At 61.5% G+C, this 55617-nt stretch carries 56 protein-coding genes, 1 tRNA gene and 4 pseudogenes (1 of these 61 cut by a window edge); 26 read left to right on the top strand and 35 right to left on the bottom strand.

Annotated elements, in window-relative coordinates; genetic code table 11:
* The 5 genes from N2A41_RS00585 to N2A41_RS00565 form a co-directional block, all read right to left on the bottom strand.
* On the bottom strand, positions 1-631 hold the 5' portion of the coding sequence (locus N2A41_RS00585; RefSeq protein WP_260109975.1) for an MFS transporter. It extends 551 nt beyond the left edge of the window; only the first 631 of its 1182 coding nucleotides appear in the window; its start codon is at positions 629-631; its stop codon lies off the left edge, out of view.
* A gap of 335 nt (positions 632-966) precedes the next feature.
* A complete protein-coding gene (locus N2A41_RS00580; RefSeq protein ID WP_017966818.1) occupies positions 967-1599 on the bottom strand; it encodes a nucleoside triphosphate hydrolase in 633 nt (210 codons plus the stop codon).
* On the bottom strand, positions 1596-2378 hold the full coding sequence (locus tag N2A41_RS00575) for an ATP-binding cassette domain-containing protein (protein ID WP_017966817.1): 783 nt from the start codon (positions 2376-2378) through the stop codon (positions 1596-1598). The genes N2A41_RS00580 and N2A41_RS00575 overlap by 4 nt, the downstream gene beginning before the upstream one ends.
* A 2-nt stretch (positions 2379-2380) precedes the next feature.
* Positions 2381-3445 (bottom strand): ABC transporter permease, encoded by a 1065-nt coding sequence (locus N2A41_RS00570; protein WP_026154411.1) that lies wholly within the window; start codon positions 3443-3445, stop codon positions 2381-2383.
* 155 nt (positions 3446-3600) lie between these two features.
* The gene (locus N2A41_RS00565; RefSeq protein ID WP_017966815.1) at positions 3601-4620 is read right to left on the bottom strand and encodes a sugar ABC transporter substrate-binding protein; all 1020 of its coding nucleotides are present in this window, start codon (positions 4618-4620) and stop codon (positions 3601-3603) included.
* 229 nt (positions 4621-4849) lie between these two features.
* Between N2A41_RS00565 and N2A41_RS00560 the strand changes: the two genes are divergently transcribed.
* Positions 4850-6097, top strand: a complete 1248-nt coding sequence (locus tag N2A41_RS00560; RefSeq protein ID WP_260109974.1) for an ROK family transcriptional regulator — start codon at positions 4850-4852, stop codon at positions 6095-6097.
* Positions 6081-6551, top strand: coding sequence for an RbsD/FucU family protein (locus tag N2A41_RS00555; RefSeq protein ID WP_260109973.1), 471 nt, complete (start codon positions 6081-6083; stop codon positions 6549-6551). The genes N2A41_RS00560 and N2A41_RS00555 overlap by 17 nt, the downstream gene beginning before the upstream one ends.
* 115 nt (positions 6552-6666) lie before the next feature.
* On the opposite strand, the gene N2A41_RS00550 is transcribed toward N2A41_RS00555, so the two are convergent.
* Positions 6667-7149: a RidA family protein gene (locus N2A41_RS00550; protein WP_260109972.1), complete on the bottom strand. Its 483-nt coding sequence runs from the start codon at positions 7147-7149 to the stop codon at positions 6667-6669.
* A gap of 20 nt (positions 7150-7169) precedes the next feature.
* Positions 7170-7616 (bottom strand): cupin domain-containing protein, encoded by a 447-nt coding sequence (locus tag N2A41_RS00545; RefSeq protein WP_170279216.1) that lies wholly within the window; start codon positions 7614-7616, stop codon positions 7170-7172.
* A 116-nt stretch (positions 7617-7732) separates the two neighbouring features.
* Here N2A41_RS00545 and N2A41_RS00540 point away from each other — a divergent pair, with 116 nt between their 5' ends.
* The 4 genes and pseudogenes from N2A41_RS00540 to N2A41_RS00525 all read left to right on the top strand — a co-directional run.
* Complete coding sequence (locus tag N2A41_RS00540) at positions 7733-9265, top strand: winged helix-turn-helix domain-containing protein (protein WP_260109971.1); 1533 nt, start codon at positions 7733-7735, stop codon at positions 9263-9265.
* Positions 9266-9610: 345 nt separating this feature from the next.
* On the top strand, positions 9611-10285 hold the full coding sequence (locus N2A41_RS00535) for a hypothetical protein (RefSeq protein ID WP_260109970.1): 675 nt from the start codon (positions 9611-9613) through the stop codon (positions 10283-10285).
* Between the two features lie 468 nt (positions 10286-10753).
* Positions 10754-12298: a putative bifunctional diguanylate cyclase/phosphodiesterase gene (locus tag N2A41_RS00530; RefSeq protein WP_260109969.1), complete on the top strand. Its 1545-nt coding sequence runs from the start codon at positions 10754-10756 to the stop codon at positions 12296-12298.
* Positions 12299-12532: 234 nt separating this feature from the next.
* A pseudogene (locus N2A41_RS00525) lies at positions 12533-12670 on the top strand (TetR/AcrR family transcriptional regulator); the annotation flags it as partial.
* 724 nt (positions 12671-13394) lie between these two features.
* Here the strand turns inward: N2A41_RS00525 and N2A41_RS00520 are convergent.
* The 5 genes from N2A41_RS00520 to N2A41_RS00500 form a co-directional block, all read right to left on the bottom strand.
* A complete protein-coding gene (locus tag N2A41_RS00520; RefSeq protein ID WP_260109968.1) occupies positions 13395-14432 on the bottom strand; it encodes a 4-hydroxyproline epimerase in 1038 nt (345 codons plus the stop codon).
* A 15-nt stretch (positions 14433-14447) separates the two neighbouring features.
* A complete protein-coding gene (locus N2A41_RS00515) occupies positions 14448-15158 on the bottom strand; it encodes an SDR family oxidoreductase (protein WP_260109967.1) in 711 nt (236 codons plus the stop codon).
* 9 nt (positions 15159-15167) lie between these two features.
* Positions 15168-16418, bottom strand: a complete 1251-nt coding sequence (locus tag N2A41_RS00510; protein ID WP_260109966.1) for an NAD(P)/FAD-dependent oxidoreductase — start codon at positions 16416-16418, stop codon at positions 15168-15170.
* 115 nt (positions 16419-16533) lie between these two features.
* On the bottom strand, positions 16534-17811 hold the full coding sequence (locus tag N2A41_RS00505) for an alpha/beta hydrolase (protein WP_260109965.1): 1278 nt from the start codon (positions 17809-17811) through the stop codon (positions 16534-16536).
* Between the two features lie 630 nt (positions 17812-18441).
* Complete coding sequence (locus tag N2A41_RS00500; protein ID WP_260109964.1) at positions 18442-19338, bottom strand: aldo/keto reductase; 897 nt, start codon at positions 19336-19338, stop codon at positions 18442-18444.
* Between the two features lie 401 nt (positions 19339-19739).
* Here N2A41_RS00500 and N2A41_RS00495 point away from each other — a divergent pair, with 401 nt between their 5' ends.
* Both N2A41_RS00495 and N2A41_RS00490 read left to right on the top strand, forming a co-directional pair.
* On the top strand, positions 19740-21089 hold the full coding sequence (locus N2A41_RS00495; protein ID WP_222386640.1) for a cation diffusion facilitator family transporter: 1350 nt from the start codon (positions 19740-19742) through the stop codon (positions 21087-21089).
* Positions 21090-21161: 72 nt separating this feature from the next.
* Entirely contained in the window at positions 21162-21440 is a 279-nt protein-coding gene (locus N2A41_RS00490) for a metal-sensing transcriptional repressor (protein ID WP_024323399.1), read from the top strand.
* Between the two features lie 222 nt (positions 21441-21662).
* On the opposite strand, the gene N2A41_RS00485 is transcribed toward N2A41_RS00490, so the two are convergent.
* From N2A41_RS00485 to N2A41_RS00460, 6 genes and pseudogenes are all read right to left on the bottom strand, one after another.
* Positions 21663-22298: a TetR/AcrR family transcriptional regulator gene (locus N2A41_RS00485; protein WP_260109963.1), complete on the bottom strand. Its 636-nt coding sequence runs from the start codon at positions 22296-22298 to the stop codon at positions 21663-21665.
* 19 nt (positions 22299-22317) lie between these two features.
* Entirely contained in the window at positions 22318-22989 is a 672-nt protein-coding gene (locus N2A41_RS00480) for a class I SAM-dependent methyltransferase (RefSeq protein WP_260109962.1), read from the bottom strand.
* 327 nt (positions 22990-23316) lie between these two features.
* Positions 23317-23619: a hypothetical protein gene (locus N2A41_RS00475; protein ID WP_260111091.1), complete on the bottom strand. Its 303-nt coding sequence runs from the start codon at positions 23617-23619 to the stop codon at positions 23317-23319.
* A gap of 154 nt (positions 23620-23773) precedes the next feature.
* Entirely contained in the window at positions 23774-24142 is a 369-nt protein-coding gene (locus N2A41_RS00470; protein WP_260109961.1) for a cell surface protein, read from the bottom strand.
* 190 nt (positions 24143-24332) lie between these two features.
* Positions 24333-24653, bottom strand: coding sequence for a hypothetical protein (locus tag N2A41_RS00465; protein ID WP_164576553.1), 321 nt, complete (start codon positions 24651-24653; stop codon positions 24333-24335).
* Positions 24654-24887: 234 nt separating this feature from the next.
* Positions 24888-25475 (bottom strand): annotated as a pseudogene (locus tag N2A41_RS00460) (hypothetical protein).
* A gap of 211 nt (positions 25476-25686) precedes the next feature.
* On the opposite strand from N2A41_RS00460, the pseudogene N2A41_RS00455 reads away from it, so the two are divergent.
* Positions 25687-26140, top strand: a pseudogene (locus N2A41_RS00455) (hypothetical protein).
* A gap of 65 nt (positions 26141-26205) precedes the next feature.
* Here the strand turns inward: N2A41_RS00455 and N2A41_RS00450 are convergent.
* Positions 26206-26488, bottom strand: a pseudogene (locus N2A41_RS00450) (hypothetical protein).
* A 27-nt stretch (positions 26489-26515) separates the two neighbouring features.
* A complete protein-coding gene (locus N2A41_RS00445) occupies positions 26516-26698 on the bottom strand; it encodes a hypothetical protein (protein WP_260111090.1) in 183 nt (60 codons plus the stop codon).
* Positions 26699-27135: 437 nt separating this feature from the next.
* Here N2A41_RS00445 and N2A41_RS00440 point away from each other — a divergent pair, with 437 nt between their 5' ends.
* Positions 27136-27381, top strand: coding sequence for a DUF982 domain-containing protein (locus N2A41_RS00440; RefSeq protein WP_260109958.1), 246 nt, complete (start codon positions 27136-27138; stop codon positions 27379-27381).
* An 86-nt stretch (positions 27382-27467) separates the two neighbouring features.
* On the opposite strand, the gene N2A41_RS00435 is transcribed toward N2A41_RS00440, so the two are convergent.
* The 3 genes from N2A41_RS00435 to N2A41_RS00425 form a co-directional block, all read right to left on the bottom strand.
* A tRNA-Arg gene (locus N2A41_RS00435) sits at positions 27468-27544 on the bottom strand.
* 122 nt (positions 27545-27666) lie between these two features.
* Positions 27667-29187, bottom strand: coding sequence for an ATP-binding protein (locus N2A41_RS00430; RefSeq protein ID WP_260109957.1), 1521 nt, complete (start codon positions 29185-29187; stop codon positions 27667-27669).
* Between the two features lie 363 nt (positions 29188-29550).
* Positions 29551-31548, bottom strand: coding sequence for a methyl-accepting chemotaxis protein (locus N2A41_RS00425; RefSeq protein ID WP_260109956.1), 1998 nt, complete (start codon positions 31546-31548; stop codon positions 29551-29553).
* 418 nt (positions 31549-31966) lie between these two features.
* Here N2A41_RS00425 and rpmH point away from each other — a divergent pair, with 418 nt between their 5' ends.
* From rpmH to N2A41_RS00385, 8 genes are all read left to right on the top strand, one after another.
* On the top strand, positions 31967-32101 hold the full coding sequence (gene rpmH / locus N2A41_RS00420; RefSeq protein WP_003545006.1) for a 50S ribosomal protein L34: 135 nt from the start codon (positions 31967-31969) through the stop codon (positions 32099-32101).
* 19 nt (positions 32102-32120) lie between these two features.
* Complete coding sequence (gene rnpA, locus N2A41_RS00415; protein ID WP_260109955.1) at positions 32121-32522, top strand: ribonuclease P protein component; 402 nt, start codon at positions 32121-32123, stop codon at positions 32520-32522.
* On the top strand, positions 32522-34315 hold the full coding sequence (gene yidC, locus N2A41_RS00410) for a membrane protein insertase YidC (protein ID WP_170277346.1): 1794 nt from the start codon (positions 32522-32524) through the stop codon (positions 34313-34315). The genes rnpA and yidC overlap by 1 nt, the downstream gene beginning before the upstream one ends.
* A gap of 153 nt (positions 34316-34468) precedes the next feature.
* Complete coding sequence (gene yihA, locus N2A41_RS00405; RefSeq protein ID WP_260109954.1) at positions 34469-35122, top strand: ribosome biogenesis GTP-binding protein YihA/YsxC; 654 nt, start codon at positions 34469-34471, stop codon at positions 35120-35122.
* Between the two features lie 263 nt (positions 35123-35385).
* Entirely contained in the window at positions 35386-35595 is a 210-nt protein-coding gene (locus N2A41_RS00400; protein ID WP_003588915.1) for a cold-shock protein, read from the top strand.
* A gap of 133 nt (positions 35596-35728) precedes the next feature.
* A complete protein-coding gene (locus tag N2A41_RS00395; RefSeq protein WP_017966786.1) occupies positions 35729-35953 on the top strand; it encodes a hypothetical protein in 225 nt (74 codons plus the stop codon).
* A gap of 127 nt (positions 35954-36080) precedes the next feature.
* Complete coding sequence (locus N2A41_RS00390) at positions 36081-36356, top strand: hypothetical protein (protein ID WP_003544996.1); 276 nt, start codon at positions 36081-36083, stop codon at positions 36354-36356.
* A 123-nt stretch (positions 36357-36479) separates the two neighbouring features.
* Positions 36480-37556, top strand: a complete 1077-nt coding sequence (locus N2A41_RS00385) for a sensor histidine kinase (protein ID WP_260109953.1) — start codon at positions 36480-36482, stop codon at positions 37554-37556.
* 264 nt (positions 37557-37820) lie between these two features.
* Here N2A41_RS00385 and N2A41_RS00380 read toward each other — a convergent pair whose 3' ends face one another.
* From N2A41_RS00380 to N2A41_RS00370, 3 genes are all read right to left on the bottom strand, one after another.
* The gene (locus tag N2A41_RS00380; protein ID WP_260109952.1) at positions 37821-38375 is read right to left on the bottom strand and encodes a fasciclin domain-containing protein; all 555 of its coding nucleotides are present in this window, start codon (positions 38373-38375) and stop codon (positions 37821-37823) included.
* Between the two features lie 124 nt (positions 38376-38499).
* The gene (locus tag N2A41_RS00375; RefSeq protein WP_260109951.1) at positions 38500-39219 is read right to left on the bottom strand and encodes an anti-sigma factor; all 720 of its coding nucleotides are present in this window, start codon (positions 39217-39219) and stop codon (positions 38500-38502) included.
* Positions 39216-39755, bottom strand: coding sequence for a sigma-70 family RNA polymerase sigma factor (locus N2A41_RS00370; RefSeq protein ID WP_260109950.1), 540 nt, complete (start codon positions 39753-39755; stop codon positions 39216-39218). The genes N2A41_RS00375 and N2A41_RS00370 overlap by 4 nt, the downstream gene beginning before the upstream one ends.
* 143 nt (positions 39756-39898) lie before the next feature.
* Between N2A41_RS00370 and argB the strand changes: the two genes are divergently transcribed.
* Both argB and N2A41_RS00360 read left to right on the top strand, forming a co-directional pair.
* Positions 39899-40786 carry an acetylglutamate kinase gene (gene argB / locus N2A41_RS00365; protein ID WP_260109949.1) on the top strand — a complete coding sequence of 296 codons (888 nt, stop codon included), beginning with the start codon at positions 39899-39901 and terminating at the stop codon, positions 40784-40786.
* Positions 40787-40854: 68 nt separating this feature from the next.
* Positions 40855-42003, top strand: a complete 1149-nt coding sequence (locus N2A41_RS00360) for an alpha-hydroxy acid oxidase (RefSeq protein ID WP_260057182.1) — start codon at positions 40855-40857, stop codon at positions 42001-42003.
* Between the two features lie 172 nt (positions 42004-42175).
* Here N2A41_RS00360 and N2A41_RS00355 read toward each other — a convergent pair whose 3' ends face one another.
* Positions 42176-42946 carry an isocitrate lyase/PEP mutase family protein gene (locus N2A41_RS00355; RefSeq protein WP_260109948.1) on the bottom strand — a complete coding sequence of 257 codons (771 nt, stop codon included), beginning with the start codon at positions 42944-42946 and terminating at the stop codon, positions 42176-42178.
* Positions 42943-44031: a bifunctional transcriptional activator/DNA repair enzyme AdaA gene (locus N2A41_RS00350; protein WP_260109947.1), complete on the bottom strand. Its 1089-nt coding sequence runs from the start codon at positions 44029-44031 to the stop codon at positions 42943-42945. The genes N2A41_RS00355 and N2A41_RS00350 overlap by 4 nt, the downstream gene beginning before the upstream one ends.
* A gap of 102 nt (positions 44032-44133) precedes the next feature.
* Here N2A41_RS00350 and N2A41_RS00345 point away from each other — a divergent pair, with 102 nt between their 5' ends.
* Together N2A41_RS00345 and N2A41_RS00340 are read left to right on the top strand one after the other, a co-directional pair.
* A complete protein-coding gene (locus N2A41_RS00345) occupies positions 44134-44841 on the top strand; it encodes a pyrimidine 5'-nucleotidase (protein WP_260057179.1) in 708 nt (235 codons plus the stop codon).
* Positions 44842-44945: 104 nt separating this feature from the next.
* The gene (locus N2A41_RS00340) at positions 44946-45584 is read left to right on the top strand and encodes an EF-hand domain-containing protein (RefSeq protein ID WP_222386624.1); all 639 of its coding nucleotides are present in this window, start codon (positions 44946-44948) and stop codon (positions 45582-45584) included.
* Positions 45585-45683: 99 nt separating this feature from the next.
* On the opposite strand, the gene N2A41_RS00335 is transcribed toward N2A41_RS00340, so the two are convergent.
* A complete protein-coding gene (locus tag N2A41_RS00335; RefSeq protein ID WP_017966774.1) occupies positions 45684-46550 on the bottom strand; it encodes an LOG family protein in 867 nt (288 codons plus the stop codon).
* A 192-nt stretch (positions 46551-46742) separates the two neighbouring features.
* On the opposite strand from N2A41_RS00335, the gene dapD reads away from it, so the two are divergent.
* From dapD to N2A41_RS00320, 3 genes are all read left to right on the top strand, one after another.
* Positions 46743-47603 (top strand): 2,3,4,5-tetrahydropyridine-2,6-dicarboxylate N-succinyltransferase, encoded by an 861-nt coding sequence (dapD, locus tag N2A41_RS00330; RefSeq protein ID WP_260109946.1) that lies wholly within the window; start codon positions 46743-46745, stop codon positions 47601-47603.
* A gap of 101 nt (positions 47604-47704) precedes the next feature.
* Positions 47705-48898: a succinyl-diaminopimelate desuccinylase gene (gene dapE, locus N2A41_RS00325; RefSeq protein WP_260109945.1), complete on the top strand. Its 1194-nt coding sequence runs from the start codon at positions 47705-47707 to the stop codon at positions 48896-48898.
* Positions 48885-49481: a hypothetical protein gene (locus tag N2A41_RS00320; RefSeq protein ID WP_260109944.1), complete on the top strand. Its 597-nt coding sequence runs from the start codon at positions 48885-48887 to the stop codon at positions 49479-49481. The genes dapE and N2A41_RS00320 overlap by 14 nt, the downstream gene beginning before the upstream one ends.
* Here N2A41_RS00320 and truA read toward each other — a convergent pair whose 3' ends face one another.
* The 6 genes from truA to N2A41_RS00290 all read right to left on the bottom strand — a co-directional run bounded on the left by truA (position 49482) and on the right by N2A41_RS00290 (position 54139).
* The gene (truA, locus tag N2A41_RS00315; protein ID WP_260109943.1) at positions 49482-50306 is read right to left on the bottom strand and encodes a tRNA pseudouridine(38-40) synthase TruA; all 825 of its coding nucleotides are present in this window, start codon (positions 50304-50306) and stop codon (positions 49482-49484) included.
* Positions 50306-51241 (bottom strand): methionyl-tRNA formyltransferase, encoded by a 936-nt coding sequence (gene fmt / locus N2A41_RS00310; RefSeq protein ID WP_260109942.1) that lies wholly within the window; start codon positions 51239-51241, stop codon positions 50306-50308. The genes truA and fmt overlap by 1 nt, the downstream gene beginning before the upstream one ends.
* A gap of 20 nt (positions 51242-51261) precedes the next feature.
* The gene (locus N2A41_RS00305) at positions 51262-51684 is read right to left on the bottom strand and encodes a type II toxin-antitoxin system VapC family toxin (RefSeq protein WP_170257405.1); all 423 of its coding nucleotides are present in this window, start codon (positions 51682-51684) and stop codon (positions 51262-51264) included.
* Positions 51681-51965 carry a FitA-like ribbon-helix-helix domain-containing protein gene (locus N2A41_RS00300; RefSeq protein ID WP_162115387.1) on the bottom strand — a complete coding sequence of 95 codons (285 nt, stop codon included), beginning with the start codon at positions 51963-51965 and terminating at the stop codon, positions 51681-51683. The genes N2A41_RS00305 and N2A41_RS00300 overlap by 4 nt, the downstream gene beginning before the upstream one ends.
* 64 nt (positions 51966-52029) lie before the next feature.
* On the bottom strand, positions 52030-52545 hold the full coding sequence (gene def, locus N2A41_RS00295) for a peptide deformylase (RefSeq protein ID WP_222292507.1): 516 nt from the start codon (positions 52543-52545) through the stop codon (positions 52030-52032).
* Positions 52546-52642: 97 nt separating this feature from the next.
* A complete protein-coding gene (locus N2A41_RS00290; protein ID WP_260109941.1) occupies positions 52643-54139 on the bottom strand; it encodes a globin-coupled sensor protein in 1497 nt (498 codons plus the stop codon).
* A 203-nt stretch (positions 54140-54342) separates the two neighbouring features.
* On the opposite strand from N2A41_RS00290, the gene N2A41_RS00285 reads away from it, so the two are divergent.
* On the top strand, positions 54343-55569 hold the full coding sequence (locus N2A41_RS00285) for a DNA recombination protein RmuC (RefSeq protein WP_222386616.1): 1227 nt from the start codon (positions 54343-54345) through the stop codon (positions 55567-55569).
* Positions 55570-55617: the final 48 nt, after the last annotated feature.

Genomic DNA, 55617 nt, shown 5'->3' with positions numbered 1-55617 from the left:
TCAGGCGCTGCCGGCTTGCTGTATCCGCCACGACCTCGATGCGGCTCACCAGCACGACCGCCAGCGCCAAGGCGGCGAGCAAAGTTGCGCCGACATAGATGCCATCGAGGTCCCAGTAGCGAACAAGAATGGCGCCCAGGGCTGGCCCGACGGCCCAACTCAGCGAATTGCACGTGCGCAGCGCCGCCATGCCCTTGGCGCTCGTCTGCTCGCCTGTGCGATCGAGATAGCCTTTCGCCGTCGCAAACAGCAGGGAGAACGAGGCAGAACTGATACCGAAGAGGACGGCCGCGTTGAGAAACAGCATCCACGGTTCGCTCGCCACCGCGCAGAGACCGAACCCAGCCATCTTGGCCAGCAAGGATATCAGCAACGGCCACATCATCGGCTTGCGGTCGTGAAAGTGGCCAAAGATCGTCGTGACGACGATGCCTGAGATCGCCGACAGGCTTAGAAAAGCTCCCAACTGCAGAGGCGACATGCCGACCTTATCAACGGCGAGCAGGGCGATGTAACTGAAGGCCATTGCCTCGGCGAGCATAGCGAAGAGGATTGCAATCAGTGCGGCGGGGAAGAATGGAACGCGAAAAAGGGCGAAGATCGCGCGCGTGATGGGCAGGCTGAACGCCATATGTCATCTCCAACGGGATGAGGAAGAGGCATGAACGCACAGACTTCATCGAAAATCCGGCGAGGAGAGCCCGACGCATCGCGTGACTTCTTACATGACGGACATGCCGGCACCCCGCCAAAGGAGGGCACCGACCAAACGGCAGGGTGTGTGGATGTTATCCTTCGCGACCATACTCAAGCGCAAGTCCCTATTTGCCCGAATTCGGCCGACTTGCTGCGAAACCTTGATTCACAAGAGGCGCTGCCAGCACCTTGTTATGCCTATCGGCATCCGGAACCGCTACGCAGGACCGGGCGGTATGGATTGTTCCCATGTGAGAACAATCCGCGGCATCACGCCAGCGCGATCTCCAGCGTCACATCGGCCGGGCGGCGGTTTTCGAGGATCAGCCGGCCGTTCGGCAGGTCGTTGCCGTAGACCTTGGCGCTGGCGGCTTCCTCGGTCAGGTTGTAACCGCGCCAGCGCGCCCAGAGCCGCTCTTCGAGCACCTCGATCGGCGGCGCCAGCATGATCGAAAAATCGAAGACGCCTTCGAGTTCGGCCCATTTGCCGAGCGAAAACAGCAGATAATTGCCCTCGACGATGATGAAACGGTGATCGGGGGAAACGGGACGGGCCGAGGCGATGGCGAGTTCGCGGGAACGGTCGAAGACCGGCACCAGAACCTCCTGATCGGCCCGCCTGACGGCGCGGATGATATCGAGGAAACCGCGGACATCGAAGGTCTCGGGGATGCCCTTGCGCGCCAGCAGGCCGCGTTCGATCAGGATGGCGTTGTCCATGTGGAAGCCATCCATCGGCAGGACTTCGGCACTTTCACCCCTGGCCTTCAGCGCTTCCGCCAAATTGTCGGCCATGGTCGATTTGCCGGCGCCTGGAGGTCCGGCGATGGCGACCAGGAAACGCTTGGAATGGCCGGCGCGGTCAAGAACTGCGCCGGCGATTTCATCGATGCGTGCGTTCATGCGGCGACCGGCTCCGTCGGCACCGCCTTGGCGCCGGTCATGAAGGCGACGGCGTCGGACATGGTGTACTCCTTAGGATCGATTACCGTCAGCCGCCGGCCGAGACGGTGGATATGGATCCGGTCGGCCACTTCGAAGACATGCGGCATGTTGTGGGAGATCAGCACGATCGGCAGGCCACGGGCGCGCACGTCGAGGATCAGTTCCAGCACGCGGCGGCTTTCCTTGACGCCAAGCGCTGCCGTCGGTTCGTCCATGATGATGACCTTCGAGCCGAAGGCGGCGGCGCGGGCGACCGCGACACCCTGGCGCTGACCGCCGGAGAGCGTTTCCACCGCCTGGTTGATGTTCTGGATGGTCATCAAGCCGAGTTCGGACAGCTTGTTGCGCGCCAGCTTTTCCATGGCCGGCCGGTCGAGCATGCGGAACATCGAACCGAGCACGCCGGATTTGCGGATCTCGCGGCCGAGGAACATGTTGTCGGCGATCGACAGTGCCGGCGACAGCGCGAGGTTCTGGTAGACGGTTTCGATGCCGGCTTCGCGCGCTTCCATCGGCGAGCGGAACTGCACCTGCCGGCCTTCGAGGGTGATCACTCCCTCGTCGGGGGTGACGGCGCCCGATATCGCCTTGATGAGCGAGGATTTGCCGGCGCCGTTATCGCCGATGACGGCGAGGATTTCACCCGGATAGAGGTCGAAATCGGCATTGTCGAGCGCGGTCACGCGGCCATAGCGCTTGACGAGACCGCGGGCGGTGAGAAGGGGTTCGCGATCCATGATTACACCGAAACCTTTCTGATCCACTGATCGATAGCGACGGCGGCGATGATCAGCACGCCTGTCAAAAGGACTTTCCATTGCGGGTCGGCGCCGAGCATGTTGAGGCCCATCGAGACGACGCCGACGATCATGGCACCGAAGAGCGTGCCGAGGATGGAGCCGCGGCCGCCGAACAGCGAGATGCCGCCGATCACAGTCGCAGTGATCGCCTGGAGGTTAAAATCGGTGACGGCCGAAGAGGGCGAGATCGAGCCGTTGCGGCCGATCGAGACCCAGGCGGCCAAGCCGGCAATGACGCCCGAGATGGCGTAAACGGTCAGCAGCACCTTCTTGGTCTGAATGCCGGAGAGCTTGGCTGCCTCCGGATCGTCGCCGACGGCATAGACATGCCGGCCCCAGGCGGTGTGATTGAGGACATACCAGAGGACCACGACGAGCAGCACCATGGCGATGACGCCGACGGTCAGCACGGCGCTGCCGAGCTTGAAGCTCACGGCGAAAAGATGCAGCAGCGGCGCCTTTTCGTCGACGTCGGTGTCGCGGATCGTCTCATTGGCGGAATAGATGAAATTCGTCGCCATGACGATGTTCCAGGTGCCGAGCGTGACGATGAAGGGCGGCAACTTCATGTAGGCGACGAGGAAGCCGTTCAGCAATCCGCAAAGGCCGCCGACAAGCATGCCGGCTGCGACCGCGATCGGCGTCGGTATGCCGTAGGTGATGGCGACATTGCCCATGATCACCGCCGAGATCACCATGATGACGCCAATCGAAAGATCGATGCCGGCCGTCAGGATGACCAGCGTCTGGGCGGCGCCGAGAATACCGACGATGGCGATCTGCTGCAGGATCAGCGTCAGCGTATAGGACGAGAAGAACCGTCCGCCGATGGTGATCCCGAAAATGATGATCGCCAGCACCAGCACGATCAGCGGCACGGCGGCCGGCGTCGAGTGAAGAAAATGCTGCGCGCGCTTGATCAGCGAGACATTCTCGTGCTCGAAGGAGGCAACGCTCTTGTCGCTGCCGTCGAGGACACGTTCGAATTCCTGTGTTCCGGTCATGGTTCCTCCTCCGCATCCGCGCGCCGAACTCGCGCGGGGGCCGTCACCGATATCCATCCGGTCTTTGATTAGCCGGTTCGTGAGGCGACGGCACATCGTCCGTCGAAAACGACCGGGGATCAAGCCCCGGCCGGTCTGCTTTCAACAATCAGGGCTCAGCCCCAGCACTTGTCGGTGCCTTCCTTGGTGTCGATCGACTTGACGCCGGAAACCGGCTTGTCGGTGACGAGCGAGACGCCGGTGTCGTAGAAGGACTTGCCTTCGGTCGGCTTCGGCTTTTCACCACTGTCGGCGAACTTCTTGATCGCTTCGACGCCAAGGGCTGCCATCATCAGCGGATATTGCTGCGAGGTGGCGCCGATGACGCCTTCCTTGACCGACTTCACGCCCGGGCAACCACCGTCGACCGAGACGATCAGCACGTTCTTTTCCATGCCGACAGCCTTCAGCGCCTGATAGGCGCCGACAGCGGCCGGCTCGTTGATCGTGTGGATGACGTTGATGCTCGGATCCTTCTGCAGAAGGTTTTCCATGGCCTTGCGGCCGCCTTCTTCATTGCCGTTGGTCACGTCATGACCGACGATACGAGCATCGTCCTCGTCGCCGATCTTGTTCGGGTCCTTCGGATCGATGCCGAAGCCCATCATGAAGCCCTGGTCGCGCAGAACGTCGACCGTCGGCTGCGACGGAGTGAGGTCGAGGAAGCCGACCTTGGCGTCCTTCACCTTGTCGCCCAGCGTTTCCTTGGCCCACTGGCCGATCAGCTTGCCGGCGAGCAGGTTGTCGGTGGCGAAGGTGGCGTCGGCGGCATCGGCCGGCTCCAGCGGCGTGTCGAGAGCGATGACCAGCAGGCCGGCATCACGGGCCTTTTTGACCGAAGACACGATGCCCTTGGTGTCGGAAGCAGCAATCAGGATGCCCTTTGCGCCGTCGGCAATGCAGCTTTCGATCGCAGCCACCTGGCTTTCGCTGTCACCGTCGACCTTGCCGGCATAGGACTTCAGCGAGACGCCGAGTTCCTTGGCCTTGGCCGTCGCACCTTCCTTCATCTTGACGAAGAAGGGGTTGGTGTCGGTCTTGGTGATCAGGCAGGCAGCCACGTCAGCCGCCATGACAGGAGCGGAAAAGGTGACACCAAGCGCGAGCGCGCCGAAAGCGAGAACGGATTTCTTCATGGAACTCCTCCCAGAGTTTGCCGGCGCCGCCCCTGCGGGGCCGGAAGCTTAAGATATGACACTTCGCCGTGGATCGCTAATGCCTCCCAGCGGTCCCGTGCCCTTGACGACGGCAATTAAGAGCGAAAAGAAATTGGCTTGTCAATAAATAAATCCAATTGAATTATTAATTCGATGTGGCATGCTCGAACGAATTAGGGCAATAGGCCAACGATCGGGAGGAGCGGCCATGTCGTCCTTGGATGGACCGGAACACACGCCGGTCCCGCCACCAATTCTCAATCCGGCCGGAGGTGCAAACCAGGTCAGGGTGCGAGCCTATAACGAACGGCTCGTGCTGTCGCTGGTGCGTCTCTACGGCGCGCTGTCGAAGGCCGATATCGCGCGCCGCAGCGGGCTGTCGGCGCAGACCGTCTCCGTGATCATGCGGGTGCTGGAAAAGGAAGGGCTGCTGTCGCGCGGGGAACCGGTGCGCGGCCGCGTCGGCCAGCCGTCGATCCCGATGCATATCAATCCCGATGCCGTCTATTCCTTCGGCCTGAAGATGGGCCGGCGCAGCGCCGATCTGGTGCTGATGGATTTCGTCGGCCGCATCCGCATGCAGTTGCACCGGACCTATGCCTATCCGCTGCCGGATGAAATCCTCGCCTTCGTCACCTCGGGCATCCGCGAGCTCGAAGACCGGCTCGACGACAAACAGCGCGGCCGCATCGCCGGCCTCGGCATCGCCGCCCCCTTCGAGCTCTGGAACTGGGCCGAAGAGGTGGGTGCGCCGCCGGGCGCCATGGAGGTCTGGCGCGACGTCGACCTGCAGGCCGACGTCGCCTCTCGCGTCTCCCATCCGGTCTTCATGCAGAACGATGCGACCAGCGCCTGCGGCGCCGAACTCGTCTTCGGCGTCGGGCCGTCCTACCCGGATTTCGTCTATTTCTTCATCGGCTCCTTCATCGGCGGCGGCATCGTGCTCAATTCGGCGATCTTTTCCGGCCGCACCGGCACGGCAGGCGCGATCGGGCCGCTGCCCGTGCGGGGCAAGAACGGCGAGACGAAGCAGTTGCTCGAAATCGCCTCGATCTTCGTGCTCGAGAATATGCTGCGCGAACGCGGCATCGATCCAGAGCCGCTCTGGTATTCCGCCGACGACTGGGTGGATTTCGGCGAGCCGATGGAAGCCTGGATCCAGGACAGCGCCAAGGCGCTGGCGCAGGCGATCGTCGCCGCCGCCTCGATCGTCGATTTCAGTGCGGCCGTCATCGATGGCGGCTTTCCCGATTGGGTGCGCAGCCGCATGGTGCAGGCCACCATCGACGAAGCTGCCAAACTCGACCTGCAGGGCGTCGTCATGCCTGAAATCATCGAGGGCGCGGTCGGCGCCCAGGCGCGCGCCATCGGTGGCGCCAGCCTGCCGATCTTCGCGCGTTACCTCACCGACCAGAACGTACTTTTCAAGGAGATAGACCATGCTGAAAGGACTTGATCCGCTGTTGAGCCCGGAGCTGCTTTTTACTCTTCGCGCCATGGGCCACGGCGACGAGATCGCCATCGTCGACGGCAATTATCCGGGCGTCGAACATGCCCGCCGGCTGATCCGGCTCGACGGCCACCACCTCATCCCGGTCCTCAACGCCGTGCTCAGCGTGCTGCCGATCGACGATTTCGTGACTGATGCGATCTTCCGCTCGACCGTCAAGGCCGAGCGCGACAAGCTCGACCCCGTGCACGAGGAGATGATCGACTGCTGCGCCCGCCACGAGCCGCATCGGCAGGTGGTGCCGCTGATCGGCCAGGATTTCTACGGTAGGGTGAAATCCGCCCATGCGGTGATCCAGACCGGCGAGCCCAGGCTCTACGCCAACATCATCCTGCGCAAGGGCGTGATCTATCCGAAGGAGGCGGACCCCCATGCTGACGTTGATCCCTTCGTTTACTAGAGCATGATGCCGAAAGTGTGAGCGGTTATCGGACGACACCATGCTCTGACGATCTGGCGTGGAACAGGATTCAGATTTTAGGCCAAACTGGCCTAAAATCATCCTGTTCTGGCGGTCACCCGTCTATTTCGACTTCCGCTTCACAGTTTACGGGCGCATTCAAAGGGATGGCCATGCCGATAGACGAGCGGGCGTGGGCGCCAACGTTGGGGCCGTACAGCTCCAGTATCAGATCGGAATAGCCGTTTGTGACCAGCGGCGTCTCATTGAAACCCGGAGCAACATTCACCATGGCGAAGACGCGCAGCCAAGCCGTGACCCGATCAAGATCTCCGACAGCACGTTTGAGACTGGCGAGATGGGCCAGGGCAACGAGCCGGGCTGACGCGTAACCCTGCTCCGGCGAAACATCCGCTCCGACCTTGCCAAGCGGAGCTGCCAATGTCCCATCGCGGTTGCACGCGACGTGACCCGAAATATAGGCGCGGGTGCCGCGCACCCGAACCCAGGCGAATGGCATATGCAGCCCCTCGCGAACTTTCAAAGGTTCGGGCAATTCCAGACCGATTTCGGCCAGACGTTGTTCGATGATGGCCATGGTGCACCTCCCGGTATGAATTAGCTTACGATGTTGTCGAGCTCCGGCATCAGCACGACGCTCTCGTTGGCTGCAGGGTCGTTGCGGGCACCGAGGAATTCGGCGTTTTCGGTGCTGCGATTGACGGCCACATGCGGAACGCCGGCCGGAATGAAGAGATAGTCGCCGGCGTGGACCAGTTCGCACTGTTCGAGCTCCGACCCCGACCAGATCTCGATTTCTTGGCCCCCAGTCATCAGAAGGGCCGTCTCGTGTCCCTCATGGCGATGGGCATTGGTTCGTCTGCCTGCGGGTAGCGAAATCATCCCCAGCCACAGCATGCTTGACCCGACGCTTTGTGCCGAGACGCCCGAGCGATAGACCGACCCTTGCTCGGCGACATGGCTGCCGCTCCCGCGTACGACTTTCGCGGTTAATCCATGAGGATTTTTCGGCGGATTTTTCGGTTGCGTTGCTTCGTTCTTCATCGCTCTCACCACTTCAACCGCTGCACTGGCGCAGACTCTGCGCGCTCAGCCGGCGCAAGTCCTGAAGCGGGGCCGAAAAATTCCGAAAAGCTGCGAAATCGCGTATCATCTCGGCCATGAACACACAGCACCTTGCCTTCGGCCACTTCGAGTTCATTGCCGAGAACGGATGCCTGTTTCGCGACAATAGGCCTGTCGCTATCGGAGCCCGAGGTACTTCCCTGCTTGCCGCTCTGCTTTCGGCACAGGGAGGTGTCGTCTCCAAGTCGGCCCTGATGGATGCGGTTTGGCCGGGATTGGCCGTCGAGGAAAGCAATCTTTCCGTTCAGATTGCCGCCCTTCGCAAGCTGCTCGGCCCTGCATCAGACGGCGGCGAATGGATCGTCACGGTCCCGCGGGTCGGGTACAGATTTGCCGGTCCGGTGGAGAGCCGGGCCGACGCAGCCGATAGCAGATGGCATGCGCAGACCAGTTCGATCCCGGCGATTGCCGTATTGCCGTTCGAAAATCTCGGCGGTGATGCTGAAAGACAGTATCTGGCCGACGGTATCGCCGATGATCTGATCATGGCGCTCGTTCGGTTCAGATGGTTCCGCGTCGCCTCACATGGGGCGAGTTTCACAAGGAGGGATGGCTCGAGGGATCCGCAATCTATCTCGCGCGAACTTGGCGTCGATTTTCTGGTGGATGGAGCTGTCCGGTATGCCGGCGATCGGATCCGAATATCGGTGCACCTCGCCGATGCAGCGAAAGGCGCCACAGTCTGGTCCGAACATTACGATCTTCAGGTGGCCGAGATATTTGCGGTGCAAGACGCCATCGCCGAGCGGATCGCGGCGGCGGTCGAGCCCGAGCTGCTGTTACGCCACGGGCTTCAGGTGGCTCCGCACACCGGCAACATCACTGCCTGGGACCTTGTACGGCAAGGCACATTCAAGTTCCACAAGGTCACGCAGTCCACCCACATAATCGCACGGCGATTGTTCCGCGAGGCTGCGGAGCTCGATCCCATGCTTCCGGAGGCGCAGATCTGGCGAGCGCGGGTCAATGCGGGCCTCATTGCCTACGGCTGGACTGATAACCCCGCCGCGGACGGGAGGGAAGGATTGGATGCGGCCCTGCGGGCGATCTATCTCGATGCGCGGAACCCATATTCGCACTATGCGCTGGCAATTGTGTCTGCCTATACAGGCAGGGCTGACCAGGCGATCCTCGCAGCGGAACGGTCCATTGAACTCGGTTCGAGTTTTGCCTTGGGCTATCTCGTCCTCGGCATGGCCCGTCTTTTTTCGGGGGATGCGGCCGGCGCGCGAAAGCCCCTGGCTCGCGGCCTCGAACTCAACCCCCATGATCAGCAGAATGGGGTTTGGTTCAGCCTCTTGATGCTTGCACTGTTCTTTTCGGGCAACGTCGAGAGCGCGCTCGAAACGGGACGTACGGCGCTAAAGGCGCGGCCTGACTGGCCGGCGCTTCTGCGCATTCAGGCGTGCTGCCATATGGCCGTGGGACATCGTGAGCAGGCTCGTCGCTTTGCTGCGGCTGCAAGCGATCTTTCCGAATCTGCCGGCGATGCGCTTGGTCCGTTCAGAGATGGCAACAAGGAATGGGCCACTCGCCTGAACGAACTGCTGCGAGAGACAGAACTTTAAAACGGCCGGTTGGCAAAACCTGTTCAGGATAGGCGCCGAAGAAGGGGTGATCTATCCTAGAGGGCGGGGCCTGGGTGCCCGGCATGTACGATCCCCTTCGTCTGGAGGAACAACGGCAAAAGTGCGCAGCGATTTGGTCGTCGGTAAGCTTTGGCTTTCGGGCCGGCTAAGGTCAGTCTTTCGCCATTCGTTCGATAGATGTTATGGTGCGGCCGGTGCGTTGGTCCGCCGCGCCGGCAAATCGCTCGGCTGCGAACGGCGCCTCACCACCAGGAGCCGACGTCGCGCGGCTGTATGGAGACGTGCGGGATCAGGCCGGTGAAGCGATGAGGACACGGATCTCAGATGGCACCTGACATGAGCACGTCTCCCCGTCGCAGCACTACCGGTCTGCGCACGTTTCTGGATCCTGAGCAACAGCGCGATTGGATAGAATGCGAGGCGGAGTTGATCGACGCCGAGGAGCGCTCGGAGTCCCTGGAACAGCGGTTCAAGTACGTCGCACGGTTCGAGAAGCTGCTTCGTCGCCCGCAGGCGCAAGATGTTCTGGAAATTCTCAGCGTATACGGACAAACCTGCATCCCCATCCCGCGCAAGACCGAGCGTCACTACTGGTCGGTTTCGTGCCTGCCCTCGACGTCCGACAAGCCGCTCATCCGCGTCAATGCGAGTTGGATGGAGCTTTTCACGCTCTATGCCGACGGCGAGGGCCTGCGTGCACGGTTCCTGGTGCATCTTTCGCATTTCACCACCGACCATTCACCCGCGCAGGGCAATGTGGACGAGGCTTTTCTCGAGGACTGCGTCACGACGCCCGAAGACGTCGGTTATTTTTTCCCACGCGGCGAGGACATTTTCGGCATCACTGTGCGAGGCTCCGCCTCGATCCGCAAATTCCTGGCGGAACGCCGCATGTTGCGCGCCATTCGGACTTTCAATGTGACGCACATGAACCGAGGTCGGAACGCCTATCAGGCAAGCCACTGCTACAGCCTGGGGGATAACATGCTGGCGGGTTGATCGGCCCTGGGATGCGCCCTACCCTGGCGAGACTGCGGAGCCGGCCCGCGGTCGCCGGCGACGCGGGGATGCTGAAAAGACGCGAGGGCGCTGTAAATCCGTCACGCCCATTCCTCTTCAAGGACTACTGATCCTCCGGCGGGTTCTTCAACCATTCGAAAATGGCAGATGGCGGCGACCGGCAGACACCATCGAATCGAAGCCTCATCCGATTTACGGGAAAGATATCCAATTCACGCAGCGAAACGCCCGCACCTTCGTCAATGCAAACGCGACATTAACCTTCGAAGGTGGACGATCTTACGGACTTGTCGGTGCTGCGCAGCTTGATCAACGACCGCAATGCCCGACGCGGCATTCGGGGATACGAGCATCAGCCATGTCGGCTGTTGATTGAAAGCATGTCGGGGACGATGCGGTCCTTCGAGCTGGCCATGATGGCTCTTCACACAACAGGAGCCTGTTCATATGCCTCGCATCCAACCAACCAGACCGCAGGTGGAGATCGTTGCCTGGCTGGCGGTCTTCCTGCTTCTCTTCTGCCTGTCTTGGTTCCTCCAATGGCATGAAGGGCTGGATCGTTTCATCGAGAAGCATCATGACTATCCGCTGGACCATGCGCTCCTCGCCCTCAATATCTCCGGGTTTCTCGGGCTCATTTATTCCGCACTGAGAATCCGGGATCTTTCGAGGGAGGTCAATCGCCGGCTGCAGGCCGAAAAGAACGTAGACTGGATTGCCTGTCACGACACGCTGACCGAACTGCCTAACCGCAGGTTTCTGCATTCCGTATGCGCGCAGGCGATGACCGATCAAAGCGAAGAAGCCTACGCCGTGTTCAGCATCGATCTCGACGGCTTCAAGAAGGTCAACGACCTCCTGGGGCATGATCACGGTGATGCGGTGCTGAAGACTGTTGCTCAGCGGCTCTCTTCCCTCTTTCCCCGCGAACACGTTTTCCGCCTTGGTGGAGACGAATTCGTTGTCCTGGCGCGGCGAACCGGAAATCCCGATCTTGCCGCGTTGGCGAACCGCATAGTGACCGTGATCGGCAAGCCGTTCACATTCAATGGTGTCGCCGTTGACCTCGGCGCCAGCGTCGGCTTCGCGCTTTTTCCGGAGAACGGCGATGACCTCAGTCAAGTCATTCGACATTCCGACTGTGCGATGTATGTCGCCAAAAAGCAGGGGCGCAATCTGGTGAAGCCCTTCGTGCCTTCGATGCAGGACGAGTTGGCGAAGCGCATTCGGATGGAAGCTAATCTGAGAGCAGCCATCAGGAAGGCCGAGATCGTTCCCTACTATCAACCGCTCGTGGACCTGAAAACGAATAGGATTATCGGCTTCGAGGCGCTGGCACGCTGGAAGACGGCCTCCGGCGAATTCATCCCACCGAACGAATTCATTCCGGTGGCGGAGGAAGCCGGTCTGATCGTCGAATTGACCGACCAACTGCTTCGCCACGCCTGCACCGATGCGCTTTCCTGGCCAAGCGAGATCGTCCTGTCATTCAACCTTTCTCCGATCCAACTGAGCGATCGGTTACTCGGACTCAGAATTCTCAAGATATTGGGCGATGTCGGTCTGCCCGCGCACCGGGTCGAACTGGAAGTGACGGAGAGCGCCATCATCCGGGACGCCGTTACGGCACGAATCGTCCTCGATGATCTGGTGAATGCCGGGGTCGGGATTGCTCTCGACGACTTTGGAACAGGTTATTCCAGCCTCTCGCAACTATCCAACTACCGGTTCGACAAGATCAAGATCGACAGGAGTTTCGTCTCTTCATTCGAAACCGACGATAAGCAAGACAAGGTGATCAGGGCGATCATCGCTCTCGGCGTGGGACTTGGCGTGACGATAACGGCCGAGGGTATCGAAGAGGAGAGCCAGCTTCAGCGGCTTCAGGACCTGGGTTGCGACATCGGCCAAGGTTATCTGCTTGGCAGGCCAGCGCCGGCCGAGAAGCTTGCCACAGGCCAGGCCAGCGCCAGAATTTTGCAACGCGGTTGATGGGCCGCTTATGTCGGCTCTGAATCAGAGCCGACACGAGCTTACCGACTTCAAGTTACGCTTATCAATGCCTCACTTTTCGGTCAAAGTTGCTTGGCTTTGTCGGCATCGAACGCATAGGACCTGACGCCATCGGCAAACAAGCGCTGTCCATCTGGCCGACCAGCCGTTCCACACTCTCCAAAACGTTCATCCTAAACCTTAAGCGACGGATGCTCACGCACTTGGGATGACCGAGGCAGCGAGGGTCACGTGGAACTCGGCGAACTCGTGCGCGCCGCCCGCGCCGTCACGCTCGACCGCCTGAAGGCGCGCCTGAACCAGGCGATATCAGCAGGCGAAATTCCAGCCTCGACCGACGTCCATGCGCTTGGCCACCGGTGGTGCTGAGCTCAGGCAGGGCTGATCGCGTTTCGAATATTGTTACGCGAGAGTGCGCCTGCGTCACCTTTGGTCAGTCGGTCGCGGAAGCTTGGTGGGGTCGCTGGCGCCGGCATTCAAGAGAGCCTCATCCTGAGGTGCCCCGAAGGGGCCTCGAAGGACGAGGCGGGCATTTCGGCGTCGGATCTATGCAAGGAGTGGCGTTTGCGACGTGTCCTTCGAGGCGATCCTGCGGATCGCACCTCAGGATGAGGAGCGTGGAGGATGCCGCGGCCGGCTCCCTCTACAACGGTTTTGAGCCGGGTCGGGCTAAGATCTCAGGCTGCTGACAAAGAGCGGACGCGCCATGCGAGAGGCGGGCGAGGAACGGAGAGGTCGCCGCATATCCTCTTCTCCCCTCGGGGAGAAGGTGCCGGCATGCAGATACAAGGGGGCCACACGGCACGCCCTTGCCGTAATTGCCACCCCGACGGCAAGCGCGCTGAACATGCAAAACGATACCGACATGGTCGAAGCCGCACGGGCGTTGTTGAAAAGACTGGCATCGGCGGCCCCCTCATCCGCCCTACGGGCACCTTCTCCCCGCTGGGGAGAAGAGGGAATCGAGACGTCGCGACATATCCCTTCGCCCCGTCTACGGTCGTCGGAAAGACGGGGCGAGACCGGTGGCTCGACCGAGGCAAGGTGGCGGCAGTCGGATGCGGCGTCCAACCGTTCATATCTCCCCGGCGGCCGGCCCCCAGACATCCGTCAGCGCAAAACCACCCGGATGCGGGTCAAAGGGATCTAACGCTACCTGGGTCAGGCCGAAGGTGAAGCCGCGGCCGGTGATGGTGGGGATGACAGCGGGGCGGCCGGCCACTTCGGTCACCGCCTGGAGGCCGACTTCGAATTCGGAGCCGATGATCGATTTCGAGGTGAAGGTGTCGCCGACCTTGGCCTTGCCGCGGGCATAGAGCGTCGCGAGATTGGCGGAGTTGCCGGTGCCGCAGGGCGAGCGGTCAGCTCGGCCCGGCCACATGGTGGTGCAGGTGCGCACCGTGCCATCGGCTTCGGTATCGCGGAACATGACATAGGCGACGCCGGAGATGGCCGGGATCTCGGGATGGACGACCTTGATGTCGCGGTTGATCAGTTCCTTGAGGATCATGCCGGCCTGGACGAGGCCGGCGGCATTGGCCTTCTCGATCGTCAGACCGATCTGGCCGACATCAACAAGCGCATAGAAGATACCGCCATAGCAGATATCGGCCTTGATCTTTCCCCAATGCGGCGTGTCGATTGCGACATCGAGCTCGTGCACGAAGGACGGCACCATGGTCAGCCGGACCTTCTCGCAGCGCCCGTCGCGGCAGGTCGCCGTCGCCTTGACGAGGCCGGCGGCGGTTTCGAGTGTGACGATCGTCTCCGGCTCTTTCATCTCGACGATGCCGGATTCGAGCAAGGCCGTCGTCACGCAGATCGAGTTCGAGCCGGAACTCGCATGCGCCTGGTCGGGCTGCAGGATGATGAAGGCGGCGTCCGCCTCCGGGTGCCGTGCCGGCAGCAGCAGGTTGACCGAGCCGATCGGCGCGCCGCGCGGTTCCAGGCAAAGGAAGCGGCGAAGCTCGTCGCCCTTCGGATCGGTGTTCAGCCAGTGCAGCTGGGCGGCGATGGTATCGCCGGGGATCTTCGGCACGCCGCCGATCGCGACGCGGCCGATCTCGCCTTCGGCGTGGACATCCAGCAGTTGGATCGTGCGCTTCCATCTCATATCGAAAACTCCAGATCAGACGTGACGGGTGACGCCGCCATCGACGGGGATATTCTGGCCGGTGATGTAACCTGCGCCTTCGGAGAGCAGGAAGGCCGCGGTCTTGGCGATCTCCTCCACATGGCCGATGCGCTTCATCGGGACCTTCTCGGCGGTCTCGGGCTTGTGGTTCAGGCTGTCGATATAGCCCGGCAGGATGCAGTTCATGCGGATATTGTCGGCCGCATAACGATCGGAATAAAGCTTGGTGAAGGCGCCGGCAGCGGCGCGGTAGGTGCAGGAAACCGGGAAGACCAGCGTCGGCTCGTAGGCGGCGAATGTGGTGATGTTGACGAAGGCGCCCTTGCCCTGTTTCAGCATGACCGGCGTCACCAGGCGGGCCATGCGCACCAGCGACAGGATCATCATGTCCGAGCCGAGCGTCCAGTTCTCGTCCGATATATCGAGCAGGTCGCCCTTCGGCGGATGGCCGCTCAGGTTGACGACGGCATCGATGCGGCCATAGGTCTTCATCGTCAGGTCGAAGATCGCCTTGAGATCCTCGGCCTTTTCGGCCACGCCGCGCGAGGCGACGCCGCCAAGTTCGGCCGCCAGCTTCTCGCAGCTTTCCGACGGCGACATCAGCGCCAGCCGATAGCCCTGCGCCGAGAGCTCGCGGGCGATCGCCTCGCCCATGCCGCGGCCGCCACCGGTGATCAGCGCGACGGGTTTGGTGGTTTCGGACATCGGGGCCTCCTAATAGCGGTCTATGCGGAACGGCGTCATGTCGAGGGATGGTTTGAGCCCGGTCACCATATCGGCGATCACCAGCGCTGTCGTTGCCGAAAAGGTCAGGCCGAGATGGCCGTGGCCGGTCGCATAAAAAACGCCGGGTATTTTCGACGAGGGCGAAATGATCGGGATCGTATCGGGCAGGGCCGGACGATGCCCCATCCATTCCGTTGTCTCCTCGACCTTGAGACCGGGCAGCGCACGCTGGGCATGGCGCACCAGCACACGCGGACGGCGGAAATCGGGCGCGGCATCGAGGCCGGCGAGCTCGACATTGCCGCCGACCCGGATGCCGCCCGCCGTCGGCGTCACCATGAAGGCGCGATGCGGCCAGATCACCGAATAGCGCATCGCGATGCCCGGCTTCATGATCTGCGTGTGATAGCCGCGCTCGGTTTCGAGCGGGATCGGCTCGCCGAGCTTTTCGGCGAGGAAACGGGTGTGGACGCCGGCGGCAAGCACGACCGAACCCGCCTCGATACGCCTGCCATCCTCGAGGAGAACGACGACGGTGCCATCGCCCCGGCTCTCGATATTCCTGACAGTGCCGGAGACGAAGCTTGCGCCGGCAGCCTTTGCGGCGTCTGCGAGTTTCACCACCAGCTTGTAGGGGTCGCGGATCGATTTGTTGTCGGGGAGCAGCACGGCTTTGACAATCGCCGGTGACACCGTGGGTTCGTAATGTTGGATGGCGCCGTTGCTCAAAATTTCGAATTCGAGGCCGTAGCGCTGCATCATGGCGAGATGGCCGCGATCGGCGGCAAATTCCGCCTCGGTCTCGTAGATTGCGAGACAGCCCTCCTCGGTCATCAACTCGGGCGCGCCGATCGCCTCGAGCATCTCTTTGAAATCGCCAAGCGCCCGGTTCGACAGGCGCATACCGGCATCCTCGATCTCTCTGAGGCGCGAGGGCCGGCCGGCAGCCAGGAAGCGTAAGAACCAGGGCAGCATCCTTACGGCATAAGAGGGGCGCAGCCAGACCGGGCCTTCGGGATCGAGCAGCCAGCCGGGGATCTTTTTCCAGGTCGAGGGACCCGAGCCGGCGGCAAAATCGAGCGCAATGCTTGCCATATTGCCGAAAGAAGTGCCGCGGCCCGGCTCGCCCTTGTCGATCAGCGTCACATCAAGGCCGCGCCGCTGCAGCTCGAAAGCGATCGAGGCGCCGATCACGCCCGCGCCGACGACCGCCACCCTCTTCTTCGTCTCATCCGCCATGCCATCAACCCATCGCACGGCAGACAGAAGTGCCGTCATGAATCTGATATATCACAACAAGATGCGATGCCTAGAGAATTTCCGTTTTTTCCGGATCACGGAATTGCTGGAATTTTTACTGGCTTTCCGGCAGGCCGGCGCCGACGCTGTCGCCGACCGAACCGACGGTATTGTTCATCGACTGGCCGAGACGCTTCAGCTGGGCGTCGTAGTTGCGCCGGGTGCGCGGATCGAAGATCGCAATCGGCGTGCTGACGGCAACGCTGACGGCGCTTCCGGCGGTCTGGGCAGCGCCCATCGCCACGGCGCCGACGGCCTCGCCGAGGCCGACATTGGAATCGGTGATCGCTTGGCCGGCAATCAGCCGGTCGCCGATCAGCTTCACCACCTCGGGGCTTTCGGCGAATTTGCCGTGGTTCAGCCGGTCGCCGCCCTTGAGCTTGGTGAGATCGAGCACGGTGATGCCGGCGGCCTCGAGCTTGCTGCGATAGGGCTCGACGGAGGGATCGATCTGGCCGAGCCGGTCGACATTGCCGGAGATGCGCCGTGACAGCGCCAGAGCCCGATCGTCCTGCGAGACGAAGATGGTGAAGTGCGGCCTGTCCTTGCCGAGGCTGGCGAACTGGCGGCCGAAGACATCGACATCGAGATCCGGCGAGGCAAGGATGACATTGTTGATCTTCGGTGCGACGTGGCCGTTGCGGATCGCCATCTGCCGCAGCGCTTCGACGGTGAGCCACGTGCCCATCGAATGGGCCATGATGGTGACGTCGCTGACGGCGGGATTGGCGGCGGTGCGGGTCAGCAGTTCCTCCAGCGCGTCGCGGGAATAGTTGGTGCTTTCCTTGTCGTAATTATAATCGAAGATGCTGCCGCGCGACGGCCAGGTGAAGACGACGGGCGCGACGTCGGCATGCGAATCGTGGACGATCTGTGCGAAGCGGTAGACGGCATCCTCATAACGATTGTTGAAGCCGTGGACGAAGACCAGTACGCGGCGGCTCTTCGGCATATGCGACTTCAGCCAGGTCTCGCCGGCCCGCTCGCCTTCCAGCGGATCGACGGAAACGGTGACGAAATCGCGCAGCGGATCGGCCGGCAGGCGGCTTGGCCATTGCACCTGGCCGACCTTGCGATTGGCTTCCGGCGGGATGGAGACATCGACGGCATTGACGGCGAGCCCGGTGCCGCGCTCACCGGAGAAAAGCACGGCGGGATTGTCGTCGGCAGCGCGTGTCGTGGCGACGAGAAGATCGACCTTCGACGTGCCGGGCGGCACGGTGCCGGCCGCCTGCATGACACCGACCGGCCTGCCGCCGCAGCCGGAAAGCGCCATCATTGCCACCAAAAGACCTGTCAGGGCCGCGCGCGAGGCGCGCCTTCTGCCGATCATGACCAACTCCAATCGGTTCACGCACCGGACAGGCGGCGCCCGTTCAAATAGTCCGACGACGCTTGTCGAGTCAAACCGCGGGCGGTGGAAGCCTTTTGGGGCGGAAAGAAAAGGGACTTGGGGGAAAAGAAAAAAGCCCGACGCGGGAGGAGGTGCGCCGGGCTCTTGATCCTGACTGACAACTGGGAGGAGGAGTGTTGTCAGTCCGATGTAAGAGCGCTGGGAGGAGGAGTGCGCTGCTTACGAAGATAGGTATAGCCAATTCTTTTGATTCGGAATAGCGAAAATACCGCAATGCAGCAATGCACTGCATGCAAGGCTTACCCTCAAAACAACAGGTCACCGCCTCATTTTGCAGCATGTTTGACCGGATGGTCAAAATTATGCCGAAAATTGCGGCCTCGGCGTCGCCGTTGGCTTGCCCCTCATCCGGCTGCCGCCACCTTCTCCCCGCTTGCGGGGCGAAGGGGATATGCCGCGACCTCTCCGTTCCCAGCAACCTCTCGCAGGGCACGTCCCCTCGCCCCGTCAGAACGGTGAGAGGGTGAGAGGGTTAGAGGGTTAGAGGGTTAGAGGGTTAGAGGGTGAGGGGCAGCGGCTAGCGCAACCAGAAAACCGTGGGTTTGCTCGTCAAGCAGCCTTGAAGACCTTCCTACCTTCGCCGTCGAGGCCGGAGAATTCCTCGTTCGAGAGGGTGATGTCGACGGCTGCGACATTTTCCTCGAGATGCTTGACCTTGGAGGTGCCGGGGATCGGCAGCATCACCGGGCTGCGCTTCAGCACCCAGGCGAGCGCGATCTGGCTAGGGGCTGCATTGTGCTTCTTGGCGATCGTATCGAGCAGCGAGCCCGGCTTGGCGAGGTCGCCGGCGGCCAGCGGATACCACGGGATGAAGCCGATATTGTGCTTGGCGCAATAATCGAGCACGTCCTCGCTGGTGCGGTCGACGAGATTGTAGCGGTTCTGGACGGTCGCGACCTTGAAATGCTTCGAAGCCGCCTCGATGTCGGCAACGGACACTTCGCTCAGACCTGCATGGCGGATCAGGCCGCTATCGAGCAGCGATTTGATCGCATCGAATTGCTCCCTGACCGGCACCTTCGGGTCGATCCTATGCAGCTGCCAGAGATCGATCTGCTCGACGCCGAGATTGCGCAGGCTCTTATGCACTTGCTGGATCAGATATTCCGGACGTCCGACGGGCAGCCAGATATCGGGACCGTGGCGGGTCAGGCCGCCCTTGGTGGCGATGACCGACTTGCCGCCATAGGGATGCAGCGCTTCCTTGATCAGCCATTCGGAGACATCGGGGCCGTAGGAATCGGCCGTATCGATGAAGTTGACGCCGAGTTCCGGCAGGCGCTTCAGCGTGCGGATGGATTCGGCATGATCGGAAGGCTCGCCCCAGATGCCCTTGCCGGTGACGCGCATGGCGCCGAAACCGAGACGATTGATCTCGATATCGCCGCCGATCCTGAAGGTACCTGACTTTGCTGCGTTGTATTGGGCTGCGGTGTGACTCGACATGGTCTTTCCTCTCTTATCAATCAATCATTGAAATCTGTGGAACGCTCGGAGGCGGATTGCACAGCCGCGGCACGGATGCCGAGGCTTTCGGAGATGCCTTCGAGCGCGAATGTCTGCCCTGATCGAAAGCGATGCCCGGCATGGTGAAGATCCGCCTATCGCGGGGATCATCAGAATGTGGCCGCTGCGACGCTTGCAGATATAGGACAGGACAGACCCGATAACAGGGCTCGACAAACGGGGCCGACGAAAGAAATGGTGCTGGAACAGCGGCGCCGGATAGACTCGCAAGGAGCGTTCGAGCCTCGCATGGAATTGGATCGCACCTGCAGACAAGAAGCCAACTTGACCTATCCTCTCCAGGGGGATAGGTCTAAATCCAGCTTGGATAGAGATCTGCAATGTTGGTCAGCATCAGGGAATGGTTCGGTTTCGGTCAAGGCGGTCGATCCCATGGCCACAGTCACGGCTCGCACGGCCATTCGCATGGAGATGCCGGAGGCCAGGGGCATACGCACGGCGTCGTCGATCCGAGCATCGCCTCGTCCCAGCGCGGCATCTGGGCGATCAAGTGGTCGTTCGTCATTCTGGCCATCACCGCGGCCCTGCAGCTCGTCGTCGTCTTCTCTTCGGGAAGCGTGGCGCTGCTGGCCGACACCATCCACAATATCGGCGATGCCGCCACCGCAATTCCTTTGTGGATCGCCTTCACACTTGTCCGACGGAAGCCGACGAAAACCTTCAACTATGGCCTCGGCCGCGTCGAGGACCTTGCCGGCATGCTGATCGTGCTGATTATTCTCTTCAGCGCCATCGTCGCCGGCTATGAGGCAATCGACCGCCTGCTGAACCCGCAGCCGATCACCCAGCTTCTGGCGGTCGCCGTCGCCGGCGTCGTCGGCTTCATCGGCAACGAGGCCGTGGCGGTGTTCCGCATCCGTGTCGGCAGGCAGATGAACAGCGCCGCGCTGATCGCCGACGGCTACCACGCCCGCACCGATGGTTTGACAAGCCTGGCCGTCGTGCTCGGTGCGGTCGGGGTCTGGCTCGGCTTTCCGCTCGCCGATCCGATCATCGGCCTGCTGATCACCATCGCGATCTTCGGCATCGTCTGGCAATCGGCGCGCGCCATCATCACCCGCAGCCTCGACGGCATCGAGCCGGGGATTACGGACGAGATCCACCATGCAGCAGAGCATGTCGCCGGCATCGAACGCCTGACGGACGTCAAGGCTCGCTGGATCGGTCACCGGCTCCATGCCGACGTTACGATTTCGGTCAGCGGCGACAAGCCCGTCGCGGATGCCAACATCATCGTGGCCAGGCTTCGCAATGAGCTTCACGCCCATCTTCCGGCGCTGGGTACGGCGAGCATCCAGATCGCCGAGGCAGCCGCCGAAGCGCCCTCCAACCATCGCAGCCACGGGCATCACCACGCTCCCGCTGCGTTCACGGTGAGTTCCCGATTGGCGACCGGATTGCTGGAGATTGTCGACACGCCGGAGGGTGAACGCATGCGGCTTTCCATTTCGAAACACGCAAAGGGGCTCGAGGCCGTCGTGGAGATCGCCCGCGATGGTCTCGTCGAGCGGCTGCCGCTGCTCCCTTCGCCGGCCGATCATCACGCCTTGATCAGCAACGTCGCTCCGGCCGAGCCTCACGCGTTCGATGCGGTGCTGAAGCTGATGGCAGGCGTCGACGTCGACGACCTTCCGTTTCGAATGGAAGCGCCGGAAGGCCATCATCACTGACTTGTCCCGGAGGCGATCCCCGGCGTAAGGTCGAGCGCCCTTCTGCTCGGAAGGATCGAGAACATGGACACGATGACCGAACCTCACACCCACGCCACCCATCCGGAGATCGTCAAGCGCCTGAAGCGGGCCGAGGGTCATCTGAAGAGCGTCATCACGATGATCGAGGCAGGCAAGCCGTGTCTCGATATCGCGCAGCAGCTCTCCGCGGTGGAGAAGGCGATCATCAACGCCAAACGGACGCTGATCCAGGATCATCTCGACCACTGCCTGGAAGAGACGGTCGGCGCCCTGCCGCGCGACAAGCGGCAGTCGATCGACGAGTTCAAGACGATTACGAAATATCTTTGAGGAAATGACCGAGGTTACCTGGCGGCCTATTCTTCGTGGGTAATGGCGGCCGCTTCGATGCTGCCGGTCTGCCGGTGGCCATCGACAAAGTGGGGCGCTATATCCTGCTTACAGTTTTGACGACGGGACTGGCCTGATGCCCTGGCAGCAAAGCGGACGACTGAAATCGTCAGAGGCGGTTGGAACCCGAAGCTGGGCTGCGCCGCCTCAGCCGGCCCCGCGTCAACGCCTGGTCTTTGCCTCGTCGCCGAATTCCGCCAGCATCTTCCAAAGGTCGGTGAAAATCTCCCGGGCGAAATCCTGCGGCGAAGCACTTGGCGGGCGCTGCTGCCAGAGCTCAGCCCCGACGCGCAGCGCACCGATGACGATGGCCGCAAGGACGCGCATGCGGGGCCGCTCGAGCGGATCACCTCCCTTGCGCAGCAGCAGCGCCTCGGCGAGCTTCTGTTCGAGCCTGGCGTATTTCAGCTGGTCGCGGGCCTTCAGCGCCGGCGTGCGATGGATGAGGTCGCCACTCGCCAAGCCAGGCTCGTCGACGGAGGCGATGACGGTTGCTGTGATCGCCGCCTCGACCGCCGCGACCGAGGATTCTGCCGATGGCCTTGCCGCGATTGCCGCCATCAGGCGATCGGCGAAGGCATCCTGCCAAGCGAAAACCACCTCTTCCTTGGAGGGGAAATAATCGAAGAAACTGCGTTTGGAGACATCGGCCGCCTCGGTGATGTCCTCGATCGTCGTGGCCTCGAAGCCGCGCTGCAGAAAGAGGGTCATGGCCGCCTGCTCGATGCGCTCGCGCGTCTGCCGCCGCTTGCGTTCCCGCCTGCCTTCGGTCGTCTCCGTCCGCTTGTTCTCAGCCATTCCGGCCCGGCATCATCGTTCAGCCGCCGGTTTCGTTGGAAAAGGCGGCGACGTCGTCGATATCGGTCTCGCTCTCGCGATAGCTGATGCGCTCGCGCGACAGTTCCAGCGGTTTGCTGCGCGAAATCCTGTAGACAGACGCCGGCGGCAGGTTGCGCACCGTCCCGCCGATGCGCACCGCCTCCAGGCCGAGACGGTCGAGGATCGGCCGCGGCACCGGGCAGCGCGGACCATAGGTAAACTGATAGACGGCCCCGCCCGGCCGCATATAGGCGAAGGCGCCGGCCATGATCGAGGCGATCTTGTCGGGCGACATGGAGAGCAGCGGCAGGCCGCTGACAACCGCGCCGACCGGTTCGCCTTCGAAAATATCAGCATGGGCGAGATGGGCGGCATCCATCTGCAATATGCGCGCCGTTGGGAACCGCGCCTGCAGCGAGGTGATGAACTCCGGGCCATACTCGATCAGGGTCAGATCCGCTTCGCTCACCCCCCGCGCCAGCAGCGCCCGGGTAAAGACGCCGGTTCCCGGGCCGAGCTCGATGATCGGACCGTCGAGTGCGGCAATTTCACTGGTCATGATCCTGGCAAGCGAATCCCCCGACGGCGCGATCGCCGCCACCCGAAGCGGGTTGCTGATCCAGCAGCGGAAAAAATGCAGGAAATCGGAGCATGCGGCCTTTGCAGTCATGACTATCCCACCCGTCTGAAATTCGATTGATTAGCAAATTCGACCATCGCGGCGAGCATGGCGATTCCAAGGCAGACGCGTCAATCGCTCCTGGCTGCGGCTTTTCGCAACACCATCGTCAACAGTTTGCGCGATTCTGTACTTATTGCATTTTTGCATTCGATGCAACATCGTACGAACGACAGCTGGGGTAGGACATGCCGTATCGGCTGGCAAGGCCGAGGATGGCGCCGAGGGAAGAGCGATATCACCAACAAACTGAGGGCGGCTCGGAGGCCGCCCTTCAGCTCAGACGGGGCCGCGCGATGGCGACGGCCGAGCGCCTCGTCAGTAATTGCAGCTAGAGCTGCTGGTCGGGTTGAAGCCGAGCTTGCAATCCATGTTGAGCGGCTTCTTGGGGTTCATCATATAATGTGTCGAGCCCGTGGTTTCCGAGGCGCGCTCGCCGATCGAACCGGTCGTGCGCCTGTCGTGCTCAACCTTGGTTTCTTGGCGCACAGCCGGGCGCTTGGCTGCACCCTGCTCTGTCGCGCTGGACTGGAGGGGAGCTGCCGTGGCCGAGAAGGCCGAGAGGCCGAGGATTGCGCCGAAGGCAGCGGCCACCAGGCCGTTCTTGAAAGTCGTGGTCATCATCGTCTCCTTGGGAGGATTCAGGGAATTTACGCCCCGGAGTTAGGAAGGCGATCTGTCACATGCTACGGTGTCAAAGCAGAGGTCACGGACATGTGAGCGGCGGCCCGATCGAGAAAGAGGCGGCTCGTCGCCGCCTCCTTCATTTGCCGGCTCAATAGCCGTTATCACACGGCATGCTGCCAGGACCGATCGATCCTGAAAACTTGGAGTTGCACATTCCCGGGGCCGCCGGCCTCTTCACCGGCTGGCGGACGGAGCCCGTGGTGCCGGACTCGATGCCGAAGGCGGCAAGCGGATACCAGTAGCCGTCGGAATGGCGGCGGGTGCCGGGACGCTCGGTACGGAAGCCCTGATAGCCATGCCAGGACCCGGCATGTGCTTTATATTGCACCATTTTCACGTCGGAGACAGCAGGCGGGGGAACCGTCTGAACGGGTGCGGCTCGTGCGGGAGCGATTGCCGCGAGCACGAGAAGGGCGCCGAGTGCGGCGGTGGAAGGGACAAGTCTGAACATTTTCATGATAAACCCTCCTTAGTGGATTTATCTCGGGAAAATGCCTTCAAGGCGTGCCGAGTTCCGGGCTCACACGCAATTCCAAAACTCGTGATTGCAGGCGATCCGGCGTGACCAAATCGCCGAAAAACGTGAAAAGTCGCGATCAGCAGAAGGCCTCAAACGGCGCTTGTGAGGAAACTTGAATTCTCTGTTCTCAATTCGCGTATAATGTCCGGTAACCCTGGCCGGAGAGGCAGGCGACATATTGGCGATGGGCGGCGGCGCGCGCTATCGTTTCGGCCTCCAGCTCATCGGCCCCGGCATATCCGGTCAGCTGGGCGCGCAGCTGATACTGCTTTCTCGCCTCGTCATACATGGCGTTGCCGTCGGTCATGCAAAGACCGTGCGCGACAGCGGGCGGATTGACCGGCACGCCGACCGCCAGGAGCACGGGATCATTGGCATGGTCGACGCAGCCGGCAAGGCCCGTCATCATCGCCAGGGCAGCCAGAGCCCGAAAAATTCCCACCGTCATGCATTCCTCCGGCTGAAGCGCCTCTGAATCACCAAACCTGCGGATACATCAGGAAGGTTGCGCGAAACTAGGCTGACGGCTTACCTCAATTTCGGCCGGGGGACGGGAGACGGAGTTCCTGATCGTGGCGAAATGTCTTCGTTAGGGACAGCCCACCAAGATCTATATAGCACTTCGGAATCCCGAAATTGGTCGGGGCATTGAATTCATTCAACGTTTCTTCACCTGCACAGATCACGAAGCGCGGCGGATTTCGGAATCCCGAAGCGGGGGGATTTCGGGATTCCGAAGTGGCATTTTTTTCTTCCTGCCGACGCGACCGCGTTTGTCGGCGGCAAGCTTGCGGTCGGTCTCGGACCATTTCCGGCATCCTTCCGCCGTGCACCGTTTCCACTCATCGGTCGGTGGCGCACCCTCATGGTCACCGACAAAGGTCAGCGTGAACCGGTTGGGGTGCGCGACACCGCTGCCCGCCCGGCCGCGACGAACTTTTATCAGCCCCTTATATTCGAGCTCGTCGATCGCATCGGCCACATATTCGCCGGTCACGCCGTAGGACACGAACTGAGGGTGGGTTACGATCAGCTTGCCGTTTTCCAAGGCGGCATGCGACGTGTGCTCGATGACGATGCGGAAGAAGGCGCGGCAGGCGTTCGCACTCAATGTCGTGAAGGCCGCAGATTCCAGCAACTGAATGGTGAATCATTGCCAGCGAAGACTGCCGTCATCTGCCGCGCCCGGCGGAGCGGTGTGCTTGCGCACCAGGGAGCGCGTCTTCCCCGGACTGGTTCGGCTTTTGTCGCGAGCGTTGAATTCCGCCATCAGCCCCACGCCTGTGTTGTCGATCGGTATGCGCCCGCCTTCCGGTGCCTGTTGCGGGAACTCCGTTCATGCAGAGCGTGAGAGCCAAAGCTCGGCCACACTATCGCCTCATCTCCGAGAAAAAATTTGCTCAACATCTAACAGTCCATGGTTGCAATGGCGGCAAACCTAGCGCAAGAACGATCCGTGAACTAGGAAAATATTCTTAGTTATGATCTTCTACTATCCGGTCCCTTCTGCTAGGATCGCTGCAATGAATCTCGGGGGTAGAAGCGATGCGAATAAGCGGCATGGGGGAGAAAAGCGTGGTCGTTTGCGTCGCGCGATTGTTGGCATTGATTTCGATCTTGCTGGGAAGCGCCGTTCAGGCTTTTTCCTGCGATCAGACCATCGTGCTGTCCAACTGGAAGTCCTGCCAGATCGCTCCCCTGAGCGATGAGGGCGGCGCCGCTGATTGGAAGGCAGTGCCTGGATGGACTCGCGACAAAGCCATAAGCCCGTATTTCTTGAATGATCCGCGCGCGCTGGCAAACCACGGGCTTTGCAACGCTAAATTCCATCGCGTCGTGATCTGCTGGCCGGGATGGGATGAGGGCAATAAGGACGAATGCTCCTATCTGATTTGCAATGGCGCGTCATGGAAAAGAGAATCCGAAGGGGGTTGAGAGACAGGCCCTATAGCCGAAGGAAGAAGCTGAACCTGAACGGGTGAATTGACCCAAGGCGAGCTTCAATCTTTCACTATCAGACGTATCAGAGTTCCGTCACTCGCCGCGGCACTGATCGCCGTTGCGATCTGCCGGAGCGGTCCACGCGCGACGAGCCTCTCTGGCGATGGCCGTTTTCCGGGACCCGGATCGACAAAGGCCGAACACTCATGCTCCAATCGCCATGAATGATGTGGCGACAATCATTTCGCCGCAGGCGGCGCAGCGAAGAATGTACGAACCGTGGTGGACGATCGATTCTGTTTTGTCCAATCCGCACGAGGTGCAGGCCAACATATTGGTCATTGCTTCACGCCAACGTGAACACGCGGCTTATGAGACGGCGGCCAGAACCACTGCGATCGCGAGCAGCAAGGGACCCATCCACTTGAAGTGGCGAACCAACAGCGGTCGGCTGGCCGGCTTGCCTGGATATGGCAGATAACCAAAGCCGACGGATGTCATCCATAGGCCGGCGCAAAACATGATGATCTTATCGATATAGGCTGCGATCATGACGTTCCTGCCTTCGAAGCGGCGCTGCGATATCTCCGTCTCCGCGCCCGATGCGCTCATCCTACCCATTGGCACGGCCAGACGGAAGAGAAGAGTGGAGTTGAGAGATTAAACTTGGGGTAGCAATTCCTATTCGCGCGAGCTCCCGGCAGATCTGCAACCAGAACCCGGAATGGCCGGGCCTGGAAAGGTCTCTATCGTTGCTCGCCAGGGAGACGCCTTGCCCGGCAAAACCTTGCTGGCATGTGAATTCGTTCAGGAATTCTGAGCGGCGCAGCATAAGCGCGCGAAACAGCGGCACGAAACTATTTTCGAAAAGCACATCCCAGCAGCTCGCTGATCGAGAAAGGCATCTTATTCATCCCCTCACCTCGCCACGCTGGATGAACCGCGCTATGTGAGCAGCCTACAGTGAGCGCAGCGGAGATCCTGAGATCATGCAAACCATTTGGAAGAAGCCGGTGACGCTCGCCCTTGAAGGCCCGGATCAGTGGGTGGTTATCCACACGACCCAGGCCGCGACATGGGCGCTGGTTGAGGACTGGCCGACCGAAGAGGGGTCTGCCTTGGACAAGGCCTGTGCGGTTTGCGCCGACGTTATGGCGGGAAAACGGAACCGGGAAGAGGCGCGACAGGCGTTCATCGACGCTGCGATCGAGGCTGGAATCCCGATCAAGGAATGAGGCCGGGGGGCTCTGGCACAAGATGCCGCCCGTGCGTGCCCGGTCACACTGTGAGCCTGAGGCTCTGGCTAAGTAATTGGGAAGAATGGCGCACCCGAAGAGATTCGAACTCCTGACCCCCAGATTCGTAGTCTGGTGCTCTATCCAGCTGAGCTACGGGTGCGTGCAAAATGCGGCGGTGCCGCTTGCGTGGCGATCCTCTAAAACGTCCTTCGGGACAATGCAAGAGCATTTCTGAAAAAATCGCGTCTTTGTCTGCCAGCAGCCGCGCCTTCGGAAATCACGTCACTTCTCGATATGCGTCCGGCTGCGATAATCCTCCAGCGAAACCGGGCGATCGGGGATCTCGATGCGGAACTGCGTCCCGACCGTCGGTTTTTCCACCAGGGCGATCGTGCCGCCATGGGCGAGCACCAGCTCGCGGGCGATGGTGAGGCCGAGGCCGGTGCCGCCGGAACGGGCGGAGCCGCGGAAGGCGGCAAAGAGGTTTTGGCGCGCTTTCAGCGGCATGCCGGGACCGGTATCATCGACCGTGATGCTGACGACGCTGCCGACGCGCTGGGCGGCGACGGTGATGCGCTTCAAGGCGCCAGGCGCACCTTCGCTCGGCGCGGTCAGCGCCTGCAGCGCGTTGCGGCAGAGATTGTGGATGACGCGGAACAGCTGTTCGCCATCGGCATCGACCTTGAGATCGGCGCCGATCTGCTCGACGAATTCGATGCCGCTCTGCGGATCGATCGCCAGTATATCCTTGACCTCTTGGGTGAGCTCCAGAAGCAGGATATGACGGCGGCGCGGCGCGGATTCGCTCGCCTTGCCGTAGGACAGCACCTCGGTGGTATAACCGACGGCGCGGTCGATGGTGCGCAGCAGCTTCGGAGCAAAGCTTTTGACCATCGGATCATCGACATCGACCAGCCGGTCCGACATCAGCTGCGCGGAGGCCAGGATATTGCGCATGTCGTGATTGATCTTGGACACGGCAAGGCCGAGAGCGGCAAGGTTCTTCTGCTGCTTCAGCGTCTTTTGCAGCTCCATCTGCATCGAGGTGAGGTTGCGGCCGGCGACCGCCAGTTCGTCGCGGCCGCCGTCACCGATATAGATATGGGCAGGGTTGTCCGGATCGGAGGAGAATTGCTGCATGCTGCCGGTCAGCCGGCGGATCGGGCCGATGAGGATGCGGTTGATCGCAAAGAAGATCAGCGTTGCCGTGAACAGCGAGATCAGCACCGACAACAACAGGACATTGCGGGAATAGACGAACATCGCCCTGCGCAGCGGCCTGTCCTTCATCACCACCTCAACGCCGGTATTGGTGTCGCCGACGGGACCATAGACGCGGATCATCCTGTTGCCGCCGAAGACCAGCGTGTCGAGGGCATCGCGTATCGCCGTTACCGCCGGCACGTCGGTCAGATCGTAGGCTTCGTCGACGGAGGTCGGCATATCGGTCGTCGCCAGCAGCCGCGAGGTGCCGTCCTTGCGCAGCACAATCGCCTTGGTGCCGGTCGCCTCCAGCGTCTCCTTCTGCAGCGCGCGCGGCAGCTCGACCGGCTGCAGCCCATCAATGACGATGGCGGCGGCAGCGGCCGTGTTCAGCCTGTCCTGCAGCCAGCGCAACCGCATGCTGGCGACCGAGGGAAAGAAGATCAGGATTTCGGCGAGCATGATGAAGACGATGGTGAGCCAGAGCAGCTTGCCGGAGAGACCGCCGAACAGGCCGGCAGACGGGCACGGCGCCCTTGCGGCCTCGCCGGCCGCCGGGTTTTCCGCCGAAGGATTGTCGCCCTGGTCTCTTATCGGCATTCTCGTCTCGCCCGACCGGCAGCATTTCAGCCGCCCTTACCGCTGAGCTCTATATTAGACCAAGATGCTCCGCTTTCAAATCTTTGCGAGCAGCGTCATGTCGCCACAAGAAAAGGCCGCCAGAGAGGAGGAAAGCCCCTCCCCAACCCTCCCCACAAGGGGAGGGAGTAATTTGCGGCGCCCGCGCAGCAAATGTCAGCCTTTCCGCGGATGAAACGACGAAGTGGGAAGCGCCAGTGCGACAGGTTAAGCCCCTTCCCCTTGTCGGGAGGGGTTTGGGGCGGGGTCTTTGCCCGGCGCGGACCAGCAGAAAAAATTAACGCCGCCCGGAGGCGGCGTTAAAAGGCGCGTGATCAGTAAAGCTTAGAACTCTTCCCAGCTCTGCTCGGCTGCGGCCGCATTACCGCCGAAGGCGCGGGCGACCTTGGCGATCGCGCGGCGGGCGGGCGAGGCAACCGGCCTTTGCGGCTCGTTGCGGACTAGCGCCACTGGTGCCGGCGCATCATCCGACAGTTTGAAGCGGGCAATGAGGCGCACCAGTCCACCGGCTTCGGCTGAAAGCCTGTGCGTGGCGGCGGAGGTTTCTTCGACCATCGCCGCATTCTGCTGTGTCACCTGGTCCATCTGATTGACGGCGGTATTGACTTCCTTGAGGCCAGTCGACTGTTCGGTCGCAGCCGTCGCGATCGAATGGATATGGTCGTTGATGGCAATGACGCGGGTGCCGATTTCGGCCAGCGCCTCGCCGGTCGCCTGCACCAGCTTGACGCCGACCTGCACCTCGTTGCCCGATTTGGTGATCAGCGCCTTGATGTCCTTGGCGGCCTTTGCCGAGCGCTGGGCGAGTTCGCGCACTTCCTGGGCGACCACCGCAAAACCCTTTCCGGCCTCGCCGGCGCGGGCCGCCTCGACGCCGGCATTCAGCGCCAAGAGGTTGGTCTGGAAGGCGATCTCATCTATGACGTTGATGATCTGGCTGATTTCACGCGACGCCTGCTCGATGCGGCCCATCGCCTCGACGGCATTGCCCACAACGACGCCGGAGCGGCCGGCATTCTCCTTGGCTTCGGACACCATGATGGTGGCTTCATGCGCCCGCTCGGTGGAATTCTGGACGACGGCGGTGATTTCGTCGAGGGCTGCCGAGGTCTGTTCGAGGGCGGCTGCCTGCTGCTCGGTGCGCTTCGACAGGTCGTCGCTGGCGTTGCGCAGCTCGGCCGTGTTGCCGTTCATCGCCTCCGTCGTCTGGCGCACTTCGCGCATCGTCGCCTGCAGGGTGACGAAGGTATTGTTGACGTTCTGCTGCAGCTCGGCGAAGGCGCCCTGGAAATTGCCGCTCATCGTCTGGGTGAGGTCGCCTTCGGCAAGGCTTGCGATGACGCGGCGGGTCTCGCCGATGCCGGCATCGACGCTCGACAGCAGCGTGTTGATGTTGCCGGCGAACTGATTGAGGTTGTCGTCCTCGTAGTCCTTGCTGATGCGGTGGCCGAAATCGCCGGCAGCAGCCGCGGCCACGACGACCGACATGCTCGACTGCAGGTCGTCGCTCTTGGCGCGCATCGCCGCTTCCTGGGCGTTGAGGCGCTTGACGGCGAGGCCGTTCGCCTTGAAGACCGCAACCGCTGCGGCCATCTCGCCGATTTCGTCCGGCCGGCCGGCGAAGGGCACCTCGGCGTCGAAGTTGCCGTCGGCGACTTCCTTGATCGCATGGGTGACGCGCTTGATCGGGCGGCTGAGATGGCTGGTGCCGATATAGAAGCCCATGCCGATGCCGACCGCGATGCCGATGCCGGTGATGGCGAGCACGAGCATCAGCACCCAGGAGCGGAAGCTCTCGATCTCGGCATTGACGGTTTCCAGTGCTGCCTTGTCGGTGGCGACGACGGCATCGATTTCCGCCTGGAACGCCTTGCGGTTGGCGCGGTTGGCGTCATTGTTGCCTTGTTGGCCGGCGGCTTCGGGGCCGACTTCCGTGCCGAGGCGGGCCGTTTCCGTGCGGAAGGTGCGGAATTCCGCGGCGCGGGCGACAAGCTTGGCAAAATCGGCCTTCTCGCTCTCGGGAACGAGCGGCGCCCAGCCCGAAATGACCTTGTCGATCTCGTCGAGGTCGGCCATCAGGCCCTTGGCGAAGTTCGGCGTGTCCTTGATCGTCTTGGCGGCATAGATGCCGCGCGCCTCCATGACCACAGCCGTGACGAAACGGTTGAGCCGTTCGCCGGCATAGGCGCGGGCGGCGGCCTGCTCATAAGCCGTCAGGTTGCGACTGTATTCGTGCATGGCGGACAATGCCGTTGCGCCGATCAGAAGTGCGACCGCGCCCATGACGCAAACCAGCAGATTAATTTTGCCCCGGATCTTCAATGCAATGCTCCTAGCTACGCCACTGCCTGGAAAGCAAATTCCCAGTCGATGCATTGAATATCGGCGAAATTAATTAAAGTTAGATTTCTAATATTTACGATTATGGCTTCGGAAATGATCCATGCCGAATGCGGCCGGAAGGCGTAAGCGCCTGAAAACAGGGGCAATCGACCTGCCGCGGCGGAAAACTACAACCACTCGGAGCATGCCTAATTTCTTAACACCAAAGTGCGAACTTACTTTGGAGGCGGCAGTGCAGAGTGAAATGATCCGGCATAATTGACTTTTGCGGGCTTCGTCCTTATAAGCCCGCGCACGTTCGGTCACTCAAGCCTTTCATGGTCAGCCCGTTCGAAAAACAACGCTCCTTGCATTATGCAAATTCAAGAAGGGCCGCACTCCGCGGTGTTTAAAATAAATGAAGCGTACCTACCAACCATCCAAGCTTGTTCGCAAGCGTCGCCACGGTTTCCGTGCGCGCATGTCCACGAAGGGTGGCCGCAAGGTCATCGCAGCCCGCCGCGCGCAGGGCCGCAACCGTCTGTCGGCGTAAGCCGGGTTGCCCGGTAAAGATGGCGGGCGAATTGACGACCAATGAGACGAAACACACTGTCGGGCGGCTGAAGAGCCGCCCGCAGTTTCTTGCCGCGCGCGAGGGCGAAAAACGCCGGGGCGGCCTCTTCCTTCTCGAAGTCCTCGACCGGAAGGAACCCGACAGCCAGGCACGCGTCGGTTTTACAGTCACCAAAAAACATGGCAACGCGGTCGAACGGAACCGCATGCGCCGCCGCCTGAAAGAGGCGGTGCGGCTTCATGCGGGGTTTGCAATGCAGCCCGGACACGACTATGTGGTTGTCGCGCGCAGGGACGTGCTTGACGCGTCCTTCCAGGAATTGGCCGCGGAACTGAAATCCCGCGTGGAAACCAGGCCGAAACACCGGCGCTCCGGAGACGGACGCCCCAGGAACGTATGATGGAAAACAACCGCAATTACTTCATTGCGATCGCTCTCTCGGTGCTGATCGTCCTCGGCTGGCAGTTTCTCTATATGAATCCGCGCATCGAGGCCCAGCGCAAGACGCAGGAAGCTCAGAAGGCGCAGCAACAGACCGAGCAGGTGCAGCAGCCGGCAGCAGGCGGCCAGACGCCGGCCCAGCCGAGCGGTGCGGCACCTTCCAACCAGGCGGCCGCAACAGCGACGCTCGAGCAGGCGCTGGCAAAGACCCCGCGCGTCGTCATCGACACTGCTGCCCTCTCCGGCTCGATCAACCTTGCCGGCGCCCGCCTCGACGACCTGAAGCTCAAGGGCTACCACGAGACCGTCGATGACTCGAGCCCGATCATCACGCTGTTCAGCCCGGCCGAAACCAAGGACGGCTATTTCACCGAACTCGGCTATATCGGCAGCGACGCGACGGGCAGCGTTCCCGGTCCCTCGACGCTCTGGACCGCGCCCGAGGGCGCCAAGCTCACCGAAAAGACGCCGGTGACGCTTTCCTACACCAATGACAAGGGCCTGACGTTCACCCGCACCATCTCCGTCGACGAACGCTACATGTTCACGGTCGCCGACAAGATCGAGAATGCCGGCCAGGCAGCCGCCTCGCTCAATTCTTACGGCCGGGTCACGCGTTACAACAAGCCGACGACGCCCTCCGTCTACGTGCTGCATGAAGGCTTCATCGGCGTCATCGGCGATGACGGCCTCGTCGAAACCAAATATACCGCCGCCGAAAAGGAAGCCGTCAAGCCGGCCAAATCCACCGGTGGCTGGCTCGGCATCACCGACAAATACTGGGCGGCGACGATCATTCCACCGCAGAGTGCTCCCTATGAGGCAAGCTTCTCCCATTTTGCCGACGGTCAGCCGCGCTATCAGGCCGACTATAAGGAAGATGCTTTCACCGTTGCGCCGGGCCAATCGATCGAGCTCAAGAACCTCGTCTTCGCCGGCGCCAAGGAAGTGCCCGTCATCGATGGTTATGAGGCCAGCTACTCGATTCCGAAGTTCGACCGGCTGATCGACTGGGGCTGGTTCTATTTCATCACCAAGCCGATGTTCAAGCTGATGGACTTCTTCTTCCGCTACTTCGGCAATTTCGGTGTGGCGATCCTGTGCACGACGATCGTCGTCAAGGCGCTGTTTTTCCCGCTCGCCAGCAAGCAATACGCTTCGATGGCGAACATGAAGCGCATGCAGCCGAAGATGGAGGAGCTGAAGGCGAAATTCGCCGATGACCGCATGGCGCTGCAGCAGGCGACGATGCAGCTCTACAAGGAAGAGAAGATCAATCCGATCGCCGGCTGCTGGCCGGTGGCGTTGCAGATCCCGATCTTCTTCTCGCTCTACAAGGTGATCTACATCACCATCGAAATGCGGCATGCGCCCTTCTTCGGCTGGATCAAGGACCTTTCGGCGCCCGATCCGACGACGATCGTCAACCTGTTCGGCCTGCTGCCCTTCGAAGCGCCGACCATTCTGCATCTCGGCGTCTGGCCGCTGATCATGGGCATCACCATGTTCCTGCAGATGCGCATGAACCCGACGCCGCCGGATCCGACGCAGGCGATGATCTTCACCTGGATGCCGCTGGTGTTCATGTTCATGCTGGCAAGTTTCCCGGCCGGCCTGGTCATCTACTGGGCCTGGAACAACACGCTCTCGGTGATCCAGCAGTCGGTGATCATGAAGCGCCACGGCGTCAAGGTCGAACTCTTCGACAATCTGAAGGGTCTGTTCCGACGAAAAACGGCGCAGTCGAAATGATGCTTGCAGAGCCCCGCTCCGGCGGGGCTTTTCATTTCCGGGCGGCGGACGAAGGAGACAAGGCATGCCGCGCAGGCGCATGAAAAGCTTGACATCCGCCCGCAAAACCATGAAGCCCGGTAAAAGACCCAACCCAGAGATTGCCGAGCCTGCATGTCCGACATCGAAAAGCCGCTCTTCGGCCACCCATGGATCTTCATCCGCGGCGTACCGTCCCTGAATTTCCTGCCGCCGGAAGGGCCGCTGGAAGTGGCCTTTGCCGGTCGCTCGAATGTCGGAAAGTCGTCGCTGATCAATGCGCTGGTCGGCCAGAAGGGCCTGGCACGCACCTCGAACACGCCGGGGCGTACGCAGGAACTGAACTATTTCGTTCCGGACGGTTATTCCGGCGAAGGCCAAGACCTGCCGCCGACAGCGATCGTCGACATGCCGGGCTATGGTTATGCGCAAGCGCCGAAGGAGGAGGTCGACAAGTGGACCAAGCTCGTCTTCGATTACCTGCGTGGCCGCGCAACGCTGAAGCGCGTCTATGTGCTGATCGACAGCCGCCACGGCATCAAGAAGAACGACGATGACGTGCTCGATCTGCTCGACAAGGCTGCCGTCTCCTACCAGATCGTGCTGACCAAGACCGATAAGATCAAGGCGGCTGGTGTACCGAAGCTCATTGCCGAAACGGCGGAAAAGATCCGCAAGCGCCCGGCCGCTTATCCCGGCGTGCTGTCCACTTCGTCTGAAAAGGGCGATGGGCTGGACGAATTGCGCCAGGCGATCGCCGAAACCGTCGGCATCGCCCGCTGGAAATAGAAGGCCTGAGCACCCGGACGCGAAGTCATTTGGTGTAAAGGTCGCCGCGGCATCCCGCAGTTGAACATAGCAGGGCCTGAAAACTAACGGTTGACGACACAGCTTTGATGAGCTAGATAGCGGTCATCGAATTTTGCTTGCTGGCTTGGTTATCGCGCGATTGGCACCGCGCTCTGAACGAACTCCCTTTCAAAAATCGCTATCACCATCCGCATCGCCTCGGCGTTGCGGTTCTTCAATTTGCTATGAAAGGGTTCATCATCATGACCACCGGCACAGTTAAATGGTTCAATTCCACCAAAGGCTTCGGCTTCATTCAGCCTGACAACGGCGGCGCTGACGCCTTCGTTCACATCTCCGCCGTCGAGCGCGCCGGAATGCGCGAACTCGTCGAAGGCCAGAAGATCGGCTTCGACCTCGAGCGTGACAACAAGTCGGGCAAGATGTCCGCTTGCAATCTCCAGAACGCTTAATTCGGTATCTGCTTTCCTTTGACCACGGATGTACTGGCACTGCCGGAAGCACGTTATCAATCCAAGGCCAGGCGATTTGCCTGGCCTTTTTTGTTTTCGCTCGCGCGTCGAGCCCACGAGTATCGGAGCCAACATGACAGAAACATACAGCAAATCTCGCCAGCGGGCGGAGATTGCCTTCGGCAGCGTCCAGACCCAGTTTTTCGCGAAGAACCAGGCGGCCGAGGAGCTCGAATCCGACGCCCAATCGCAGCAGGCAAAGACGTTGCGGCTTCGGGAGGCCCGGCTTGCGAGGGAACAGAGTAACCGGGTGTCGGCCACCTCTGCCCTCATTGCAAAACGCGCCAGGGCCTGCTGAGATCACAAGCCGATTGACAAGGCTCGAAATTTAGACCGCGCCTGAAACGATGGGCTTGCAGATCGTGCGCTGAAGGACGACCCGAAGCGTGCTGACATTCACTCGCATCGCATCAAGGAATTCATCAATGGCAGAGACTCCGCAGGAACTTCAGTCGATCAATACGGCCTGGCAGATCGCCATTCAGGAAATTCTGCGCATGGTGATCAGAGACATGTATCACGGCGGCGGCGAGGCTTCGTTCAAGACGCATATCAAGCGTATCGAAGAAGCGGCCGTCGACAGTATTTACACGGATTTGCGGCTGCGCGGGACGGATGAATGGACGGAAGTGCTGGTCAAGGAAAGGGCGAGCAATTTCGTCACGACGCTGCTGACGTCATTTACCTACGACCGGACTTAAATCACCCTTTGGCCGGCAGTCGATGGACGCGCCGCCGATCAACGCTTGCGTCCCCGCAGTTTTTAAGCCAACGCTTAATTCTCCTGCCGTGTCGGGAGCAGCCGTGTCCACGAGTAATATTTGATGACCGATAGCAAAGACCAGCCCCTTTCGCCCGAAGGTGTGGGCAGCCTGCCTCACCTTGCCGAAGCCCTTGATGATAGCCGGTTTCGGCACTTTCTCGATCATGTCCCATTCGCGGTGGCTGTCTCCGAACTCAGTGGCAATGAACCGCTGATTTACGTCAACCTCGAATTCGAACGGCTGACGGCGCTGGAGGCAACCGAGGTCCAGGGAAAACCCTGGCCGGAAATTGAATTGAGCTCCACCGCCGTCTCCGGAGAGGTGCCGCTCACCGCCGCCGTGACTTCTGCGGAGGAGTATATCGGTGCCTTCTCGCTGGTGGCCGAACCCGAGAGCAACGTCATTGTCGATGTCTGGTCGAATACCATCGTTGACGATGATGACACCCCGCTTTTCCGTTTGGTGGCTTTTGCTGCCCGCAATGAGACGACGGCCGCTGAGAGTTTCGGCGAACTGCTGACGGAGAAAGATGTCCTTCTGCGGGAACTTCAGCATCGCGTGAAGAACAATCTGCAGATGATCACGGCGCTCATCCGAATGGAGGCGCGCAATGCTCAACAGAATGAGGAAAGCGAAAGGTTTGCGCGCCTTGCCGGGCGGATTGAAGCCTTGGCTCTGCTCTATCGCTCGCTGTCGGACGAAGAGAAGGGCGCCACAATCGATCTTGGCACCTATGTGAGCCAGATTGCCGCTTCTGTGATGGCGGCCCATGCGGTGGAAGGGATCAGGCTGGACATGAAGGTCGATACCTGGCCGGTCTCCGTCGATGTCGCCATGCCGGCCGGCCTCGTCATCAATGAACTCCTCACCAATACGCTGAAGCATGCTTTCGTGGGGCGCGATGGCGGCGAGATCACGCTTCGCTGTGTCGTTAGCGATACCGGCTGCAGGATTACCGTTGCTGATAACGGGGTCGGTCTTCCCCAGTATGTGACCTGGCCTCAGCCCGGGAAGCTCAGCGCGATGATCGTACAGTCGCTGAAACAGAATGCCCGCGCCGAGGTTGAAGTCACCTCGTCCCCTGACACCGGCATGAGTGTCAGCCTCGTCTTCCCGAGAGCTGAGGCCGCCCAATAGAGCGCCGCGCATCTTTTCAGATGCGCTAAGGACGCTCTATCTGCGCGAAAACCTTTCCGAAAATCGATTCCGATATTCGGAGTTATGCGCTAGCCACCGCATCAATCTGTGTTTTGGGGCGCCCTTAGAGCGGTTCAGCTTTCCATGGACGCGCAGAACCGCTCTAACCTTTTTTTTTTGCGCAATTCCGGACGGAAAACCGCTCTGCACTTTTCCTGGAATTGCTCTAGGAGCGCCCCAATGCGTCTGCCGATTGGAGCGGGCTTACATCTTCGGCAGCAGCACCTTGTCGACGACGTGGATGACGCCGTTCGATTGTTTGACGTCGGCGATCGTCACATGGGAGACACCGCCGTTTTCGTCGGTCAGCGTGATCTTACCCATGCTTTCCTTGGCTTTCAGCACACAGCCGCCGACGGTCTTGATGTCGTGCTCGCCGCCGTCATCCTTGATCATCTTGGCAACGGTCTTGGCCATCGCATCGGCGGCAACGACGTGGCAGGTCAGAACCTTGGTCAGCGTCGCCTTGTTTTCCGGCTTCAGCAGCGTATCGACGGTGCCTTTCGGCAGCGCGGCGAAAGCTTCGTTGGTCGGGGCAAAGACGGTGAAAGGACCCTTGCCCTCGAGAGTGCCGACCAGGCCGGCGGCCTTGACGGCCGCGACCAACGTCGTGTGATCCTTTGAATTCACGGCGTTCTCGATGATGTTCTTGCTATCGAACATGGCAGCACCGCCAACCACCGGGTTTTTCGCGGCGGCAAAGGCGACAGCGGACATGGCAGCGGCGAGCGCGAAGCCGCGCAATATGGACTTGATCATGATTTTCTCCTCACCGGACACCATCCGCGGGCTTTATGCCTGAGCGTCGTCCGGACATTTCGAACTACGGAGGGCCGTGCGGAAGAGTTTCAGGCAGGAGAAAATGATTTATGGCCGGCGCAGATTATGGTCGGCGCAGGGGCCCGCTTGCGATCACCGGGCCGGTCGCCTGGCCGGTCGGCGAGCCGCCGAAGGGTTCGAGGCTGACGGCAAGTGTTGCGCCATCCGCGACCTGGCTGCGCAGATCGGCGGGAATGACGAGTTCGCCGCTTTCGCCCGGCTGGAAAACGCCGAGCGATTTCGGCAGGCCGCTGCCCGGCACCAGCCAGAGTTCCAGCGACTTCTCCTTCGGCTTGCCGGCCGCGACCGGCACGATCTTCAGCCGGCCGCTCTGCAGCTCGTAGGAGGCGAGAAGATTGATGGTGCTGTTCTGGCCTGAAAGCGAGGCCATCAGTGGTGCCGGCCCCTGTGGCTGCGGCACCACGCCGGAGGCGAAGATGACGGCGCTGACGGCGACGACGGCGCAGGCAAAGCTCAGCGAGCGCCAGAAAACGGCGGAATTCCAAAGCCCTTGCGAAAAGGATGCGGGCTTTTGGCCATCGCCGAAAAGCCGCGCCTCGATCTGTTTGAAGGTTTCGCGGTTCGGAACGACACCTTCATACTCGTCGTTGAAGGCGGAGAGGTTGGTTTCCCAGCGGCTGACGATCGCAGCGAAAGGCCGGTCGTGGCGCATCCGCTCTTCGACCACCCGACGGTCCTGCAACGACAGGACGCCAAGCACATATTCGCCGGCGAGAACCTCGTCGCGGGAGCGGTCTCCCTTGCTTTTGTCGGGCGATGTCATCGTTCCATGCACTCTCTCAGTTTCAAGAGGCTGCGCCTGAGCCAGGTCCGCATCGTGTTCAGCGGGACACCAAACTGATCGGCCAGTTCCTGATAGCTCAGCCCTTCGACATAAGCCCGTTTCACCGCGACCGCGCGATCAGCTTCCAACTCTTCCATGCAGGTGTCAATCCGCCTTCCTTCATCCTTTGTCATGGTCTGTCTTTCCGGGTCTGGTCCGGCATCGGCGAGATCATAGACCGTATCCAATTCGTCGGCGACGGGCTTGCGCGCCCGCAGCGCATCGATCGACCGGTTGCGGGCAATCGCAGCCAGCCACGCCGAGGACGAACCCGAAGCGACGGAGAAGCCGCGAGCGCGCTGCCAGATGCTGATATAGATTTCCTGCAGGACCTCTTCGGCTTCCGTGCGATCCTTCAAGATACGCAGGCAGATCGAGAAAAGTTTCGGCCCAGTCTGGTTGTAAAGGGCAACGAAGGCCCTGCGATCGCTCAATGCGACGCGGCCGATCAGGTCTGCAATCTCATCGCCTTGCATGCCGTTCCTCATCTCAAGCTTGCATGTGCCAGACGGTAACGGCGTCCGGCTCCGCGACAGATACGAAAAACTATTGCCCGCTGGATTATTCCCTCTGTCAGAAACTTGCGATAAAAGGCCGCGAACAATTCTGCGGGGTTCCCATGAACGAAACCGAAAGCGAAATGCAGGCACGGCTTCTGGCCAAGGCACTGCCTTTCATGCAGCGTTACGAGAACAAGACGATTGTCGTGAAATATGGCGGCCACGCCATGGGCAATCCCGAGCTCGGCAAGGCCTTTGCCAGCGACATCGCGCTCTTGAAGCAATCGGGCGTCAACCCGATCGTCGTTCATGGCGGCGGCCCGCAGATCGGCGCCATGCTGAGCAAGATGGGCATCGAATCGAAATTCGAGGGCGGGCTTCGCGTCACCGACCAGAAGACGGTCGAGATCGTCGAAATGGTGCTCGCCGGCTCGATCAACAAGGAAATCGTCGCCCTCATCAATCAGACCGGCGAATGGGCGATCGGCCTTTGCGGCAAGGACGGCAACATGGTCTTCGCCGAAAAAGCGCGCAAGACCGTGAAGGATCCGGATTCGAACATCGAGCGCGTGCTCGATCTCGGCTTCGTCGGCGAAGTGGTCGAGGTCGATCGCACGCTGCTCGATCTGCTCGCCCGCTCCGAGATGATCCCGGTCATCGCGCCCGTGGCCCCCGGCCGTGACGGCGCCACCTACAATATCAATGCCGATACCTTTGCCGGCGCCATTGCCGGCGCGCTGAGCGCCACCCGGCTGCTGTTCCTGACCGATGTGCCGGGCGTGCTCGACAAGAACGGCCAACTCCTCAAGGAGCTTTCCGTCGCCGAAGCCCATGCGCTGATCGCCGACGGCACGATTTCGGGCGGCATGATCCCCAAGGTCGAGACCTGCATCGATGCGATCAAGGCCGGCGTGCAGGGTGTCGTCATCCTGAACGGCAAGACTGCCCATTCCGTGCTGCTCGAGATCTTCACCGAGCACGGCGTCGGAACGCTGATCGTTCCCTGATCGAGGCTGCGCCCTTCACCACCAAGGGCGGATCTTCATCACACGGGAATAGGATATCGAGGAAAGAAATGCGCCTGACAGATTGCTATAATTTTCACGATTTCCGGCGCATGGCCAAACGGCGTCTTCCCGGGCCGATATTCGACTATATCGACGGCGGTGCCGATGACGAGGTGACGTACCGGCGCAATACGGCGGCCTTCGAGGCTTGCGATCTGGTGCCTGACGTTTTGCGCGGTGTGGCCGAGGTCGACATGTCGGTGACCGTCATGGGGCAGAAGCTCGCAATGCCGGTCTACTGCTCGCCGACGGCGTTGCAGCGCCTTTTTCACCACCAGGGAGAGCGGGCGGTCGCGGCGGCGGCGGCAAAACACGGGACGATGTTCGGCGTCTCCTCGCTCGGCACGATCAGCCTGGAGGAGGCGAGACGGATCAGCAGCGGACCGCAGGTCTATCAGTTCTACTTCCACAAGGACCGCGGCCTCAACCGCGAGATGATGGCGCGGGCGAAAAATGCCGGCGTGCAGGCGATGATGCTGACGGTCGACAGCATCACCGGCGGCAACCGCGAGCGCGACAAGCGCACGGGCTTTGCCATTCCCTTCAAGCTCAATCTTGCCGGCATGACCCAGTTCGCGATCAAGCCTTCCTGGGCGATCGACTGGCTGACGCACGAGCGCTTCCGGCTGCCGCAGCTCGAAAACCACGTCAAGATGGATGGCGGCACGTTGTCGATCAGCCGATACTTCACCGAGATGCTGGATCCCTCGATGGCGTGGGACGACGTGGCGGCGATGGTGCGCGAATGGGGCGGTCCATTCTGCCTTAAGGGCATCATGTCGGTCGAAGACGCCAAGCGCGCGGCCGAGATCGGCTGCAGCGGCATCGTGCTTTCCAATCATGGCGGGCGCCAGCTCGACGGCTCGCGCAGCGCATTCGACCAGCTGGCCGAGATCGTCGACGCCGTGGGCGACCGGATCGACGTGATGATGGATGGCGGTGTGCAGCGGGGAACGCATGTTCTCAAAGCGCTGTCGCTGGGGGCGAAGGCTGTCGGGCTCGGGCGCTACTATCTCTTCCCGCTTGCCGCTGCCGGACAGCCCGGCGTCGAACGGGCGCTGGAGACGATGCGCACCGAGATCGAGCGCGGCATGAAGCTGATGGGCTGCACCTCGGTCAGCCAGCTCAGCCGGCGGAATCTGCGCTTCCGTTCCTGAGCGGAGCGGGATTTCATTCCGGGGCCGCAGCCTTTCGCACTAAAGCGCGTCGCGATCTTTCGGATTCGCTCGTCGCGCTTTAGCTCTTTGTTTTTACGCATGCCGTTGTCGCAAAACCGCTGCACACTTTTGCGCGACATGCTTTAGATCTGCGGCCCTCGGGCATTCGACGTCAGAGCGGGTTATAGATCGCCGCCGCCTCCTGTTTCAGCTTTTCCATCATCGACCGGTAAGGCCCCGGACCATAACTGACGCGGCCGACGCCGAGCTTTGCCAGCGCCTTCACATCGGGGGCACCTGTCCGCATCATGATGTTGACCGGCAGCGGCGATGCGGCGCAGATCTTCTCGATCAAGGCGGGATCGATCAAGCCAGGCACGAAGAAGCCGCTGCCGCCGGCGGCCGCATAGGCCTTGCCGCGCTCGATCGCCTCGTCCACCAGACCGGCATGTTTGGAAAGATCGCTCTCGGCCAGGAAGAGATCGGTGCGAGCGTTGATGAAGAAGGGAATGCCCTTACCTTCCGCCATGGCGCGAATGGCGCGGATGCGGGCCGCCTGCCTCTCGGCCGGATAAAGCCCGCCACCGCCGATCACCTGATCCTCGAAGTTGATGCCGACGGCGCCGACATCCACCAGCTTGGCGACGTTGGCGGCCGCTCCCTCAGGCTCGGCCGAATAGGCGCCTTCGAAATCGACCGAAAGCGGCAGATCGACGACAGCGGTGATCGATTTCGCCGTCTCGACCAGCACCGACATCGGCAGCTTCTCGCCGTCGGCATAACCATGGGCAGCGGCGACCGACCAGCTTCCCGTGGCAAGCGCCCTGGCGCCGGCATCGGCAATCGCCTTCGCCGTGCCGGCATCCCAGATATTGTAGAGAACCACGGGGTTGCCCTTGCGGTGCAGCGTGCCGAACAGCTCGGCCTTTTCAGTCTGGTTCATGCCGTCTCCTCCATTTTAGGTACTTGGTTAGGTGCTTGTGCTCTGATCTTCTCTTCATGCCGCAGCAGCCATTGCTTGCGCCAGAGCCCACCGCCATAGCCGGCCAACGAACCATCCGCACCGAGGATGCGATGGCAGGGTACGATGATGGCAAGCTGATTGGCACCATTGGCGCGGCCGACGGCACGCACGACCTCCGGCCTTTCCATCTCCCTCGCAAGATCGCCATAGGCGCGCGTCTCGCCGGCAGGAATCTCCATGAGCTTTGCCCAGACGTGCTTTTCAAAGGGCGTGCCACCAAGGGCCAATGGCGTTCTGAAAACCGTCAACCGCCCTTCGAAATAATCCCGGATTTCTGCTTCAATCTGGTCGATCGCCGGCGTGCGGCCGATCGCAACCGAGGAGCGGACACGCTTCTGCAGCGCCTCGAGCTCGGTCGGCAGTGCCTTGCGATCGTGGAATTCGAGAAGATGCAGATGCGTCTTGTCGGCAACGGCCACCATCGCCCCGAGCGGGGTGTCGAACCAGTCGGCAGAGAGTAGTTCGCGGTTCTGCGACAGCACCGGCGCCTTGCCGACGAGCCGCTGGAAAGCCGTCCGGAAACCGCTTGGAGAGTCATATCCCGCCTCAAGCTGCGCATCGATGACGCGCGCGCCATCGGCCAGTTGCCGGGCCGCTTTACCCAGCCGGATATAGCGGACGATATCATGGAAGGTCATGCCGAGCCCGCGTTTGAAGGCGCGGCGCACGGTCGAGGGATCGTGGCCCCGGCGCACGAGCTCATCCTCGGTCCAGCGCAGCTGCGGCTCGCGGTCGAGCGCGGCAAGCAGCTCGTCGACGATCGGCTCCCTGCCCGGCTGCTCCAGCGGCCTGCAGCGCTGGCACGGGCGGAATCCCGAGTGCATGCAGGCGGCGATCGTGTCGAAAAAGAGCGTATTTTCCCGCTTCGGCTTGCGTGCCGGGCAGGTCAGACGGCAGAAGATGCCGGTCGTCTTGACGCAGACATAGGCTTGGCCCTCATAATCGGCACTGCGCGCGATCAGGGCATCATAGAGCGTATCATCGTCGGGGCGTTCGAAAAGCATGACCGCTTCCTACCACTCCACGCCGGCGCCGTCCGCCGAAAATCGGGCGTCTATTCTTTCTTGTCGATTTCCTTGGCGGATAAGCCGTGCCATAAGACCGCCATGACCAAGATCGACCGCACGCCCGATAAAGCCGATTTCCAGCACGTCACAGACTGGGTCTTCGACCTCGACAACACGCTCTATCCGCATCATGTCAATCTCTTCGCGCAGATCGACAAGAACATGACCGCCTATGTTGCGGCACTCTTGCAGATGGAGCGGGAAGAGGCGCGCAAGCTGCAGAAGCAATATTACCTCGAGCATGGCACGACTCTGCAGGGCCTGATGATCCATCATGGCATCGACCCGAACGACTTTCTCGAAAAGGCGCATGCGATCGACTACACGGCGCTGACGCCGCAGCCGGAACTCGGCGAGGCGATCAAGGCGCTGCCGGGGCGCAAGTTCATCTTCACCAATGGCAGCGTCAAGCATGCCGAAATGACGGCGGAGGCGCTCGGCATCCTCGAGCATTTCGACGACATCTTCGATATCGTCGCTGCCGACTACGTGCCGAAGCCGGCGCAGGCGACCTACGACAAGTTCACGGCGCTGAAGCGGGTCGAAACCACCAAGGCGGCGATGTTCGAAGATCTGCCGCGCAACCTGACGGTGCCGAAGGCGCTCGGCATGCAGACCGTGCTGCTCGTACCGCGCAATCTGGAAGAGACGGTCGTCGAATGGTGGGAAAAGACCAGTGGCGAGGAGGATCATATCGATTTCGTCACCGACGATCTCGCCGCTTTTCTCCGCAAGATTATCGGCTGACGCATTACCAAGTTTTCACTTAGCTTACCGATGTTTAACTGGGTCTTGCGAGCCTGCTGCCATATCTTCTTTCGTGAGGGGACACCTTACGAAAGGCAAACACGATGTACCGCAACAAGCTGATACTGGCAGCGCTTTCCTCCACCCTCATCTTCGGCGCCGCCGCCGGGGCAGGTTTTGCCGCACCGGGTGACGGACCGCGCCAGCATGCCGGCATGGGCCGGCCCGGTCCGGGAGCTGCCTTCCGCGAAATCACCTATGTCCGCATGCTGAAGCAGTTCGACACGAACAAGGACGGACAGATCTCCAAGGACGAGGCGACCGCCGGCATCGACAAGATCTTCGCTTCGATCGACACCAACAAGGACGGTTCGCTGACACCGGGCGAAATCCGTGAGTACCGGAAAACGCAGATGCAAGCGATGAGAGATCAGCGCAAGCAGGAGGCCGGCGAAAACAAGGATGCGAACGCCGCACCCACGGCACCTGAAACCGCCGACAACAATGACCAGGGACGACCGCCGCGCGACGGCCACGACGGTCGTGACGGACATCGCTGGATGCGCCATGGCGGCAACTTCATGCGCGCCTCGCTGATGATGCAACGGATCGACACCGACCAGAACGGCCAGATCTCCAAACAGGAAGCCGAAGCCGCCTTCGACAAGCTGTTTGCGCGAATGGACCGCAACAAGGACGGCGTCATCTCGATCGACGACATGCCGGACCGGCCGCTTCTGTAAGACCGAACGAACCGTTCCTCCCGCTCCATTCCCGCTCCGGCAGAAAGGAGCGGGGGGAATTGTGAATGCGTGTCGTTCGGCCGAAGCGCGCTTGAGCCCTTACTCGCGGTGTTCGTAGAAATCCTGCACGATCTTCCATGCCGCTTCTGCCGTATCGACGAAGCTGATCAGCTTTACGTCGTCCGGCGCGATCGTGCCGAATTCGGCCAATGCCTCGAAATTGATGATGCTCCGCCAGAACGCCTCCCCGAACAGGATCAGCGGCAGGCGCTCCATGCGGCCGGTCTGGATCAGCGTCAGGCATTCGAAGAATTCGTCAAGCGTGCCGAAGCCGCCGGGAAAGACCGCGATCGCCTTGGCGCGCACCATGAAGTGCATCTTGCGGATGGCGAAATAGTGGAAGTTGAAGCTGAGTTCCGGCGTCACATAGGCGTTCGGCGCCTGCTCGTGCGGCAGTACGATGTTGAGGCCGATCGAAGGTGCGCCCTCGTCGGCCGCGCCGCGATTGCCCGCCTCCATCACCCCGGGGCCGCCGCCGGTGACGATGACATATTCTTGGAAATTCAAGGTGGCCGAATATTTCGAGCAGAGCCGGGCGAATTTGCGCGCCTCGTCATAATAGACGGAGGCCGCCTCCAGGTTGACGCGCTGGATATCGTTGCGGGCTGCCCAGGCGCTCTGGCCGGGGGCGGGAATGCGGGCGCCGCCGAACATGACGACGGTCGACTTGATGCCGCGCTCGGTCAGCATCATCTCCGTCTTCAACAACTCCAGCTGCAGGCGGATCGGCCGCAATTCCTCGCGGCAGAGGAAATCCTCGTCGACATAGGCAAGGCGGTAGGCAGGCGACAGCGTCTGCGGCGTCTTCGGCACGGCTTCGGCGCGCTGCCTGTCGGTCGAACTGCTCTTCAGCGGGTCCCATACGCCATCCTTGCGCCGCGAACCGCCGTTTCGTCCCTTCGCCATGTCGAAATGCCTTTCAGTATTGCCGCCTTCGAAGCCGGATATGTCGCTATAACGTCTTGAATCCAGGTATCATCTTGTCGGAAAAATCTTTCCGTTCTACGGCTTCATGCTGTAGAGCAGGGTAAACGCCGCCAACCACAATTCCGGAGACGCCCCGTCTCCACGATAAAGATCGAAGTTTAAGGAATTCTCATGAGCGCCACCGACCTCGCATCCCTCGAAAAGATCATCGAAGCCGCCTTCGACAATCGCGACAATGTGAACACGTCGACGAAGGGCGAGGTTCGCGAAGCGGTCGAATCAGCCCTTGATCTGCTCGATGCCGGCAAGGCCCGTGTCGCCGAACGCTCCGCCGACGGCGCCTGGACGGTCAATCAGTGGCTGAAGAAGGCCGTGCTGCTCTCCTTCCGCCTCAACGACATGGATGTGGTCAAGGGCGGCTCGGGCAATTCCACCTGGTGGGACAAGGTTCCTTCGAAATTCGAAAACTGGGGCGAGAACCACTTCCGCGCCGCCGGCTTCCGCGCCGTGCCGAACTGCGTCGTGCGCCGCTCGGCCTATATCGCCCCGAACGCCATCCTGATGCCCTCCTTCGTCAATCTCGGCGCCTATGTCGGCGAAGGCACGATGGTCGATACCTGGGCGACGGTCGGCTCGTGCGCGCAGATCGGCAAACATGTGCATCTCTCCGGCGGCGTCGGCATTGGCGGCGTGTTGGAACCGATGCAGGCCGGCCCGACGATCATCGAGGACAATTGCTTCATCGGTGCCCGTTCCGAGGTGGTCGAAGGCTGTATCGTCCGCGAAGGCTCGGTGCTCGGCATGGGCGTGTTCATCGGCAAGTCGACCAAGATCGTCGACCGCGCCACCGGCGAGGTGAGCTACGGCGAAGTGCCGCCTTATTCCGTCGTCGTCGCCGGCTCGATGCCGTCGGGCAATGCAACGATGGGCAACGGCCAGCCGGCGCCGCATCTCTACTGCGCCGTCATCGTCAAGCGCGTCGATGAAAAAACCCGCTCGAAGACCGGCATCAACGAGCTGCTCAGAGATTGATGACTTCAGGACATTGATCCGGCAAACAGACGGCGTCTTTTTACGCGAGGCGGCCCCGCCTTGCCATGTCTTTGCCATTCCCGCCGGATAGTTCGACCGCTATGACCGCTACCGATCCCGTCGCCAATCTTCAGATGCTGATTCGTTGCCCCTCCGTGACGCCCGCCGAAGGCGGCGCGCTCACGGCGCTGGAGGCGATGCTTGCGCCGCTCGGCTTTGCGGTCGACAGGGTGAAGGCGAGCGAAGAGGGAACACCGGAGATCGAAAATCTCTACGCCCGTCTCGGCAAGGACGGCCCGCATCTGATGTTTGCCGGCCATACCGATGTCGTGCCAGTCGGCGACGAAGCCGCTTGGACGCATCCGCCGTTTGCCGCCGAGATTTCCAAGGGCGAGCTTTTCGGCCGCGGCGCCGTCGACATGAAGGGCGGCATCGCCTGTTTTGTCGCCGGCGTCGCCCGCCATGTCGAGAAAAACGGGCCACCCAAGGGCTCGATTTCCTTCCTGATTACCGGCGACGAGGAAGGTCCAGCGATCAACGGTACGATCAAGCTGCTGCAATGGGCGGCCGAACGCGGCGAGCGCTGGGATGCCTGCCTGGTCGGCGAACCCACAAATCCGGACAGGCTCGGCGACATGATCAAGATCGGCCGCCGCGGCTCGCTGTCGGGTAAAATCACCGTGCACGGCGTGCAGGGCCATGCCGCCTATCCGCATCTCGCCGACAATCCAGTGCGCGGCATGCTGCAGCTGACGCACGCGCTGATGGACCCGCCGTTCGACGGCGGCACCGACGATTTCCAGCCGTCGAACCTGGAAGTGACCACGGTCGATGTCGGCAATCCGGCGACCAACGTCATTCCGGCCAAGGCGTCGGCGAGCTTCAACATCCGCTTCAACGACAGCTGGACCGTCGAAACGCTGCGGGCCGAAATCCTGCGCCGTCTTGACGCCGCCGCCCGGGATGGCGCCTTGCGGCCGGGCCGCGACCCGGTGAAATACGATATCGTCTGGGCCGACCGGCCGAGCCATGTCTTCCTGACGCGCAACAATGCGCTGATCGCCTCGCTGTCATCGGCCGTCGAAAGCATTTCCGGCCAATCTCCGCGGCTTTCGACCACCGGCGGCACATCGGATGCGCGCTTCATCAAGGATTACTGCCCGGTCGTCGAGTTCGGCCTCGTCGGCCAGACGATGCACATGGTCGACGAGCGCGTCGCTGTCGCCGATCTGGAGACGCTGACGGCGATCTACGAAACCTTCATCGCCCGCTGGTTCGCCAATGCCGGGCTTTAGAGAGGTTCAGTATTACCTGGCCGGCCTCTGGCTGCTGATCCGGCTGGATTCGCGCGGCTTCCGCTACCTCGACATGTCCGAGCGCGGCGTCAACCGCTCGTTCTGGGCGATGGCCTGGTGCCTGCCGCCGATGGGCGTTTCCTGGCTCTGGTGGCGGCAGGCCTTCCTGCGCTCTATGCCGCCGGAAGCCGATGTCGATTTTGCCTTCTATTTCAGGCTCGGCCTCGTCGAGGTCGCCAACTGGTTCGTGCCGCTGGTCTTTGCCGGGCTGCTGCTGCTTGCTTTTCGCATGGGAGAGCGTTTCGCCCCGGTCGTCGTCAGCGTCAACTGGCTCGGCGTGCCGCTCTCCTATATCAACGGGCTGCTGCTGGCGCTGGTGTTCTTCCTGCCCGGCGCCGTCGGCCTCGTCTCGCTGCTGCTGCTGGCCTTCATGCTGGCGCAGGTCTTCGTCCTGGCGCGCATTCTCCGGATGATCTGCCACGGTCATGCGCTGATGGTCGGCGCGATGACACTGGTGCTGCTCGTGCCATCGATGATCCTTTCGGAATATCTGCAGCACTTCCTCGGCATCTATCCTGCCTGATCAAGCCTCCGACAGATCATCGCTTTCATCGGCACCGTCATCATCAACGGTGACCGGCCTCCGGCGGTCGGGAATCACGTCGGGATAATCCACCTGCATGAAATAGAGCCCGTCCGGCGGCGCCACCGGGCCGCAGGCCTTGCGGTCGCGCGCCTTAAGCGCTGCCTCGACATCATCAGGCGTCCATTTGCCTTCGCCGGCGAGCTTCAGCGTGCCGGCGAAGGAACGGATCTGGTTGTGGAGGAAACTCTGCGCCGTGGCGCGGATCTCGATCAGCTCGCCGTTACGCGTCACATCCAGCCGGTCGAGCGTGCGCACCGGGCTGTTTGCCTGGCAATGGGCGGCGCGGAAGGTGGAAAAATCATGCCGGCCGACCAGCCGCTGGGCGGCGGCGTGCATGACCTCGTGATCGAGCACCTTCGGCACCCACCAGGCCTTGCCGGCTTGAAGCGCCAGCGGCGCCCGGCGACTGACGATGCGATAGAGGTAATGGCGCCGTAGCGCCGAAAAGCGCGCATCAAAGAATTCGGGAGCCACCTCGACGTCGAGAATGGAGACACGCTCGCCGGCAATCCTCAGATGCGCGTTCAAGGCATTCTGCAGCTGGTAGGGCGACCAGTCCTTCGAAAGATCGGCATGGATCACCTGCCCCATGGCATGGACGCCGGAATCGGTGCGGCCGGCGCCGCGCACCGACACCGTCTCGCCGGTCAGCGACAGCACCGCCGCCTCGATCGCGCCCTGCACCGAGGGGCCGTTCTCCTGCCGCTGCCAGCCGACATAGGGGCCGCCGTCATATTCGACGGTCATGCGGAAACGCGGCATCAGGAAAGCCTCGTGCCCGCCGCAAGCGGCGTGCCCCTGAGGAAGTCGGCCGCCGCCAGCGGCTTGCCGCCGGCCTTCTGCAGCCTGGTCAGCCGCACAGCACCCGAAGCGCAGGCAACCACGAGATCGTCCGTCAGCAGTTGCCCGGCCGCACCCTGACCTTCAGCCAGTTCGGACCCCAGCACCTTTACCCGTTCCGACTTACCGCCGATCTCCAGCTCGAACCAGGCCCCCGGAAACGGCGCGAGGCCGCGGATGTGATTGTGCACATCCCGCGCATCGCGGGCGAAATCGATGCGGGTCTCGGCCTTGTCGATCTTGGCGGCGTAAAGCACGCCCTCATCCGGCTGCGGCGTCAGCGGCAGGTCGTTCATCTCGAGTTTCACCATAGCTTCCGCCATCGCCTTGGCGCCAACCAGCATCAGCCGGTCGTGCAGCTCGCCAGCGGTCATGTTCGGGCCGATCTCGACCTCGCGGGTGAGTGCGACGGCGCCGGTATCCAGACCCTTGTCCATCTTCATCACCATCATGCCGGTCTTTGCGTCGCCGGCCATGATCGCCCGCTGGATCGGTGCCGCACCGCGCCAGCGCGGCAACAGCGAGGCATGACCGTTGTAACAGCCATCCCTTGTGCCGTTCAAAATCGCTTCCGGCAGCAGCAGCCCGTAGGCAACGACGACGCCCACATCGGCATTGAAAGCACGAAACCTCTCGCGCTCCTCGGGGTCCTTGAAATTGACCGGGGTGAAGACCGGCAGGCCGAGCAGTTCGGCCGTCTGGTGCACCGGCGATTTCTGCAGATCGAGCCCGCGCCGGCCGCCCGGCCGCGGCGGCTGCGTATAGACCGCAACGATCCTGTGGCCGGCATCGACGAGCAGGCGCAGGGTCGGAACCGAGAACTCCGGGGTTCCCATGAAAATGATGCGAAGAGACATTTTATCTCGCCAATTGAGGATCAACCGTCTTCAAACGGGTTTACGAGCTTGAGATCAAGCCCTTCGAAATCTCGGGTGTTGCGGGTCGCAAGCGTCGCGCCGTTTGCAAGGCAGATGGCGGCAATCATGGCATCCTGGACCGAAATCGGCCGCCCCATGTTCTCGCGTTTCGCCCGCAAGCGACCGGTTGCCATGGCCGTTTCCAAATCCCAGCCGGCGATACGATCGCGAAACTGGCCTTTCACCAAATTCTCGATCGCGCGAGAGAAGCGGTCCGATCCTGTCTTCAAGAAAACCCTTTCGGCTCCGTAAATCTGCTCCATCAAGCCAACCGTGCAAAGCCAGATTCTCGAACCATCCTGCCGCAGTATCCAGGCCTTCACGTTTTCATTCGGCAATGGCCTGGCGAACTCGGAAATCACATTCGTATCGAGAACGATCATTCGAAATCCTCGAACGGCCGGCCGAAATCGTTTTTCCGCGCCGCCTCGATTTCGTCCATGATTGCAGCGAATTCATCGTCTACCGCGTTTTCGCCGACGAAAGCGGCGCGTATCGCTTCATAGGCCGACGAAGTCTCTGGCTTTGCTTCGGTTTTTCTTTTCAGCGCTTCCCGCAAAAGCTCCTTGGCCTCGTCAGAAAGGCTGTTTCCGCTCCGCTGCGCCGATTCCGCAATGTCTCGCTTCATTGCCTCGGAAATATTTCTGATCAGAAAATCACCCATTCGGCACCTCCGTCATGATATCAGTGATATCATAGTGCCTCGCCGGCAAATTTTCAACGCAGCGTCAGAGCGCCTTGGACTTCGCTGCCTTGGTGAATTTCTTGATCACCATCTCCCGCTTCAGCCGCGATATGTGATCGATGAAGAGCACACCGTTCAGGTGGTCGATCTCGTGCTGCAGGCAGGTGGCGAGCAGGCCGTCGGCTTCCACGGTCTGTTCCTTGCCGTTGCGGTCGAGATACTTGACCGAGACGGTGGCCGGGCGTTCGACCTCGGCATAATAGTCTGGAATCGAAAGGCAGCCTTCCTCATAGACGGAGCGCTCGTCGGAGGATGTCAGGATCTCCGGATTGATGAAGACCTGCGGCTGCTTTTCCTCGCCCTCGCGCGAGATGTCGATGACGAGCATGCGGCGCGGCACGCCGATCTGGATGGCGGCAAGGCCGATGCCCGGCGCGTCGTACATCGTTTCCAACATATCGTCGGCAAGACGCTGGAGGTCGGCATCCACCCGCTCGATCGGCTTGGACAGCTGGCGGAGAACGGGATCGGGAAGAATGATGAGTGGCTTGATGGTCATGGCGTTCCCATAACCCATCTTTTCCGACTATGGAATTATCCGGCAGGCGGGGAATACGATTTTTTGCATCCCCGCCTGGAATTTCGCCATATTGGCCTCAAGCAGCCCGTCGAGCAGCACCGGCGGAACGTCCCTCCGGCCGGGCGCGGAAGCGCCGCAGCAGCTCAATCAGGCTCTCCACCTCATCCTTGAGCCGGCGGGTTTCTGCCGAGGAGTGCTCGACCATGTCCGAATTCTGCTGGGTGATCACACCCATGTTGCGGACGGCGAGGCTGACCTCGTTGACGCCAGTCGCCTGATCGCGGGCGGCCGCGGCGATATCGGCGACGAAACGGTTGATGATATCGATGCGGCTGATCATATCGCTCAGCGCCTCACCGGTGCTGGAGACGATGCCGACGCCCTCGTTGACCTGGGTCGAGCTCTGCGAGATCAGGTTCTTGATCTCCTTGGCCGCTTCCGCGGTCCGCTGGGCGAGCTGGCGCACTTCCTGGGCGACAACGGCAAAACCCTTGCCGGCATCACCGGCGCGGGCCGCCTCGACACCAGCGTTCAGCGCCAGCAGGTTGGTCTGGAAGGCGATCTCATCGATGACGCCGATGATCTTGGAGATCCCGGTCGAGGATTTCTCGATGCCGGCCATCGCCGAGACAGCACTGGTGACGAGTTCACCGGAGTTCTTCGCCTTCTCTTGCGTCTCGCGCACCGCGGCCGAAGCCTTCTCGGCATTGGCGGCCGTCTGGCCGACGCTGACGGACAGCTGCTGCAGGGCGGCCGAGCTCTCCTCGACGCCTGCCGCCTGCTGGGCGGTTCGTAGCGCCAGATCGTTGGTCGCATTGGATATAACGTCGGCGCCGCTCATGATATGGCCCGAGGTCTCGCGTACGGAGGCGAAGGACTGGCTTAGCGCCCTGACGGCGCGGTTGTAATCCTCGGCCATCTGCCTGAAATTGCCCGGCAGGTCGGACGGCAGGGTGGCTTCAAGATCGCCTTTCGACAGCGCTTCCAGACCGCGGCGCAGTTGCTCCAGGGCGATCGCCTGGTCGGATTCGGCCTGGGCGCGCTCTTCTTCCAAGGCGCGACGCTTGGCTTCGAGCGTTTCCAGATAGACCGAGATGGAATAATCCACGTCGAGCATGCCTGATTTGATGACGGCCGACAGCTTCTCGGCCAATGCCTTGCCCTCTCGGCGCGCAAAGATCGACGGCCACTGCTTCTCCATGATGCCTTTGACGAGCTCGGACATGACGATGGCGTAACCGCCGATATACCAGCGCGGCTCCAGCCCGATGCGGGCGTGGGTGCGGCCGACTGCGGTCACGCCGTTGACATAGCTCTCATCGAACGCGCCGCCGGCAAGATTGGCCCAATGATCCTGCTGGCGCTTCTTGGCATGGCCGACGTGATTCTTATCGGCGAAGAAGCCGGCGACAGCAGGGGTCTTGGCGATCTTGGCGTAGAATTTGTCGAGGGCGCCGCCGATCAGCTCTGATATCACAGGGCGCAGATCCCGCATCGACTTGCGCGCCGCCTCATCCAGTTCGATGAAATCGAGGCGCTGCCTGAGGGCATTGTCGGTCTGCTGGGCGGTCATGGAGATCTCTGTACTTGGCGCGCGGCGCGGGACGGAATTTCTGCGCCGCAGGTTTTGGCCAATATGGTTGAGCAATCGTTAAATCGGACGGCGATTTCTTCTCGCCGAGCGAGAAGAACGATAGCGTGCGAGGATATTGCACGCCGTCCATTCCGTTCACGTTTTGATCTATATATCGCCGTTTCTTCTGTTATGCTTGCCGCATGACCATCCATTCCGAATCGCTCGCCCTTTCCCTTGCCTCGATCAGTCCGGCCATGCTGGCGCTTGCCGGCGGCGTTCTCGCCGCCCTCGCCCTGCTAGTGATCGTGCTTCTGCTGCGCGGCGCCAGCCTTCGCCGCGAGCAGGCGGAGGAAGCGAGCTTTCGTGCCGAGGAAAACGAAGCGCGGATGGCCGAGCTTTTGAAGATCCAGGCCGAGATGCAGGGCCGCATCGCGGCGATGACCGAGGTCTTCGGCGCGCGGCAGAGCGAACTCAACCAGACGATCAGCCAGCGCCTCGACGGCATGTCGCAGCGCATGAGCTCGACGATCACCGAGCAGACGAAATCGACGCATGAGAACCTGCAAAGGCTGCAGGAGCGGCTGGCGGTCATCGATGCCGCGCAGAACAATATCCAGACGCTCGCCAAGGATGTCGTCGGACTGCAGGCCATTCTGTCCAACAAGCAGACGCGCGGCGCCTTCGGCCAGTCCAGGATGGAAACGATTGTTGCCGACGGTCTGCCGATGGGCGCCTACGCCTTCCAGCAGACGCTGTCCAACGGTTCACGGCCGGACTGCACGATCCGCATGCCGAACGGCGCGCCGCCGCTGGTGATCGACGCGAAATTTCCGCTCGAAGCCTGGAACGCGATCCGCGACGCCGGCAGCCCCGAGGCAGGCAAGATCGCCGGCCAGCAGTTCCGCCGCGATATGGAAATCCATATCCGAGACATTTCCGAGAAATATCTGATCCAGGGGGAAACGCAGGATACGGCCTTTCTCTTCGTGCCATCCGAATCGATCTTCGCCGAGATCCACGAGCACTTCGAGCCGGTGGTGCAGAAGGCGCACCGCGCGCGTATCGTCATCGTCTCGCCGTCGCTGCTGATGTTGTCGATCCAGGTCATCCAGGCCGTGCTCAAGGATCAGCGCATGCGGGCGCAGGCGCATCTGATCCAGGGCGAGGTGGCAATCCTGATGGACGATCTCAGCCGCCTCGACGAGCGGGTGCGCAAGCTGCAAGGCCATTTCGCCATGGCGCAGAAGGATATCGACATGGTGGTCACGTCGGCCGACAAGCTGACCAAACGCGGCGCCAAGATCGAAGCGCTGGAATTTGAGGCGGGCGGCGGCGATGCACCCCCCGCCCGCGACGGCGAGGCCGCGGCCAAATCGGTAGAAAGCCGCACCGGTCTTCTGAAGCTCCGGGTGGTTGACGAGGAGTGATCGCTTCGGGCAGTGTCTCGCCCGCATGAAACAGTAGGAGCATGATGT

Source organism: Rhizobium sp. SRDI969 (assembly GCF_025152725.1).
Classification (GTDB): Bacteria; Pseudomonadota; Alphaproteobacteria; order Rhizobiales; family Rhizobiaceae; genus Rhizobium; species Rhizobium leguminosarum_I.
The sequence above is the reverse complement of the archived record's forward strand: the minus strand, read 5'-3'. Positions and strand labels throughout refer to the sequence as shown.

Coding starts and splice junctions, on each gene's coding strand:
- N2A41_RS00580 (WP_017966818.1), bottom strand. CDS start 1,599: ATGAACGCACGCATCGATGAAATCGCCGGCGCAGTTCTTGACCGCGCC.
- N2A41_RS00575 (WP_017966817.1), bottom strand. CDS start 2,378: ATGGATCGCGAACCCCTTCTCACCGCCCGCGGTCTCGTCAAGCGCTAT.
- N2A41_RS00570 (WP_026154411.1), bottom strand. CDS start 3,445: ATGACCGGAACACAGGAATTCGAACGTGTCCTCGACGGCAGCGACAAG.
- N2A41_RS00565 (WP_017966815.1), bottom strand. CDS start 4,620: ATGAAGAAATCCGTTCTCGCTTTCGGCGCGCTCGCGCTTGGTGTCACC.
- N2A41_RS00560 (WP_260109974.1), top strand. CDS start 4,850: ATGTCGTCCTTGGATGGACCGGAACACACGCCGGTCCCGCCACCAATT.
- N2A41_RS00555 (WP_260109973.1), top strand. CDS start 6,081: ATGCTGAAAGGACTTGATCCGCTGTTGAGCCCGGAGCTGCTTTTTACT.
- N2A41_RS00550 (WP_260109972.1), bottom strand. CDS start 7,149: ATGGCCATCATCGAACAACGTCTGGCCGAAATCGGTCTGGAATTGCCC.
- N2A41_RS00545 (WP_170279216.1), bottom strand. CDS start 7,616: ATGAAGAACGAAGCAACGCAACCGAAAAATCCGCCGAAAAATCCTCAT.
- N2A41_RS00540 (WP_260109971.1), top strand. CDS start 7,733: ATGAACACACAGCACCTTGCCTTCGGCCACTTCGAGTTCATTGCCGAG.
- N2A41_RS00535 (WP_260109970.1), top strand. CDS start 9,611: ATGGCACCTGACATGAGCACGTCTCCCCGTCGCAGCACTACCGGTCTG.
- N2A41_RS00530 (WP_260109969.1), top strand. CDS start 10,754: ATGCCTCGCATCCAACCAACCAGACCGCAGGTGGAGATCGTTGCCTGG.
- N2A41_RS00520 (WP_260109968.1), bottom strand. CDS start 14,432: ATGAGATGGAAGCGCACGATCCAACTGCTGGATGTCCACGCCGAAGGC.
- N2A41_RS00515 (WP_260109967.1), bottom strand. CDS start 15,158: ATGTCCGAAACCACCAAACCCGTCGCGCTGATCACCGGTGGCGGCCGC.
- N2A41_RS00510 (WP_260109966.1), bottom strand. CDS start 16,418: ATGGCGGATGAGACGAAGAAGAGGGTGGCGGTCGTCGGCGCGGGCGTG.
- N2A41_RS00505 (WP_260109965.1), bottom strand. CDS start 17,811: ATGATCGGCAGAAGGCGCGCCTCGCGCGCGGCCCTGACAGGTCTTTTG.
- N2A41_RS00500 (WP_260109964.1), bottom strand. CDS start 19,338: ATGTCGAGTCACACCGCAGCCCAATACAACGCAGCAAAGTCAGGTACC.
- N2A41_RS00495 (WP_222386640.1), top strand. CDS start 19,740: ATGTTGGTCAGCATCAGGGAATGGTTCGGTTTCGGTCAAGGCGGTCGA.
- N2A41_RS00490 (WP_024323399.1), top strand. CDS start 21,162: ATGACCGAACCTCACACCCACGCCACCCATCCGGAGATCGTCAAGCGC.
- N2A41_RS00485 (WP_260109963.1), bottom strand. CDS start 22,298: ATGGCTGAGAACAAGCGGACGGAGACGACCGAAGGCAGGCGGGAACGC.
- N2A41_RS00480 (WP_260109962.1), bottom strand. CDS start 22,989: ATGACTGCAAAGGCCGCATGCTCCGATTTCCTGCATTTTTTCCGCTGC.
- N2A41_RS00475 (WP_260111091.1), bottom strand. CDS start 23,619: ATGACCACGACTTTCAAGAACGGCCTGGTGGCCGCTGCCTTCGGCGCA.
- N2A41_RS00470 (WP_260109961.1), bottom strand. CDS start 24,142: ATGAAAATGTTCAGACTTGTCCCTTCCACCGCCGCACTCGGCGCCCTT.
- N2A41_RS00465 (WP_164576553.1), bottom strand. CDS start 24,653: ATGACGGTGGGAATTTTTCGGGCTCTGGCTGCCCTGGCGATGATGACG.
- N2A41_RS00445 (WP_260111090.1), bottom strand. CDS start 26,698: ATGATCGCAGCCTATATCGATAAGATCATCATGTTTTGCGCCGGCCTA.
- N2A41_RS00440 (WP_260109958.1), top strand. CDS start 27,136: ATGCAAACCATTTGGAAGAAGCCGGTGACGCTCGCCCTTGAAGGCCCG.
- N2A41_RS00430 (WP_260109957.1), bottom strand. CDS start 29,187: ATGCCGATAAGAGACCAGGGCGACAATCCTTCGGCGGAAAACCCGGCG.
- rpmH (WP_003545006.1), top strand. CDS start 31,967: ATGAAGCGTACCTACCAACCATCCAAGCTTGTTCGCAAGCGTCGCCAC.
- rnpA (WP_260109955.1), top strand. CDS start 32,121: ATGGCGGGCGAATTGACGACCAATGAGACGAAACACACTGTCGGGCGG.
- yidC (WP_170277346.1), top strand. CDS start 32,522: ATGGAAAACAACCGCAATTACTTCATTGCGATCGCTCTCTCGGTGCTG.
- yihA (WP_260109954.1), top strand. CDS start 34,469: ATGTCCGACATCGAAAAGCCGCTCTTCGGCCACCCATGGATCTTCATC.
- N2A41_RS00400 (WP_003588915.1), top strand. CDS start 35,386: ATGACCACCGGCACAGTTAAATGGTTCAATTCCACCAAAGGCTTCGGC.
- N2A41_RS00395 (WP_017966786.1), top strand. CDS start 35,729: ATGACAGAAACATACAGCAAATCTCGCCAGCGGGCGGAGATTGCCTTC.
- N2A41_RS00390 (WP_003544996.1), top strand. CDS start 36,081: ATGGCAGAGACTCCGCAGGAACTTCAGTCGATCAATACGGCCTGGCAG.
- N2A41_RS00385 (WP_260109953.1), top strand. CDS start 36,480: ATGACCGATAGCAAAGACCAGCCCCTTTCGCCCGAAGGTGTGGGCAGC.
- N2A41_RS00380 (WP_260109952.1), bottom strand. CDS start 38,375: ATGATCAAGTCCATATTGCGCGGCTTCGCGCTCGCCGCTGCCATGTCC.
- N2A41_RS00375 (WP_260109951.1), bottom strand. CDS start 39,219: ATGACATCGCCCGACAAAAGCAAGGGAGACCGCTCCCGCGACGAGGTT.
- N2A41_RS00370 (WP_260109950.1), bottom strand. CDS start 39,755: ATGCAAGGCGATGAGATTGCAGACCTGATCGGCCGCGTCGCATTGAGC.
- argB (WP_260109949.1), top strand. CDS start 39,899: ATGAACGAAACCGAAAGCGAAATGCAGGCACGGCTTCTGGCCAAGGCA.
- N2A41_RS00360 (WP_260057182.1), top strand. CDS start 40,855: ATGCGCCTGACAGATTGCTATAATTTTCACGATTTCCGGCGCATGGCC.
- N2A41_RS00355 (WP_260109948.1), bottom strand. CDS start 42,946: ATGAACCAGACTGAAAAGGCCGAGCTGTTCGGCACGCTGCACCGCAAG.
- N2A41_RS00350 (WP_260109947.1), bottom strand. CDS start 44,031: ATGCTTTTCGAACGCCCCGACGATGATACGCTCTATGATGCCCTGATC.
- N2A41_RS00345 (WP_260057179.1), top strand. CDS start 44,134: ATGACCAAGATCGACCGCACGCCCGATAAAGCCGATTTCCAGCACGTC.
- N2A41_RS00340 (WP_222386624.1), top strand. CDS start 44,946: ATGTACCGCAACAAGCTGATACTGGCAGCGCTTTCCTCCACCCTCATC.
- N2A41_RS00335 (WP_017966774.1), bottom strand. CDS start 46,550: ATGGCGAAGGGACGAAACGGCGGTTCGCGGCGCAAGGATGGCGTATGG.
- dapD (WP_260109946.1), top strand. CDS start 46,743: ATGAGCGCCACCGACCTCGCATCCCTCGAAAAGATCATCGAAGCCGCC.
- dapE (WP_260109945.1), top strand. CDS start 47,705: ATGACCGCTACCGATCCCGTCGCCAATCTTCAGATGCTGATTCGTTGC.
- N2A41_RS00320 (WP_260109944.1), top strand. CDS start 48,885: ATGCCGGGCTTTAGAGAGGTTCAGTATTACCTGGCCGGCCTCTGGCTG.
- truA (WP_260109943.1), bottom strand. CDS start 50,306: ATGCCGCGTTTCCGCATGACCGTCGAATATGACGGCGGCCCCTATGTC.
- fmt (WP_260109942.1), bottom strand. CDS start 51,241: ATGTCTCTTCGCATCATTTTCATGGGAACCCCGGAGTTCTCGGTTCCG.
- N2A41_RS00305 (WP_170257405.1), bottom strand. CDS start 51,684: ATGATCGTTCTCGATACGAATGTGATTTCCGAGTTCGCCAGGCCATTG.
- N2A41_RS00300 (WP_162115387.1), bottom strand. CDS start 51,965: ATGGGTGATTTTCTGATCAGAAATATTTCCGAGGCAATGAAGCGAGAC.
- def (WP_222292507.1), bottom strand. CDS start 52,545: ATGACCATCAAGCCACTCATCATTCTTCCCGATCCCGTTCTCCGCCAG.
- N2A41_RS00290 (WP_260109941.1), bottom strand. CDS start 54,139: ATGACCGCCCAGCAGACCGACAATGCCCTCAGGCAGCGCCTCGATTTC.
- N2A41_RS00285 (WP_222386616.1), top strand. CDS start 54,343: ATGACCATCCATTCCGAATCGCTCGCCCTTTCCCTTGCCTCGATCAGT.